This is a genomic window from Actinoplanes sp. NPDC023936 (assembly GCF_040639325.1).
Lineage (GTDB): Bacteria > Actinomycetota > Actinomycetes > Mycobacteriales > Micromonosporaceae > Actinoplanes.
This window is the reverse complement of sequence record NZ_JBEZZR010000040.1, coordinates 1-55,351: the sequence shown is the minus strand read 5'-3', so window position 1 is coordinate 55,351 and position 55,351 is coordinate 1. Positions and strand designations below refer to the sequence as shown.

The following is a 55,351-nucleotide window of genomic DNA, read 5'->3' as shown; positions in this document are numbered from 1 at the left end:
TCGACGTGGTATCTGCTGTGGATGCTGCGGATGTGCAGTGCCAGTTTCCAGACGATCGACTTGTAGATCGCGATCTGGTCGGTGTGCAGGAGGCCGAGCAGGCCCTCCTGCATGTACCGGGTGAGGTGCTCCGGCGGGAGTCCGGTCGGCTGGAAGAGGTTCACCCGGGCGATCGGCTCCGGCAGCGTGTCGATGTCGACGGGCGTCCACAGCACCGGGATGATCGCGGTCTCCGAATGGGGGCGCGGCCCGCCGCGCGGCACCACTTTCCGGCGGCTGAACACGTCCCACTCGCGGGGGCACCAGATGCTCTGGTACAGGAACCGGTTGGAGACCAGGCAGACCAGCACCTGGCAGGTGCCCGCCGCCTCCAGCACGGCCCGCTGCCAGATCTCGCCGCCGCCGCGGCCGACGTCCAGGTAACCGGGCTGACCGCCGACCGGCGAGCCGATCAGCTCGTCGACCAGCTCGCTCAGCTCGTCGAAGAGGTTGATCACGTGGTTGGGCTCGCGGGGTGGCCCGACCGTGAGGGGACGTTTCGGGCGCGAGTAGCTGAGGAAGAACACCGGGGCGCCCGGATCGTCCGCGGTCATGTCGGTCACCGGGCGTCCTCCTCTCGGCTGCGATTCTCAGTCAACCATCGAACCGCAAAATCCACTGCGGGCCTTATCGGTACGATCATGACGGGTGTACGTCCGATGTGGCCGGTCCGGGTCTGCCCGGTTCTCTCGAAAGCCGCCCCCAGCAGCGGGAAGTCACCGTCGTAGTGATCGATGCCGACGAACCGTTCGGCGACCCGGCGGCCGTCGCGCTCGACGAAACACTGGTACAGCCTGCGGCGCGGCCGGTCCACCCGCTCCTCGGCCAGGTGCAGCGCCGTGCAGCTCTCCCAGCCGCAGCCGATCATCAGGGCGTGCGCGCCGCCGCGGTAGAGCGGGCCCAGCGGCGACCGCTCACCCAGGTGACAGTCCAGGTCGTGGACGGCCATCAGCTCGGCCGCGCGCGGGCCGATCGCCGCGAACGAGGTCTGCGGATGGGCGCTGCGGACCGCGCCGGGCAGCCGCCGCACGTACTCGGCGAACGCGCCGCAGCCCCGCGACGGCATGTCCGGGGTGAAGCCCGGCATCCCGGCGAGGTAGGCCTCGCGCTTCTGCTCGTCCAGGCCGGCGACCGCCGCGCGGAACGCCGGGCTGGTCGTGGAGTTGTGCGCGGTCTGCGCCGGCACCACGATCGTGGTCTGCGGCCCGGTCGCCTCCCGCAGCGCGGTGAGCAGCGACAGCGCGCCGCCGGGCAGCGGGCCGAGCGCTCGCATCGAGACGTGCACGAGCAGGTCACCGGGGGGCAGGCCGAGCGCGGCCAGGTTCACACCGGCCATTTCTCGGCGGTGGCGGCCAGGCCGTCGATGAACCGCCGGCCCGCGGTGGTCAGCGCCCCCGAGGCGGTCAGCGCGCCGATCGCGCCGACGGTCCAGTCCCGGTACCGCGCGTAGTGCCCGGCCGCGCCGGGCATCCCCCGCTCGGCGCGCTGCCGCCAGATCTCGGCGACGGCCAGATGAGCGTACGTTCCCTGCAGCGCGCTCTCGGCCGGCCGCGGATCCGGCCGCCAGCCGACCCGCAGCAGCGCCGGGGAGTCCGGGTCCACCAGGTCGATCAGGTCGAGGACGGCGCCCAGCTTGGTGTGCTGGAACTCGTGCACCAGCAGCACGGCGAGCGCCTCCGGGTCCGGGGTGAACGCGATGCCGAGGGCGCCGGACGCCTGCCGGGCCGTGGCGCTGCGCAGCGTCACCGGGTCGGGCGTCAGCGGGGTGATCGTGGTGAGCCCGGCGGCCAGGCCCGCGGCGTGATCCGGGGCGTCGCGCGCCACCACCCGCCAGGCCGCGGTGATCGCCTCGTCCCAGGCGCACGCCTGTTCCGGCGTCAGGCGGCCGGTCGCCGGCCAGTCGTGGCAGTCCCGGTACGGGTCGGCGTCCTCCAGCAGCAGCCCCGGGCCGATCCGCCGGGCCGGGTCCAGATCGGGCGGCCGGGCGCCGTTGACGGTCGTCACGCCGCCGGTGAGCGTGCCGAGGGTGGGCAGGTGCACCCGGCCGGCGCGGGGGGTCACCGTCACGTCGGTGTCGGCGCCACCGGCGATCACGGCGGCGGCGGCCAGGTCGGCGAGCCGGTGCGGGCCGTCCGTGCCGCTGAGGAACTTGACCGCCCAGACCCGTACGAAAGGATGGGTCAGAATGCGGCGCACCGCGCCGGGATCGTGCTTGTCCAGGGCACTCAGCACCGACCACGGCTCACTCTCCGCGCCGGTCAGCCGGTCGGCCGCCGCCACCAGCAACGCCCGGTTGATCGACTCCTGGGTCGCGGTGAGGTACGCGATGCTCGACTCGCCGCCGGCGCCGGTCGCCAGCTCGTCGAAGACCGGGTCGGGCAGTGCGGACTGCCCGGACCGGGTGGTCGGCGATTCGTCGTTCATCGCGGTGATCAGTCCCTTCAGGTCGGCGCAGTACACCGACGGATTGTCGAACCCGGACCCGGTGCGGAACCGGTGCGCGTAGAGTCCGCCACCGCAGGCGGTGACGACCGGGCAGGCCCGGCATGTCGCCGAGAGGCCGGCCAGCCCGCTCTGCCGGTGCCGCATCATCGGGGTGGTGAGCAGCTCGTCGGCGGAGGCCGTGAACACGGTCAGGCCGGTCGCCGCCGCGCCGTCGAACGCCGTCTTCATCGAGTCCGGCTGCTCCCACGACCCGTCGGTCTCCACGACCGCCACCTCGCCACGGTCGATGCCGACCGCCTCGGTGCCGCTGCGCCCGCCGGCCGCGATGTCCCGCAGCCCGTCGAAGAGCCGGATCGGCACCGGGCGCCCGTCCGCCAGCCAGCGGCGGTGCAGCCGGATCAGCCAGTCCGCATGCCCCGGCAGTGGCGGGTTGTCCCAGGTGGCATGGGGGAGCAGCAGGTCGATGCGGGGTGGTTCCTCGGCCAGCAGCGCCTGGTAGACCGCGATCGGGTCGTTGCGGACGTCGATCGTGCAGAGGATCCCGGCGTAGATCTCCGGATGCGCGCGCAGGACGGCCAGCCCGCGCAGGGTCCGCTCGTGGCTGCTCGTGCCGTTGCGGTACCGCCGGTGCCGGTCGTTGGCGGCCCGATCGCCGTCCAGCGACACCCCGGTGCGCACGCTGAAGCGGGTCAGCAGCTCGGCCGTCGCCTCGGTCAGGCGGATCGCGTTCGTCTGCATGCGCAGATCGACGGGCACCGGGATGACCTCGGTCAGGATCGTGAGGAGCTCGCCGAGCCGGGCCGGGCCGAGCAGCAGCGGCTCACCGCCGTGCAGCACCACGCCGACGGTGGGCAGCCGGTGCCGGACGGCGTGCTCGGCGATCCGCTCGGCCGTCCGGCGCGCCACCTGAGCCGACATGATCGGCGGCCGGTGCCGCCAGGTCTGATCGGCGTGCTCGTACACGTAGCAGTGATCGCAAGCGAGATTGCACAGCTCATGTACCTTCAGGACGAACTGGCGCAGCGGTCGTGCCGAAGCCGGTGCCCCAGCGATCTCAGATGGCCGACTGGAAAGCGGAGACCTCAGAAGGCCGCTCCCGATGCCGCTTCTCCGGTTCCTCCGGAGCGACCGACCGCAGAATCCGATCGACGATCGCAGTGACGTTCCGCCCGGCCCCACGATCGAGCGGAACGGGCAGGGTCATAGTGGGTTCTTCCACGGCGCTCTGTCTCCCCGGGGACCAGCAGTCGGCACGCACGCTCGTCCGATCCGGACGCGCGGATGCCTAGAGCATAGACACTATTCGACATAAAGTCATCAGAATCTGACTCGCTGTGGGGGGCCGTGGATGACCGAAGAACTGTGGACGGCGGAGATCGGACCTGCCGCGTACGACGGCTCGGCCGAGAAGTACCAGACCGCGATCCTCGAACAGTACAAGCTGTACGTCGAGATGGCCGACCGGATCAGCGCCCGCCGCGCCCTGGCCAACACGTTCTTCCTCACCCTCAACTCAGCGATCTTCACGAGCATCGGCGTCTTCTGGACCCTCCGGCCGGACGCGGCGCAAGGCTGGCTCACGCTGCCGTTCCTGGCGTTGGTGGTGCAGTGTGCGGCGTGGTTCTGGTTGCTCCGGTCGTACCGGGAACTCAACAAAGTGAAATATCGGGTTATCGGTGATCTGGAGCAGCGGTTGCCGGCATCGCCGTTCTGGCGGGCGGAGTGGGGGCAGCACCGGGTGTTGCGGGGGACTCCGCTCTCCGCGGTCGAGCAGGTGCTGCCGCTCTTCTTCGCGGTTCTGTACGCGGCCGGGGTGCTGGTGGCTGTCACGTCGTGAGGTGGGCCCCGGAAATTGTCATACCCCGGGGATAGCGTCCCTTCCACTGGAGCCGAGCGCGTGGAGGTCCGATGTACCGGCAGGGCGATGTGCTGATCATCCCGGTGGAGAAGGAGCAGGTCCCGGCCTGCGCCCCGGTGCCCCGCGACCGCCGCGGCCGGATGATCCTGGCGCGCGGCGAGGCGACCGGCCACGCCCATGTGGTCGGCGGGCCGGGCCTCGCGCTGATCGCCGACCTCGACGACCCGGAGCGGATGTTCATCGACGTGCCCACCCATGGCCGGGTCACCCACGAGGAGCACGGCCCGATCTCGCTGCCGGGCGGGCACTACCGGGTGGTGCGCCAGCGTGAGTATGTGCCGGGCGCCTTCCGGCCGGTCGCGGACTGAGGGGGCGTTCCGATGCGACTCACCCACGCACAGGAGGCGATGGCCGCGGCCATCGAGGACCAGTGGCTGGCCGCGGCGGTCCAGACCGGCCCGGCGGGCCGCGCGCAGGCCGAGGCGGGGGTCCGAGCGGCGTACCGGCTGGCCGGCCTCCCGGAGCCGGAGCGGATCTACTGGCTCGGCTCGCCCCGCGCCGGGGCACTGGCCGCGTCCCTGCTCCGCTCGCCGGCGTCCGCCGCGGTGGACGTGGCGGGCCCGGCCTGGGTTGCCGAGGTGCACGCCGAGCTGCGGCGGCAGGGCTGGGCGCCGGGGCAGAGCGGCGGCGCCGCGGTGCGCCGGCAGGTGCGCACCGAGCCGTGGGCGGCGGCGCGCAAGGCTGCCCTGGCGGCGCTCGGCGCCGACGGCTGGGCGCAGCTCAGCGCGGCGGCCGGCCGCCGGTCCTGGGGACTGGTCATGGATCTGATCGCCGGCCGGCTGCGGTTGCGGCTCGGCGAGGACATCACCGCCGACCTCGGCGACGCGGCCCCGGCCGTGCGGATGCCGGTGCTCGACGCGATCTACGGCCAGCACGACGGCACCTGGCTCGCGACGTTCGAGGCCGCCGACCGGCTCTGCCCCGGCGCCGGGTTGATGACCGGTCTGACCGGCCTCGCCGACGTGGCGCGGCACAGCGGCTGGTGGTGGGCGTTCGAGCGCGTCGCCGTGCTCACCGAGCGTCCCGGCCTGCTGGAACGCGACAACGTCGGCCGCCTGCACCGCGGTGAGGGCGCGGCCATGGAATTCCCCGATGGGTACGGTCTCTGGGCCTGGCGTGGCATGCCGATCCCCCCGGACCTGGCGGCCGAACTGCCGCACCTGACGCTGGAACGCATCCGCAGCGAGGAGAACGCCGAGATCCGCCGGGTGATGCTGGAGCACTTCGGCTACGAGCGCTACCTGCGCGAGGCCGGCGCCCGGCAGCTCGGCACCGACGAGACCGGCACGCTGTGGTGGCTCGACCTCCCCGGCGACGAACCCCTCGTGATGGTCGAGGTCGTCAATTCCACCCCGGAGCCGGACGGCACGAGCCGCGTCTACTGGCTCCGCGTCCCACCCGGCACGCGGACCGCGCGGGAGGGCGTGGCCTGGACGTTCGGCCTGACCGCCGACGAGTACCACCCGCTGGTCCAGACGTGACCTCTACACGTCCGGCGAGCGTGTGAAGGTCTGGCGTGCGCCGTCCGGCTCCACGCGGCCGGGCACGCAGGGTGCCGCCGAGCGCATGTCACCCACCGCCACGACGGCGGACCATGCTCGACGCCGAGCTGGCTCCGCTGGCTGTGGATCGTGGAGCGGCGCGGGCCGGCTGGCGCTCAGTGTCGTCGGCGCGGGCCGGCTGGCGCTCAGTGTCGTCGGAACGCGTGTGTGACAGCACTGAAAGCCAGCCGGTCAGGGGGAGCTGGTTCCCAGTGCTCTCGACGGGGTGCCGCGGCAGCGCTGGGAACCAGCTGGTCCAGCCGGTACTGAGTGCTGCAGCCTCGACCCTGTTGGCTGAACCCGCCGCCCGGTAGTGCGCCGATGCGGCCGTCTGTCACGGCCGGTTGCCGGTTTCGGTGGAGCGCTATGGGGTCTGCGTCATTCTGCGGGGCCTGGGGCGTCCGCGGGTTTCCGTAAAGCGCGACGTTGACCGTGGATGCCGGCACGCTGGGTGACCACGGTTCGCGCTGACGGGCGGCGGCCCGGCCCTGGTCGTCGGCTGGCCCCGCGGCGGCGATGACCCCGCCCCGGGACACGGTGACGCGTCCGGGAGCACTGACAACCAGCCGGACCAGCTGGCTGTGAGTGCTGTCCTCGGCTGGCGTGGATCGTGGAAGGGCGTGGTCCGGCTGGCGCTCAGTGCTACCCCGGCCGGCCGGCGAGAGCACTGAGCGCCAGCCGGGCACGACGAGCTGGTCACCAGCGCTGCCGACTACCTGTCTCGAGAGCACTGAGCGCCAGCACCCCCGCCCGGGCCGCCCTGCTGACGCGGACTCACGGGCGGACGGACGGGCGCAGACGACTACGACGGCCAGCCCGCGGGGATGCGTTCGAGGAGCCCGTCCCCGTACACGTCACGCAGTTTCAGGGGCTTGAGGTGCACGTAGCCGATGTGGCAGTCGCACACTGAGTTGCCGCATGCCCGCGGCCGCAGGGCCGCCCGCCACGTCCCGTCGTACAGGTTGCCGATCGGCGCCGGGATGAAGTGGCACCGCCGGACCGTTCCGTCGCCGATCACCGAGATCGCCGTCTCGCCGGCGTGACAGGGCCGGCCGAGTGACAGGTGCGGGCGGACGCTGTCGCCGAAACGCGGGTCGAGCGCCGTCCACCGCCGTTCCTCCTCGGTGGTGTAGACGTGCCCGTCGGCGGCGTTCACCCAGAGGTACACGTGGGGTGGCAGCGCCGCGCGCAGGGCCAGCGCCGCCGCGTGATGGTCGGGCAGGCCGACGACGCCGACCGAGTACCGGATGCCGAGATCGTCCAGTGAGCGGCACCGCGACAGGAACCGTTCCGCGGTCACCTGGCCCGGATGGTAGGTCGCCCACAGCGCCGCCACCCGTGGGTTCGCCTCGCGGAGCCAGCCGGTGCGGGCGGCCAGGTTCGTCTGGATGGCGACCCGTGCCACGTGCGGCAGGTGGGACAGTTCGACGATGGCGTCGCGGTACCAGGACCGGGTCAGGCCCTCGCCCCACGGGGTGAACAGCACCGACAGCCGCCGGTCGGTGGTCTCCCGCACCCAGCCCAGGAACCGTTGCAGGTCGGCCCGGTCGGCGCGGAGCAGCGCGGGCGGGTCGACGCGCTTGGCGAACGGGCAGTACGGGCAGTCGTAGTTGCAGCTGGCGAGCGGCCCTCGATAGAGCACGTAGAGGTCATCGAGCGACATACGACTCCATCGCCGCGCGGACCGGGCCGGACACCAGCCACGGGCCGACCGCGTCCGAGTGGGCGAGCCCGTCCGCCGTCAGCGTGGTGAGGGACGGGTCGAGCCAGCCGCGGTCCACCAGGGAGCGAAGCTGCGGGAAGTCGTCCTGGAAGCGGGTGCCGAACCGGGACGCATAGGCGAGAGCGTCCACACCCTCGGCGCGCAGCAGCGACTTCAGCAGCCAGCGGCGGCGCTGTTCGACGGTGTCCAGGTGGAAGCCGATCTCCGCGTACCGGAAGTCGCCGGCCGGGCGGGACAGGTAGTCGTCGATGACCGCGCGGACCTCGGTGACGGACACCGCGTAGTCGAACGAGTAGTGCAGCTCGGTGGTGTAGGAACGGGCCCCGCACCCCAGTCCCACCATGCCGTCGTCCTGGCAGCAGTAGTCCGGCCCGTCCGGCGCCGGGGCGTCGGCCCGCCGGAACTGGCGCATCGAGTGCTGCACGTACCCCGCGTCGGTGAGCACGCCGACGGCCTGCCGGTACAGCTCCAGCCGCTGCCGGTCCCAGTCGTCGCGGCTCACGTGACGCCGCCCGAGCCCGGTCAGCGGCCGCACGTAGAGCGGATAGAGGTAGAGCTCCTCCGGACGCCATTCCAGCGCGGCCGTGAGCGAGTGCTGCCAGGTGTCCGGCGTCTGGCCGTCGATGCCGTAGATCAGGTCGACGTTGAGCACCGGGATCCGGCTGTCCCGGATCGCCTGCAGGGCGGCCTGCACCTCGGTCAGGCGCTGCGGGCGGCCGGCGGCGCGGGCCTCGCTGTCCAGGAAGCTCTGCACGCCCATGCTGATCCGGGTGGTGCCGTGCTCGGCCAGCACCGCGAGGCGGTCTGCGGTGGCGGTGGCCGGGGACGTCTCCACCGACAGCGGCACCCCGCGAGCGCCGAAGACCGAAGAAACGATCTCGAACAGGGCCGTCAGTTCCGGCGCGGTCAGGTAGGTGGGTGTGCCGCCGCCGATCGCGATCCGGGAGAACGTGGCATCGGGGGAGAGACTGTCCCGGACCTGCCCGGCCTGGATCCGCAACTGGTCAAGATAGGCCGTGACCTGCGCGGACGGCGGGTTCGATCGGGTGAACAGGTTGCAGAAGCCGCATCGCATCTCACAGAACGGCAGATGCACGTACCCGAAGAGGGAACTTTGATCTTGATTTGCCCACACGTCACGCAGCAGCGGCCGGGGCTCCAGCCGCCGGTATGCGGTTTTGTGGGGGTAAGCGTAGAGATAACCCTGATAGGGAGAAGTCACCGTGGATCCAGGATGAAGTCAGCGTAAGGAACAGTCCACACCGTCTCGTGGGCGACCCGGTGGCCGACGTGGCCATCCTCGCCGTAGAGCGTCCCGTGGTCCGAGCAGATGATCACTTGGCAGGGGCGGCCACGCCGCGTGACCAGGGAGAACAGTCGGTCGAGATGCCCGTCGACGTATTCCAGAGCGGCAGCGTGCGTCTCGATGGTGTCCTCCGGCGCGCCCGCGACGTAGTGCCGGTTGGGCTGGTGGAGGGCGGCCACGTTGATGAAGGTGAAAAGGGGACCGTCAATGATGATCTTTTCCAGGCAGTCCAGCTGGGCGCCGAGGCAGTCCGGCGCGGTCACCCCGAACTCCGGGGACCAGTGCGACTCCGCGAACAGCCCGGGCAGCACCCGTCCGAGCGGCGTCGCCGGGTTGAAGAAGCCGACCCCGCCCAGGCAGACCGTGTGATAGCCGGCGGCGGCCAGCCCGGACGGCAGATCGGCGGCGTCGAAGACGAACGTGTCCGGGCCGCTGGACTCGCTGCCACCGAACCGGGCCGCGAACATCCGCTGGTGCGGCCCCGGCGTCACCGGCGTGGGCAGGAAGCCGGCGAAGAACGCGTGGTGCGCCGCGTACGTGAAACTCGCCGGCGTGTGCCGCCGCTGCCACACCCCGCCGGGCAGCACCGCCGCCAGGGCCGGGGTGCGCCCCTGCTCCAGGCACGCCACCGCCACGTCGTAACGCAGCGTGTCCAGCGTGACGAAGAGCAGGTCGTGGCTGCCGATCAGCGCGCGCATATCGCGGCCACCTGAGCCCCGTGGGTGTCCAGCCCGTTCACCAGGTCACCGAACGCGTTCACCTCGGCCACCGCATGGTCCCGCCACCTCGCACCGAACATGAGATCAACTCCGACCTGCAGGGTACGGGGGAACAGCTCCGCCACCCGCACGCAGGTCTCCATCGCCGCCCGCCACGCCGTCTCGCCCGCGGCGGCCCGGACCGCCGCCACGTCGCCACGCGCGTTGCCGAGATGCAGGTTGGTCATCGGGGACGCGCTGGTGCGGACCACGATGTGCTCCGGCCGCCCGGCGATCACGACGACCCGCAGGTCCAGGGCGCGGCCGCCGAGCACGGCTTTCGGGAACCATTGCTCCACGTGCAGGCCGTCCGGGGCGAGGAGGTCCACGATCGCCGCGATCGAGGGTTCGTCGTCATACCGTCGTACCCGCAAGCTGTTGAAGAGCGACAGGCCACTCAGCTCGACCGAGGTGATCGCCGAGACTCGCCGCCCGGACGCGGTCAGCGCCAGCACGCCCGACGCCGACGAGCCGTAGGCGGGTTTCACGAAGACCCGCCGCCACCCGGACGCCCGCAACTGCGCCCACCCGCTGATCGGCGGCAGCGCGGGCGGCACCGGGATGCCGGCGCTCGCCAGCAGCGCGTGGCAGTCCGGTTTCGACGTCATCGTCAGGATGTCCGCCGGCTGGTTGAGCAGCTCCCCGCCACCGGCCGCGATCCGGTCGAGGGCGAGCCGCAGCCCGGCGAACGCGGCCGCCGTCCCCAGGATCTGCCCGTGCTGGGCGGTCACCGCGGGACGGCCGCTGCCCAGCTCGCGCAGCAGCCGGTCCACCTCGGCGTCCTCACCGGGCGACTCGATCCGCACCAGGCGGCCCGGCCCGGGAACGCGACCGCCGGTGAGCACGTCACGCCACGGGTAGACCTCGGGCGCGGGCAGCCCGGCCCGCCGCACGGCGTCGGTGAAGAGCGCGACCCGCCGGTGCGACGGGTTGCCGACGACGGCGAGACGCATTACTCCGAGACCGCGGTGTAGCGGCCCCACTCCTCCTCGGTCTGCGGGTCGGAGATGTCGACGGCGACGTCGGGCAGCTCGTCGACGAGACGCTCGGCCAGCTCCGGCGACATGAAGTGGTGGCTCAGGTTCAGCACGTGCAGGTGGGTGAGCGGCTGGCCGGCGAGCAGCGCCTCCGCCCCCGCGTCACCGAGCGTGCCCATCGACAGGTCCAGATGGGTCAGCCGGGCGACCACCGGGGCTGCCGCCACCGCCGCCGCCACCTGATCGGCGATCTCGGAGTTGCGCAGGCCCAGCGACGTGAGGCTGGGCAGCGACCGCCCGGCCAGGAACGGCGCCAGATCGTCAACTGTCGCGTCGCCACCGTAGTTGTCGACGCCCAGCCACAGCTCCAGCCGCCTCAGGTTCGGCACGTCCCAGCCGCCCACGTTCTCCACCACGGCGGCGGGCAGGCCACCGGACTGCAGCACCAGCTCACGCAGGCCCTCGTGCCGGATCCGTTTCTTGAACACCAGGTCCTGCGACCCGCGCACCCACAGCCTCTCCAGCAGCGGGAACGTCGTCAGGATCGGGGTGAGATCGGTCTGCTGGATCCAGGAGATCTCGCACTGTTCGAAGCTCATCTCCCCGATGAACAGCGACCGCAGCGCACCCAGCCGATCCGCGTTGTCGATCAGCACCTCCACCGGGAACGGCGTGTCGTGCGCCTCGCCCCACTCACCGATGATCAGCGCGGTCGGCCCGCCCGGCCCGACCCGGTCGAGCAGCTGCCCGAACGCGGTCGTGAACGCCGCCGCCCCCGAGTCATAGTCCATGTCGATCCGCCAGGCGACCGCCCCCGGATCACCCGGACTCTTCTCGTCGTCAGCCGCCACCACCGGCAGCCCCGCGAACGTCGACAAAAAGTGGTTGATGGTCACCGGACTCCCTCGGCCGCATTCGACAACGCCGAGAACCTAGCAGGGCGGACCGACATTCTTCCCGGGGTACGCGCATACCCGTCCCCACCAGCACCGATCCCGTCCCACCTCCACCGGTTCTGACGGCACCGGCCCGGCGCGCCCCGCCGCCGGCCCCGGCGCAACGCGCGGCCACCGCAAGCGTGTGGAGTTCGGGTGCGCTCCGCGCCTCAAATCGACACGCTGGCGGCTGCTTCACGGTGTGTGTGGAGTTCGGGTGCGCTCCGCGCCCCAAATCGACACGCGGGCTGGCGTTTCCCGGCCGCCGCCGGTGGCGCCGGTCAAGTCAGGGCGTCGCGGAGGAAGCCGCCCGCCGGGGCCGGCGCCGCCTCGGTGGCGGTGCGAGCGTCTCCGGCCCGTCATCTGCCAGGTGACCGCATCGCGGCATCACTCACCCCTGCGATTCGCGGGTCTCGGTGGCGAACGTGCGAAAGCCCCGGCGGTGGTAGTTGGGCAGGGCGTTCGGATGATCCTGGCTGGACGTGTGCAGCCAGACGCGGGTCACGTCGGGTGCCAGGTCCCAGGCCCGCCGGACGCCGAGGGTCAGCGCGAACCCGCCCAGCCGGCGGCCGGTGAACTCGGGGAGCAGCCCGAACGTCACGATCTCCACCTCGTCGCCGGGGTGTGGCTGGTAGGCCACCAGGCCGGCCGGTTCGCCCTCGAGCGTCACCGCGACGTAGCGCCGATCCGGGTGAGCGGCGACCGCCGCGGCCCGCTCCTCGGGGGTACGGCGCGCGCTCCTCCAGCCGTAGGGTGCGCCGATTCTGGCTGGCAACTCGAGAACCAGCGGCGACGCGTGTTCCAGATGTTCCAGCACCAGACCGGGCACCGGCGCGGCGGGATTCAGGTCATCCACCGAGGTCATTTCCACATATGTCACTATCGTGGTCATGGAGTGATTATGATCCGGCTCCTGGCCAGCCCCATCGCCTGACGGGTCCACGCCCCGGCGATCGACGACAGTGGAACGGTCTCGTGGGACACGGTGAGCCGCCCGGCCGCCGCGTGCGCGGCGATGTCGGTCAGCGCGCCGGCCCGCTGCGCCACCGACAGCGCGTTGTTGGTGTGCCCGACGATGCGCAACGACCCGCCGCGCAGGGTGGCCGAGTCGAACGGCGCGGCAGGCCCGGCGGCGGATCCCAGGTTGACGAGGGTTCCGCCGGGGCGCAGCACCCGCAGGGCGGCCGCCGCCGGCATCCCGAACACCGGATCGATCACCAGGTCGACCGGGCCGTCCGCGGCGTCCCGCAGGCAGTCGGCGAGGCCGGTCTCGGAGTCACCGGGCAGCAGCGGCACGGTGGCGGCCGCGCCCAGGCGGGCGGCGCGGGCCAGAGCCTCGGGGGAGCGGGCCACGGCGATCACCCGGCGCGCGCCGCCGAGCAGCGCCAGCTGGATCGCGGCCTGACCGACGGTGCCGCCCGCGCCGAGGACCACGACCTGCCCGACGTCGTCGCCGGCCGCCCGGAGCGCGGCGTGGGCGGCCACCGCCGAGAGCCCGAGCGCGGCCACCGGGATCAGCGGGGCGCCGGGTGGGAGCGTCACGACGTCGTCGGCGGCGGCCGTCACGACGGTGGCCATGCTTCCGTCACCCGGCCGCATCCCGGCCGGCGTCGCGAACCACACCGCCGTCCCGTCGTCGAGGTGCCCGACACCCTGGACACCGGGCACGTAGGGTGTCGCCGGCACGCCGAAGTAGCTGGTCCCCGACGCGCAGAGCACGTCGAGCGGCGTGATCGGCGCCGCCGCGACCCGGATGCACAGCTCGCCGTCGCCGGGGACGGGCACCGGGCGGCGCTCCGGCATCGGAGGCTGCCCGCAGATCCGCACCACCGCCGCGTCGATCATGTCGCGATGTCCGGATAGGGGAGCGCGAACCCGGCGAGCGCCGCGCCGTAGGCCTTCTGATATTGCAGCGGCTCGGTGTTGTCCCGCTCGAACATGGCGATGAACAGCGTCAATGTCAGAAACGGGTGGGCGCCGAGTGCGAACAATCGCACGTGGTCGTGAGCGATCAGAGCCTCCCGTTCCTCGGCGGTGAACGTGAGCCACGTGCTCGCCTCACCGCCGTGGCAGTTCAGGATCGTGTTGGCCATCGACGACTCCCACCACCGGACCAGGCCACCGGGATCGGAGCGATAGCGTTCGACGAGCGCGGGATCCCGGTCCACGGTGAACAGGAACTTGTTCAGCAGATATCGGCTCATGCCGGAGCTCCGTCCGGGTACCAGGTGAAATACGCCTCCATCGTGTGGAACAGGTCGAGGGTGTCGACGTAATCGGCTTTCACCCCGGCGCCGGCCACCCCCATCATCAGCATGAAGTCCATGAATCCGTGGGTGGCGTTTCCGGGCGCGTGCAGGCTGTCCAGGGTGACCTCGCGCAGGCAGCCGTCGAGGTCGCCGTTGGCGATCCAGCCGACCGCCTTCTCGTCGAACGCCGGGTCCGGTCCGTGCGGGCCGAATTGCCGGGGACCGCCCAGCTCCAGCGACAGGTGACCGGTCCCGATCACGGCGACCCGCAGCTGCGACGGCCACTGCTCGACGATCCGGCGAATCGTCTCGCCGAGCTTGACGAAGCGGGACGGCCGCGGCAGGGGCGGCGCGAAGATGTTCGTGTAGATCGGCACGATCGGCAGGTCCGCCTCGGGGCGCAGCGTGATGATCGGGCAGGTCACGCTGTGGTCGATCCGCAGCTCGTTGCTGAACGCCAGGTCGAACCCGGCGTCCAGCCCGGACCGCAGCAGATGCGACGACAGGTCCTCCTGGCCTGTCAGGACCATCCGCGGCAGGCCGAACTCGCGCTCCTCGTTGTACCAGTTCGCGTCGTAGAAGGGCGCCTTGCCGACCAGGAACTGCGGCATGTTGTCCAGCCACAGCTGATGAAAGTGATCAGAGCCGACCATGACCAGCACGTCCGGCTCGGCCCGGGTCAGCGTCTCCCGGAACGCGAGGATCTTGCGGGTCCACTCGTCGGCGAACGGGGGCCGATCGTCACCGGTGGACGTGCTGGCCCGGTAGTAGAAAGGGTGATGCGTCGAGGCGATGACCGCGACGATGCTGGCCATGGCTTTCCTCCCGTGAGGCTAGGGCTCGTAAACGGCGTTGCGGTCGACCGTCCGATAGATCTGATCGGCGATCGGGCGCCGCCGTTCCTCGGCGATCTGCCCGAGCAGCCCGGCGGCCCGCGCCAGCAGCGCGAAACCGCGCAGCAGATCGACCGGCAGACCCAGATCGGCGAGGGCCGCGCCGCACACTCCCGCGCCGTTCAGCGGCAGCCTCCGATGCAGAACTTGCGGGTGTACGCGTCCGATCGCCTCGAACAGTCGTAAATGAGGCCCGTACAGGCCCTCCTCGGTGGCGATCGCGATGAGAACCGGCGTGCGCGGGTCCTGTTCCTTGTGCACCGGATGCCCGAGGCCGGGGACGAATCGCTTCGCCGCTTTCGCCTCCTGAACGGCGCGCAGGGCGAGGAGGTCGTAATCGGCATCGGTTTCCGGCACCGTCGACAGCACGCCGGCGAGAAAACGGCCGCAGTCCTCGGTCACCCCGAGGAACCGTGAACCCCCGCCGAGCAGCCCGGCCGCGAGCGCGCCCTGCAGGGAGTCCGGTGCGGAGAGATAGGTGAGCCGCGCCGCGATAGCGGTCGGGGTGAACCCGTGATCGGCGAGCGCGACGAGCACCGCCTCGAACAGCCGCACCTCGCCGGGGCTCGGCCGCCGCCCCGCGACCAGCCAGAACGCCAGCTCCCCGAAGCCCACCTTGCCCATCAGGTCGGCGGCGAGGTCCTGGCCGAGCAGCGAGATCGTCTCGGCGTCGGATGTGCCGAGACCGGTGGGGAACCTCAGTCCCGGGTTCGCATTCAGCTCAGCAGCCACGCGCGGATCTCCTCACCGTGCTCGTCCAGTCCCGGCGGCGGCAGCTCGTAACGGGCCGGCGTCGCGGAGAAGGTGATCGGGTTGCGCACGCCGGGCACCCCGCCGACGGTCACCACCGGTGCGAGACCCAGCTCCTCGGCGAGCGCCACGCCGCCGTCGATCGTGTTGATCGGCGCGCACGGCACCCCGGCCGCGAGCAGATCCCGGAACCATTCCTCCTTGGTACGGGTCACCAGCCGCGCCACCAGCAGGGGGCGTAGCTCCTCCCGGTTGGCGGTCCGATCCTGGTTTCGCCCGAACCGCGGATCCAGCGGCAGATCCGGCAATCCCAATATCTGGCACAGCTTCCGGAACTGTCCGTCGTTGCCGGCGATGACGATCAGCTCCCCGTCCGCCGTAGGCAACGGCTCGTAGGGGAAGAGACTGGGGTGCGCGTTGCCCATCCGATAGGGCACCGTCCCGCCGGCGACGTATCCGCTGGAGTGATTGACCAGTCCGGACAGGGCCGAGCTCAGCAGATTGACCTCGACATGCTGGCCCCGGCCGGTCGCCACCCGCCGGTGCAGAGCGGCCAGGATCCCCATGTTCGCGTGCAGCCCCGCCATCACGTCGAAAACCGAGATCCCGGCCCGGTACGGCGAGCCGTCCGGATCCCCGGTCAGGCTCATCAGTCCGGAGACGGCCTGGACCATCAGGTCGTACCCCGGCATCGAAGCCCCTGCTCCGGAGCCGAACCCGCTGATGCTGGCATAGACGATCCCGGCGTTGGACGCCGCGACCGTGTCGTAGTCCAGGCCGAACCGGGTGAGGCCGCCGGGCCGCATGTTCTCGATCAGCACGTCCGCGCGGCGGGCCAGCTCCTGCGCGGCCGCCCGGTCGTCCGGGTCCGTGAGGTCCAGCGCGATCGACCGCTTGTTGCGGTTGATGCCCAGGTAGTACGTGGAGACGCCGTCGCGGACCGGCGGCATCCAGGTCCGGGTGTCGTCGCCGGCCGGGCTCTCCACCTTGATCACCTGGGCGCCGAGGTCGGCGAGGAGCATCGTCGCGTACGGCCCGGCGAGGATCCTCGAGAAGTCGGCGACGAGCAGGCCGTCCAGTGGGCCCCTGGATTGCTCAACCATGAGGTACCGCCCGTTCTGCGGACGCCTGTCCGCGCAGCCAGACTTCCCGTTCCGCAGCGCTGTGTCAACGGAGCCTTGACATCGAAAGTGACCTGGAACACGCTGTCGTCACAGCGCTGACCGCTCAGCGGACAGCAGTCCGAAAGGGGTGCGGATGAGCGAGAGACCTCTGGTGTTCCGCGGCGGCCTGGTGCTCACCATGGACGACTCACACACCGTCCTGCCCGGGGCCGACGTGCTCGTGGCGGACGGTCGGATCGCCGCGGTCGGGCCCGGCCTGAGCGTCCCGGACGACGCCGAGGTGATCGACGCGTCCGGCGGCATCGTGATGCCCGGCATGATCGACACGCACCGGCACCTGTGGCAGACCGCCATGCGGGGGTACGGCACCGACTGGACGCTGACCCAGTACTTCGTCTGGTACTACCTGGAGTCCGGCAAGCACTTCCGGCCCGAGGACATCTACGCCGGTAACCTGCTCGGCGCCATCGAGGCGATCGACGCGGGCGTCACCACCACCGTCGACTGGTCGCACGGCCTGCAGACCCCGCAGCACGCCGACGCCGCCGTCGACGCCCTGGAGGCGGTCCCCGGCCGGTTCGTCCTCGCGTACGGCAACCTCCAGCAGGGACCGTGGGAGTGGGCCACCTCGGACGGCTTCCGCGACTTCCACCGGCGCCGGATCGACGGCGGGAAGCTGGCCGGCTTCCAGCTCGCGTTCGACGTCACCGGCGACCCGGCGTTCCCCGAGAAGGCGGCCTTCGAGGTGGCCCGGGACCTCGGCGTCGCCGTCACCACCCACGCCGGCGTGTGGGGCGCGACGAACGACGAGGGCATCCGGCTGATGTACGAGAACGGGTTCATGACACCGGGAACCGTCTACGTCCACGCGGCGACGCTGAGCGGTGACTCGTACCATCGGATCGCCGCCACCGGCGGCTCGGTCTCGGTCTCCACCGAGAGTGAGCAGAGCGCCGGCCAGGGATATCCGCCCACCTGGGCCCTGCGCCGGCACGGCGTGCCGGTGTCGCTGTCGATGGACACCAGCGTCTGGTGGAGCGGCGACCTGTTCTCCGCGATGCGCACCACGCTCAGCGCCGACCGCTCCCGCGAGCACCTGGAAGCGCACGCCAAGCAGGCGACCGTCACCCACCACCACCTGCGCGCCGAGCAGGTCGTCGACTGGGCCACCCGCGGCGGCGCGAAAGCCCTCGGCCTGGACGCCGAGATCGGCGCCCTCACCCCCGGCCGCAAAGCCGACGTCGTGCTGATCAAGAACGACGCGTCACCCGCGATGTTCCCGATCCTCCACCCCTACGGCCACGTCGTCTTCCAGGCCCAGCGCGGCGACGTGCACACGGTCGTGGTCGGCGGCGCCGTGGTCAAGCGCGACGGACGGCTCGTCGGCGCCGGCCTGCGGACCGCCCGGGCGAAGGTCGAGGCGACCGTCGGCCACCTGCGCGAGGCTCTCGGCGAGGACGCGTGGCAGCGCGGGCAGAACCCGGACCTGCCGCAGGCCGAGCTCTTGGACAACCCGTACCAGTACACCGACTACGACGCCGGAGCGGCTGAATGGAAGCATTGACCGGATGGAAGCACTGACCGGATGGAAGCACTGACCGGATGGAAGCACTGACCGGATGAACGCTGAGCGTATGAACGACGCCGGCAGGGGCGCGGGTCCCGACTTCATCGAGGCGCTCGCGCGCGGCCTCGACGTCCTGCGCACCTTCCGGCCCGGCACGCCGTCGATGACGCTCAGCGAGATCGCCGGGCTCACCGGGCTGGCCCGGCCCACGGTCCGGCGCATCCTGATCACCCTGGAAACCCTCGGGTACGTTCGTGGCGCCGGCCGCGGATACGCGCTCACGCCCCGGGTGCTCGACCTGGGGATGGCCTACGTCGACTCGCTGAGCATGTGGGACGTGGCGCGGCCGCACATGGAGAAGCTTGTCGCACAGACCAACGAGTCCACGTCGATGGCCCAGCTCGACGGCAGCGACATCGTCTACGTGGCGCGAGTGGCCGTCCCCAAGATCGTGACGCTGGCCGTGAGCATCGGCACCCGCTTCCCGGCGGCCGCCACCTCCCTCGGCAAGGTCCTGCTGGCGGCCCTGCCCCCGTCAGCCGTCCCCGGCGTCCTGGCCGAACAGTCCCGCTCCGGCATCACCCCACGCTGGCACCCGTCCGCCGCCGAACTGGAGTCCGCGCTGCGCGAGGTCCGCGCAAAAGGCTGGGCCCTGGCCGACCAGGACCTGGCCCCGGGCATCCGCTCGGTCGCCACCGGAGTCCGCAACGGTGACGGCCAGGTGATCGCCGCTCTGAACGTCACGGTCCACGCGGCGGAGACCTCGGTGGACACCCTGCTCGACGATCACCTCCCCAGGCTCCTGCGCACCGCCGCCGACATCGGCCACGACTGGGCCCGCACCGCCGCCATCCCCTCGGCGACCGTGTGATGGTCTGACCGGCGACAGCCTTGGGCGCGTCCGCGGAGAGCTGGCCCCATCCACGCCGGGGCGACGGGCGCCGAGCACACGCGATACCCGCTCGCCCGCGCCGACCGCCTTCCCGCAGGGGGAAAACGCACACAACGCCAACACGTGCGCTGGCCGCCCATCACAGACCGGCTGCGATATCCGCCCCGACCTAATCCAAGATCAAGTTAAGCTAAGCGGCATTGTGTCGCAGAGGTCGGATTTCGTTTCTTCTGGCGGTACACGGAGGGCCACGGCCGCTTTGAGAACGGTTACATCGACGATGCCCGAATTGGTTTCGGTCGAAGAGATTACATGCCGCGAATTGGCGTGATCCGGCCCGTGCCCTCTGGCGCAGCGGTGCCGTCCTGGGTGGTGCGGCAGCCGGTGGCGGTGCCGTCGCGGGCGAGGCCGCAGTTGGCGGTGCCGTCGCCGGCGATGCCGCAGTTGGCGGCGGTGGGGTCGCCGGCGATGCCGCAGCTGGGGGCGATGGGCTCGCTGGTGGTGCGGCAGCTGGAGGCGGTGCGGCAGCCGGCGATGGTGGGGATGGCGCAGGCGGCCCGGTGGTGGCCGGCGTGGTGGGAGCCGTGGGATCACCCGCCTGATCACGCAGCTGACGCAGGCGCCGGGCATGCCGCTGAGTGAGGCCCCACGCGCGATGCCGCTCGTGCTCGCGCCGGAATCGCTCACCCTCCGGCGAATAATTGCGACGCGCAGCAGGAACCCGCAAATGCCTCACGGGAAACAACGAAAGCTGCGCCATGAATCAATTGTTCTCAACCCCATAGGAACCGTCCAACAGAAATCTCTCATACCTCATATGAGCCTCACGCATGATCGCCGCCCGGCGGCATCGGCACTCCGCGGGCCTCGAAGACCTCCTTCGCGGCGAACGTCGCGTTCAACGCACGCGGGAAGCCGGCGTAGACGGCGGCGTGCAGGATCGCCTCGACGATCTCCTCCGGGGTCAGCCCGACGTTGAGCGCGGCGCCCACATGCACCCTGAGCTGGGGCTCGCAGCCGCCGAGGGCGGTGAGCACGCCGATCGTCACCAACTGCCGGGACCGCGGGTCGAGGCCCGGCCGGTCGTAGATGTCGCCGAACGCGAACGCTGCCACGTGGTGGCCCAGGGCCGGCGAGATGCCGGCCAGCGCGTCGATCACCGACGTACCGGCGTCGCCGTCGATGCGGGCGAGGACGTCCAGTCCGTGCCGGCGGCGGTCCAGGCTCGCGGCGCTCGTGACATCGTGCTGGGCGGTGCCCGTGACCTCGCGCGGGGCGGTGCCGCCGGCATCGTGCTGGGCGGTGCCCGTGACCTCGCGCGAGGCGGTGCTGCCGGCATCGTGCTGGGCGGTGCTGCCGGCATCGTGCTGGGCGGTGCCCGTGACCTCGCGCGGGGCGGTGCTGCCGGCATCGTGCTGGGTGCTGGTCATGGCTGGGTCGCTCCTCCGTACGTGGCGATCTTGTATTCGGTGGCCGCGAGGGCCAATTGCAGCTGCGCGATCTGGGCACGCAGGGTGTCGCGGTGCTCCAGCAGCAGATCGAGGCGGTCCGGGATGGTGACGTCGCCGCGATCCACGAGGTCGATGTACTGCCGCAGGTCGCTGATCGGCATCCCCGAGGTCCGCATCCGGGTCAGGAACACCAGCCGCCGGATCGCCGGGGTGTCGTACACGCGGTGTCCGGCCGGATTCCGGGGCACGGTGACCAGGCCGATGCGCTCGTAGTAGCGCAGCGTGTGCGGGCTGGCCCCGACGTGCCGGGCTGCCGTGGCGATGTCCCACTGCCGGGAGTCGTCGTCGGCGACCAGGTCACGCAGCGCGTGCACCGACACGCCGCCGGGCGGGTCCACGGCGAGCCGCAGGGCTTGCGCCAGCTGTTCGTTCGCGTTCATGGGGCCGACGGTAGATCTTTGAGCGCGCTCGAAGACAAACCGTGTCCGGCTGGGGCTCGGCTGACCTAAATTGGGGATATGCCCGATCCGATGCTCGACAACCGCACCGCGCGCTCCGACTGGGCAGAGCCGGACGGGGTGCTCGCCAACTATGTCTCGCTCACGGATCAGCTCGTCGAGCACGTGGACCCGGGCACGCCGTTCACGCTGACCGTGGGTGGTCTCGTCGTCGACGGCGACCTGATTCCGGAGTGGCAGTGGTTCGCCGAGCTCAGTGAGCTCAACGACCACGAGGACGCCTACTACGTCGGCATGGCGGAGTACGTGAAGGAGCAGTCCGACCTGGCGCACGCCGCGGTGAAGAGCCGGGACATCGGCAAGGAGATCTCCTATCGGGAGTTCCAGGCGCTCTCCGCGCCGACGAAGTACATCCACCTGCGCAACGCCCACATCACCCGGCCGGGCCAGACCGACCGCGGACCGGGCAGGCTGTGGCGCGGACGCCTGCGTGACGTCTCGGGCTGGACCCCGGGCCGCGCGGAAGACTGAGCCCGGCCTGAGAGCGGTTTCGGCCGGGGCCGTGCGGGGCCCTAACCTCGTCCGGTGATCCTGGTATTCGTTCTCGTCCTCGCCGTGGTGCTGGCGATCCTGGGCGCCGCACACTGGTACCTCTGGCGCCGGCTCATCCGTGACACCACCATGCCGCGCACCCGGTGGCGCAGGGCCGGCACCGCGCTCTTCATCGCCGGCCCGGTCCTGGCCGTCGGGGCGCTGGCCGGGGAGCAGGCGGGACTGCCGCACACGGCCGCGGGGATCGTGGCGTGGCCGGGATACCTCTGGCTCGCGCTGTTCCTCTACCTCTTCCTCGCAGTACTGGCGGGGGAGGTGGTGCGGCCGCTGCTGAGCCGATGGCTGACGAGAACCCCGGCGAAGACCCCGGCACTGGTCGGAGTCACCGAAAACGCCACCGAAAGCGCCAACGCCACCGAAAGTGCCAACGCCACCGACAACGAAGAGACCACCAAGAGCGAAGACGCGTCACCCGTACCCGAATTGGTCTCTCGAAGGGTGTTCGTCTCCCGGGTCGTCGGCGGCGCAGCCGCCGTGGTCGCCGCCGGAACCGTGGGCGCCGGCACCTACAGCGTGCTGAACGGGCCCTCGATCAAGCGGATCACCGTGCCGCTGGCGAAGCTGCCGCGCAGCGCACACGGCATGCGGATCGCCGTGGTCAGCGACGTGCACCTCGGCCCGGTGCTCGGGCGCCGGTTCTGCCAGGGGGTCGTCGACACGATCAACTCGACGCAGCCGGACCTGATCGCGGTGGTGGGCGACCTGATCGACGGCGACGTGGAGGACCTGGCCGATTCCGTCGAGCCGTTGCGCGGGCTGCGCTCACGGCTCGGCACCTACTTCGTGACCGGCAACCACGAGTACATCTCGGGCGTCGAGCCGTGGGTGGAGAAGGTGCGCGAGCTGGGCATGCAGCCGCTGCGCAACGCCCGCGTCCCGCTCGCCGGCCTGGACCTGGCCGGTGTCGACGACGTGCAGGGCGTGCCGGACTTCACGGCCGCGCTCGACGACCGCGATCGATCACGTGCGGTGGTGCTGCTGGCGCACCAGCCGGTGAACATCCACGAGGCCGTCGAGCACGGTGTCGACCTGCAGCTGTCCGGGCACACCCACGGCGGGCAGATGTGGCCCGGCAACTACATCGCCGAGCTGGCCAACCCGACGAACGCGGGGCTGGAACGGTACGGCGACACCCAGCTCTACGTGAGCCGGGGCGCCGGCGCGTGGGGGCCGCCGGTGCGGGTCGGCGCGCCCTCCGACATCACGATCGTCCAGCTGGCGTCCCCGCAGGCGTGATCACGGGATGAGCAGCACCCGGCCGAAGGCGGCCCGCGACTCGATGTAACGATGCGCGTCGGCCGCCTCGGCGAGCGGGAACTCGCGATCGATGACCATGGTGAGCTCGCCGCTCGCGACCCGGCCGATCAAACCCTCGATCAGGGTACGGGTCCGGGCCGGGTTGAATCCCATCTCACCGCCGAAGTAGACGCCACGCAGACTGGCGTTCTTGAACATCAGCGGCCCGATCTGCGGTGGTGTCCGCTCCCGGCCGGCCTGACCGACCCAGCTGATCCGGCCCCGGTAGGCGAGGGCGTTGATGCTGCCCTCCAGGGTGCTGCCGCCGACCGGGTCGAGGACCAGGTCGACGCCGCGGCCGTCGGTGAGCTCGCGGACCCGGCTGACGACGTCCTCGTTCTTGTAGTTGATCGCGTGGTCCAGGCCGAACTCGGCGAGGCGGGCGAGTTTCTCGTCGCTGGAGGCGGTGCCGAGGACCGTCGCGCCGGCCTTCTTGGCGAGCTGCACGGCGGCCACGCCGACCCCGCCGGCGGCGGCCTGGATCAGCACGGTCTCGCCGGCCTTGAGGCCACCGAACTCGAAGAGGCAGTCGTCGGCGGTGCCGAACTCCACCGGGATGCCGGCGGCGATCCGCGGATCCATGTCATCGGGTACGGCGTAGAGGTTGTGCTCCGGGACGGCGGCCAGCTCGGCGTGCGAGCCGGACGCCATGAACGCGACCGCGCGCTGTCCCTCGCGGACCGAGGTGACACCGGCTCCGACCGCGGCGATCGTGCCGGCGGCCTGGTAGCCGACGATGTGCGGGGCGGACGGGAACGGTGTCACCTGCCGATGCAGCGTGTCACCGCCCTGCACGCCGACCGCCTGGATGCGCAGCAGAGCCTCGCCGGGCTTGACCTCGGGGTCGGGGACGTCCTCGTAGCGCAGGACCTCGGGACCGCCGTTTTCGTAGTAGACCGCCGCTTTCATGTCCTAGATCCTGCCATCGGCGGCGGCGTCTCGCAGGAAAGAACCTTCTCTTAAGGTTTCCTTATGGCACGGGGAACTAGCGTCCCGTCCATGTCGCCGCTGCACCTGCTGACCGGGCAAGAGCTGGAGTTCATCCGGCTCGGCCACGCCATCGTCCTGGGCTTCTCCGGTGACCGGCACGTGATCATCGAGTCCGCCGCGCATCTGGCCGGTCCGGGCGGCCGGGCCGAGGTGGGGCCGGACGATCCGTCGGACGCGATCGGCACGCTGCTCGGTGACGTCGTGCGCCAGGCCCGGGCCGGCGAGTCCGGCGAGCTGCGGATCGCGTTCGCCAGCGGGGCGGAGCTGCTGGTGGACGCGGACGCCGACGCCGAGTCGTGGGCGGTCACCGGTCCGGACGGATTCCTGATCGTCTGCCTGGCCCGCGGCGAGCTCGCCATGTGGGGCGGAGCAGCCGCCTAGGACCCACTCGTCAAGGGCTAACCGCTCAGCATCGGGGTCAGGAAGCGCCGGGCCACCGTGCCCAGCTGCTCGGCGTCGTCGAGGTCGACCACGAAGCTCGGCGTGACCAGGAACGAGCAGCACAGCCGGGTCATCAGCTCGGCGACCAGCTCGACGTCGACGCTCGCGGAGATCGTGCCGACGTGCTGCTCCTGCCGGAGCTGGCCGGCGACGAAGCGCTGCACGGTGCCGAGCATCAGCCCGCCGTCGCCGACGATCGACGGGATCAGCACGTCCGGCTCGGTGATCATCAAGCCGCCGATCAGCGGGTTGTCGCGGATCGCCCGCAGCGAGCTGACGAAGCCGATCACCACCCGGTCGGCGGCGGTCGCGCCCTGCTGCACCTCGATCAGGAACTGCGCGAAGTACCGCCGGAACTCGCGCCGGATCACGTGTTTGACCAGGGCGTCCTTGGTGGCGAACCGGCGGTAGGCGGTGACCCGGGAGACGCCGGCCCGGCGGGCCACCTCCTCCATCGTGGAGCGCCGGATGCCGATCCGGCAGAAGTGCTGGTACGCGGTGTCCAGCAGCCGGGTGGTGACCTCGTCCTCGCGGAAGTCGGCGGGGAGGTCGTCGGTCAGCTCGCCACCGGCGAAGACCTCGGCGATGGCCCGGCCGAGCAGCGAGTCCGAACCGGGGACGGCGCCTAGCGCCGGCAGCGGTGGTTCCATGAGCGGCCCCCGAGACACAGCAGAAGCGAAGCGAGATACATCAGAAGCGAAGTTGTATCAGCGTATCAGCAATCGACAAACTTCACATCGAACCTTGTGATAGCCGTCACGCCATGGTCTCATGCTGATACATCAAGGCACTTGGTGTCTCACCGTATCAGGAGGGCTAGTGGAACCTCTGAGCAGGCGAAACATGTTGAGGGCGAGCGGAGCCCTGGGTGCGCTCGGCGCGCTGAGCGTCGCCACACCGGCAAAGGCGTGGACGTGGTCGGCGCAGGGATCGGTGGTCGGCTCCGGTGTGGGCGCCGATCCGCGATGGGTCTGGGACGCCGAGGCCGACCCGCTCGTCGCCTCGCTGATCGACCGCGGCGACGTGCCGATGGTCAACGCGCTGTTGCGCACCTGGAAGAAGAACGGCCAGCCGCTCCCCGCCGGACTCCCGGCCGACCTGCACGCGTTCATGGAACGCGCCCGTCAGCTCCCGCCCTGGGCGGACCAGGCGAAACTCGACCTCGCCGTCGACTTCAACGAGAAACGCGGGCTCTACCTCGGCGTCCTCTACGGACTCGCCAGCGGCATGATGAGCACCGTCATCCCGAAGGAGGCCCTGGCCGTCTACTACTCCCAGGGCGGCGCGGACATGAAGGACCGCATTTCCAAGACCGCCAAACTGGGGTACGACATCGGCGCCGTCAACGCCTACCGCCCGGACGGCGAGATGATCGTGACAGCCGTCAAGACCCGCCTGGTCCACGCGGCCGTCCGCCACCTGTTGCCGCAGTCCCCGTACTGGACGCAGGTGGCCGAGGAGGACATCCCGATCAGCCAGCGGGACATCATGGTCACTTGGCACAGCCTGCCCACCACGGTGATGCGCAAGCTGACCGACTGGAAGGTGCCGATCCCGGAGGCCGAGTCGAGTGCGTTCCTGCACTCCTGGCAGGTCGGGGCGTACCTGCTCGGCGTCCGTGACGAGTACATCCCGAACTCGTGGGCGGAGGCAAACTCGCAGGCCACCCAGGTCCTCGACCCGGTCCTGCGGCCGACCCCCGAGGGCATCAAGCTCGCCGACATCCTGCTCAACCTCGGCAAGGACATCGACGGCGGGCTGCTGACCAAGGGGATCCTCGGCTCGTTCACCCGCTTCATGCTCGGCGACGAGATCGCTGGCTGGCTCAAGATCCCGCGCGAGCTGGTCTGGGACCCGCTGCTGCGGACCGCCTGGGGACCCTTCGTCGCCGTACGGGAAGGGTTGTTGCCGTTCCCGCTCGCGCCGAAGGCCTATTGGCTGTTCGACGAGTTCCTGCGCAAGGCGGCGCTGCTGTTCCTCTCCGAGGCGAAACCGATCAGCATCGAGATCCCCCTCACCAACCGTCCGACCTGAGAGGATTTTCCGCGACATGTCGGAACTAAGTAGGCGCAAGCTTTTGATGTCCGGCGGGGCACTCGGCGCCTTCGGAGCACTCGGGATCGCCACCCCCGCCTGGTCCCGCGACGTCTCCCCGTGGACCTGGTCGCCCACCGGCTCGATCGCCGGCAGCGGCTCCGGCGCCGATCCGCGCACCATCTTCGACGCCGAGGCCGACCCGGTCTCCGCCGAGCTGCTGGACAGCGGCGCGGTGCCCGAGGTCAACCGGTTGCTGTGGAACTGGACCCGTAACGACCAGCCACTCCCGGCCGGCCTGCCCGGATATCTGACCGACTTCATCGAGCAGGCGCGCCGGCTGCCGTCCTGGGCGGACACCGCGAAGCTGGAGCGGGCCGCGCAGTTCAACAAGTCCCGCGGCCTCTACCTGAACCTGCTCAACGGCGTCGGCGGCGGCATGCTGAGCACCGCCATCCCGAAGGAGGCCTGGTCGGTCTACTACTCCAAGGGTGGCGCCGACATGGAGGACCGGGTCGCCAAGACCAGCCTCCTGGGCTTCTCGGTGGGAGCGCTGAACGCGTACCGGCCGGACGGCGACTGCGTCGTCAACGCGGTCAAGACCCGCCTGGTCCACGCCGCCGTGCGGCACCTGCTGCCGCAGTCACCGCACTGGAAGTGGGGCCCGATCATCAGCCAGGAGGACATCCTGGTCACCTGGCACACCCTGCCGACGTACGCGATGCGCAAGCTGCGCGAGTGGGACGTGCCGATCTCGGCCGCCGACGCGCAGGCCTACCTGCACGTCTGGCAGGTGACAGCGCACCTGCTCGGCGTGCGCGACGAGTACATCCCGGCCACCTGGGCCGCCGCGAACGCCCAGTCCGACCAGGTGCTGCCGCCGAACATGGGCCCGACCCGCGAGGGTGTCGAGCTCACCGACATCCTGCTCGGCCAGCTCGCCGAGCAGACCAGTCCGGGCAGCATCAGCCGCCCGCTGGTCAACGCGCTGGCCCGGTACCTGGTCGGCGATCAGGTGTCGGACTGGGACGGCATCAAACGCGAGCCGGTCTGGGGTCCGCTGATCGCGAAGCTGTGGCCGCTGCTGGTGCGGTTCCGCGAAGGGCTGGTCCCGCTGCCGCTCGTCCCGGAGGCGGCCTGGGTGATCGACGAGGCGGTCCGCCAGTACATCCTCTTCTTCCTCACGAAAGGCAAGGAAACCAAAATCGAGATCCCGACGATCAACCGGCCCGAATGAAACGCCGCAGCTTTCTCGGGTTCGTTCTCGCCGGCCCGGTCCTGGTGACCGCGGCGCCCACCCGGGCCGACGCGGACATCACCGAGATCCTGGACCTGAACGACATCATGACGGCAGCGGCACTGCCGACATCGGGACTCATCTCGGTCGAGGTCAACCCGGACGGCACCGTGTCGTTCGCCCTGCCCCGGGCCGAGGTGGGGCAGGGCATCACCACCTCGACGGCCATGCTGATCGCCGAGGAGTTGTCCGTGCCCGTGCACCGGGTCCGGGTCACCCTCGCCGACGCCCGGCCCGAGCTGCTCTTCAACCAGCTCACCGGGGCGTCGAACACCACCATCGCGACGTACACACCGATCCGGGTGGCGGCGGCGGTCGCCCGGCAGCGGCTGCTCCGGGCCGCGGCGTCCTTGTTGAACTCGCCGGAGGCCGGTCTGCGCCTCGACGCTGGTGTGATCACCGATGAGAAAGGCCGGCGCGTCGACATCGGCGCGCTGGCGAGCAGGGCGGCCAGCCCGCGAACCCTGTCCGTGCCGGTGGAGCTCGCCCCGCGGGAGAGCTTCACCGTCATCGGCCGGCCACAGAACCGGATCGACGCCCGCGACGCGGTGACCGGGCGCAAGAAGTTCGCGATGGACCTCGACGTTCCCGGCGCGAAACCCACGATGGTGTGCCGGCCGCCCACCATCAACGGCAAACCCGGCCCGGTCGGCAACCTCGCCGAGGTTCTCGCCATGCCCGGCGTCACCGACGTGGTGACGATCTCCACCGGGGTGGCGGTCCGCGCCGACACGTTCGGCCAGTGCATCGACGCGGTGCGCGCCCTGCGGGTCACGTGGAAGGCCGGAACCGTGGAGGGCAAGTCCGACCAGAGCGTGCTCAAGGAGCTGGCCGCCGCGGAGCTGCCGCTCGGTCCGCGGCCGCTCACCCCGGTCGTGGAGGGCCGGTTCACCTTCCATTTCCGCAGCAACAGCGCGCTGGAGACGAACTGCGCGATCGCCGACGTACGCGGAGGCCGGGCCGAGATCTGGTCCGCGCTGAAGTCGCCGATCGTCGCCCAGCAGACGATCGCGGCCCGCCTCGGTCTGCCACCCGGCAGAGTCACCGTGCACGTCACCGAGGGTGGCGGCTCGTTCGGCCGCAAGCTGTTCTTCGACGCCGCCCTGGAAGCCGCCGAGGTCTCGGAGAAGATCGGCAAGCCGGTCAAGCTGATGTGGCATCGCGCCGACGACTCCCGGCAGGGCCGCACTCACCCGATGGCGACCTCTCGGGTGCGGATCGCGTACGCCGGCGGATTGGTGCTCGGCTTCGAGCAACGGCACACCAGCGTCACCACCGATCTCGGGCACGGGCTGGGTGAGCTGCTCACCGCGATGGCCGCGTCGCTGCCGATCGGCGACGCCGCGTTCGCGCAGACGTTCTTCCAGTTCAGCCACACGTCGCCGTACCGGTTCGGGGTGCACACCCGGCTGCTCGCCGAGACCGGGAAGGGGTTCAACACCGGCAGCATGCGCAACGTGTACTCACCGGACACCACGTGCGCGCGGGAACTGATGATCGACCAGCTGGCTTCTCGCTTGGGCAGGGACCCGTTCGAGATGCGCCGGGACTTCCTGCGCGACGAACGCGCCCGGGCCGTGCTGCGCGCCGCCGCCGACGCGGGGGAGTGGGGCCGGGCCATGCCGGCCGGCACCGCGCAGGGCATCGCGTTCCACTCCGAGTACAAGGGGGTCAGCGCCTGCCTCGTGGAGATCGACTGCCGGCCCGCCACGGTGAACCGGCCGATCCGCGACGGTGTCGGCGGCCCGCGGGTCACCAAGGTGGTCTTCGCCGTGGACGTCGGGCTCGCGGTCAACCCGCGCGGCCTCGAGGCGCAGATGATGGGCTGTGTGATGGACGGCATCGCGCTCGCCCTGACCTCCAGCCTGCACCTGCGCGACGGCTACTTCCTGGAGGCGAGCTGGGACAACTACTTCTACACCCGGCAGTGGAACACCCCGCCCGACCTGCGGGTCATCGTCATGCCGCCGACGTCGGACGAGCCCGGCGGCGCGGGCGAGCTCGGCGTCGCCGCGTCGGTGGCGGCTGTCGCGTGCGCCTACGGCCGGGCGACCGGGACGATGCCCACGTCCTTCCCGATCAACCACGGGACGCTGTCGTTCACGCCGAAGCCCACGACCCCGCCGATCCCGGCGTCCCCGCTCGTTCCGTCTGATGGAGGCACCGGTGCCTGAGCACACCTTCCGGGTCAACGGCACGGCGGTCACCGTGGACGTCCCCGACGACGTGCGCCTGCTCTGGGTGCTGCGCGACATCCTCGGCGTCACCGGGCCGAAGTACGGCTGCGGCATCGCCGTCTGCCGGGCGTGCACCAGCCACCTCAACGGCGAGGCCGTGACGCCGTGTGCGATCCCGGTCTCCGCGCTGGGGCCGGACGACGAGGTCGTCACCATCGAGGGCCTCGCCGCGACGGCCGGCGCCGAGCTGCACCCGATGCAGCAGGCGTGGCTCGACCAGGACGTGGTCCAGTGCGGATACTGCCAGCCCGGCCAGATCATGGCGGCGGTCGCCCTGGTCCGCCGGGTCGCCGCGGAGAACCGCGAGATCACCGAGGCCGACCTGGACACCATCCGCAACGTGTGCCGGTGCGGCACCTATCCCCGCATCCGCGCGGCGATCAAGGCCGCGGCCGGGAAGATGTGAGCTGGTCGGCGGTCGTCAGAGGCTGGTGGCGGCTTTGCGGGCGCGGTATTCGCGGGCCTTGACCCGGTTGCCGCACTCGGCCATGCCGCACCAGGACCGGGTGCCGCCCCGCGACCGGTCGATGAACAGCCGGGTGCACGCCTGCCGCTCGCATTCACGCACGCGCGGCGGCGTCTCGCCGGACATGTCGCCGAGCAGCACGACGGCGGCGCGGGCGACCTCGGCGGTGGCGGCGCCGAGGCCGCCGGTGCGCTGCGCGCCCCGCGAGCCGAGGGTGAGCGAGGCGGGGGATCCGGCGGCGGCCGCATTGAGGGTACGCAGGTCGGCACCGTCCCACTCCGTCCCGGAGAGCGACGCGTGGACCAGGCGATAGGTGACTTCCCGCAGCTCACGGAGCTGGTCCAACTCGTCCCGCCCGGCCGCCGGCGCCGCGCTGAGCAGCCCCGCCTCGACCGCCCACCGCGCCGCGTCGGCCGGCTCGGCCAGCCCCTCCTCGGGCGTGGTCCGCCGCCATTTGAGCGTGCCGAGCAGGTCGAGCGCCGGGTTGCCGCTGACGAATACGAACTCCACGTCACCACCTTGACAGGTGACGCCGCCATCCAGCAAGGTCATCGCGTCACCGGCTAAGGCGGTGACGCGATGAGGAGGCGTGCCGTGATATCCACTGACGACTATCTGTACTTCGCCGGGCGGGCGCTCGACGGGATGGCCGGCATCGTCGCCGGGCTCGGTGACGAACTCGCCAACTCCCGGCCCGCGCTGCCCGGTGCGAACACGCCGTACGCGCTGCTCACCCACTGTGTGGGCGTGGTCGACTACTGGGCCGGTGTCCTCGTCGCCGGCCGTCCGGTGGTCCGCGACCGCGACGCCGAGTTCACCGCTTCCGGCCCGGTCGCGCCGCTGCTCGCTGAGGTGGTGGCCGTACGGGAACGTCTCGCTGCGGACGTGCGCGCCGCCGAGCCGCAGGCGTCGCTGCGAGCGCAACCACCGGGGTCCTTCCAAGGTCCGGCCCGGGAACTGAACCGTGGCGCCGCGCTGCTCCACGTCTACGAGGAACTCGCCCAGCACCACGGGCAGATGGAGATCATGCGGGACGCGATCCTTGCGCAGGCCCGGCCGTGACCGCGTTCGACGCCCGCGTCGACATCGGACGACTGCGATCCGGGTACGGGGTCAAGTGGGGCGCCCTGGAACCCGGCACCCTCGGCGCCTGGGTGGCCGACATGGACTTCCCGGTCGCGCCGATCATCCGGCAGCGGGTGCACGAGGTCACCGACCACGGCTACCCGCACTGGCCGGGCGGCGACCCGGTGGTGGCCGCCTTCACCGACCGGATGCGCACGCGCTACGACTGGGACCCGTCACCGGATCGGACCAGGGTTTTCACCGACCTGATCCAGATCCTGCAGGTGATCATCGAGGTGGTGACAGCGCCGGGTGACGGTATCGGCGTGCAGTTGCCGAACTATCCGCCGTTTCTGGCCAGCATCCTCCGCGCCGGCCGCCGCATCGTGCCCGTCACCTCACCGGCCGACCTGGCGGGTTGCCGGCTGTTCCTGCTGGTGAATCCCCATAATCCGACGGGCCGGGTGTTTTCCGGTGCGGAGCTTGCCGCTTTTGCTTCGGCCGCGCGGGAGCATGACGTGACGGTCCTGTCCGACGAGATCCACGCCGACCTCGTCTACGCGGGTCACCGGCACATCCCGTTCGCGTCGCTGAGTGCGGACGCCGCCGCCCGCACGATCACCGCGACGTCCGCGACGAAGGCGTTCAACATCGCCGGCCTGCGCTGCGCGGTCGCCCACATCGGGCCGTCGTCGGTGCGGGAGGCGCTGGACCGCTTCCCGCTGGACTATTTCGGACAGCCGAGCACGCTGGGACGGGTCGCGACGGTGGCCGCCTGGCGCGAGGCGGACGACTGGCTGGACGGGTTGATGCACACGTTGACCCTGAACCGTGACCAGGTCACACGGTGGGCTGCCACCTTGCCGGGGGATACCGGCTATCGCGAGCCGGAGGGGACATACTTGGCGTGGCTCCGCTTCCCGGGCCTGGGGCCGGACCCGGCGGCGGTGCTGGAGGAGAAGGCGAAGGTGCGGCTGGGCCGGGGCGCCGACTTCAGCCCGGACACCGGTGCGTTCGTGCGCATCAACTTCGCGACGAGTCCCGAGGTGCTGGGCGAGATTCTGGAGCGGGTTTCCGGCGTGGTGGACAGTCCGCGCCCGTAGGTGATCGTCACCGGAGCCTGTCTGGCGTCCTGCGAGCCGTAGCCCACGCCGGGAATCGGGCCGGACAAGGCGTATCCGCTACGGCTGGCGGAGCTCGGCCGTAGCTGAGGCATGTGATCAAGCGCGGATAACCGCTACTGGCTACGGCTGGCGGAGCTCGGCCGTAGCTGAGGCATGTGATCAAGCGCGGATAACCGCTACCAGCTACGGCTCGCAGCACGGCACGGCACGGCACGGCACGTCGCGGCACGGCACGTCGCGGCACGGCACGTCGCGGCACGGCACGGCACGTGACGTCGTGCGGCTCGGCAGTCGGCGGGCTGGCTGGGGATCGTGGAGCGGCATGGGTCGGCTGGTGCTGAGTGTTGTCGCGACGGGCCGGTAAGAGCACTGAGAGCCAGCCGGGCGGGGCGAGCTGGTTGTCAGTGTTGTCGACCGGGTGTTTCAGCAGCACTGAGCGCCGGCCGGACCAGCCGGTTCCCGGTGCGGTGGCCCTCCGCGCCCGACGGGCGGCGCCGCGGCGGGCCGGTCGATGCGGGACGGTCTCCACGGTGACCACTGACGTGTCCCGGCGGCCGCGCTGCGGCCGTGACCCGGCACGTGATCGCGCCGTCTCTCGGGGACGGGTCGTCTGCGGTTGGTGGGTGGCGTGACCCGTACCCGGGAAAGGCCGAACCCCGGCAGATCCGCAACCATCTGCCGGGGTTCGCTTCAAACATCAGACCAGGTCGTGCCGGTCCAGCTCCATGACCTTCGTCCACGCCGTCACGAAGTCGTTGACGAACTTCTCCTTGGCGTCAGCGCTCGCGTAGACCTCGGCCAGCGCCCGCAGCTGCGAGTTCGAGCCGAAGATCAGGTCGACCACGGTGGCGGTCCACTTGGTCTCGCCGGTCGCCAGGTCCTGGATGTCGTAGACGTGCTCGGTCTCCGACGCCTTCCACTTGGTGCCCGGGGACAGCAGGTTGACGAAGAAGTCGTTGCTGAGCACGCCCGGCTTGTCGGTGAGCACGCCGTGCTTGGTGCCACCGAAGTTGTTGCCGAGCGCGCGCAGGCCGCCGACCAGGACGGTCATCTCCGGCGCGGTCAGGTTCAGCATGTAGGCGCGGTCGACCAGCAGGATCTCCGGCTGGGTCTTCTCGCCCGGGCGCAGGTAGTTGCGGAACCCGTCGGCGCGCGGCTCCAGGACCTTGAACGACTCGACGTCGGTCTGCTCCTGGGAGGCGTCGGTGCGGCCCGGGTGGAACGGCACGGTCACCGGGACGCCGGCGTCCTTGGCCGCCTTCTCCACGGCCGCGTTGCCGGCCAGGACGATCAGGTCGGCCAGGGAGATCTGCGCGCCACCGGCGGCGTTGAACTCCTGCTGGATCTTCCCGAGGGCGTCGACGACGGCGATCGCGTGCTGGTTGACCTCCCAGTTGCGCTGCGGCTCGAGGCGGATCCGGGCGCCGTTCGCGCCACCGCGCTTGTCGGTGGAGCGGTACGTGGCGGCCGAGGCCCACGCGGCCTGGATCAGCTGCGCGACGCTCAGGCCCGAGTCGAGGACCTTCGCCTTGAGCGCGGCCACGTCGGCGTCGCTGACCAGCGGGCCCTCGACGGCCGGGACCGGGTCCTGCCACAGCTGGGCCTCCGGCACCCACGGGCCGAGGAAGCGGGTGACCGGGCCCATGTCACGGTGCAGCAGCTTGTACCACGCCTTGGCGAACGCGAGGCGGAACTCCTCGGGGTTCTCCAGGAAGCGGCGCGAGATCTTCTCGTAGGCCGGGTCGACCCGCAGCGACAGGTCGGTGGTCAGCATCGTCGGGCGGTGCTTCTTCGACGGGTCGAAGGCGTCCGGGATGATCTCGTCAGTGGTCTTGGCGACCCACTGCTTCGCGCCGGCCGGGCTGGTGGTCAGCTCCCACTCGTAGCCGAAGAGGATCTCGAAGAACCGGTTGCTCCACTGGGTGGGCTTGTCGGTCCAGGTGACCTCGAGGCCACTGGTGATGGCGTCCTTGCCCTTGCCGCTGGCGTGGGTGCTCAGCCAGCCAAGGCCCTGCGCCTCGATCGGGGCGCCCTCGGGCTCCGCGCCGACGTGGCCGTCGGCCGGGGCCGCGCCGTGCGTCTTGCCGAACGTGTGACCACCGGCGATCAGCGCGACGGTCTCCTCGTCGTTCATCGCCATCCGGGCGAAGGTCTCCCGGATGAAGTGCGCCGCCGCGAGCGGGTCCGCGTTGCCGCGCGGGCCCTCCGGGTTCACGTAGATGAGGCCCATCTCGGTGGCGCCGACGCCCTCGGCCATCGTCTTCTCCGAGGCGTAGCGCTCGTCGCCGAGCCAGGTGTCCTCGGGACCCCAGAAGATCTCCTCCGGCTCCCAGACGTCGACGCGGCCGAAGCCGAAGCCGAAGGTCTCGAAGCCCATCGACTCCATGGCGACGTTGCCGGCGAGAACCAGCAGGTCGGCCCAGGAGATCTTCTGGCCGTACTTGGCCTTGATCGGCCAGAGCAGGCGGCGCGCCTTGTCCAGGTTCGCGTTGTCCGGCCAGCTGTTCAGCGGGGCGAACCGCTGCCCGCCGTCGCCGGCGCCACCGCGGCCGTCCTGGATGCGGTAGGTGCCCGCCGCGTGCCAGCTCATCCGGATCATCAGACCGCCGTAGTGGCCGAAGTCGGCCGGCCACCAGTCCTGCGAGGTGGTCATGAGCTCGACGAGGTCGCGCTTGAGGGCCTCGACGTCGAGCTTGGCGAACTCCTTTGCGTACTCGAAGTCCTCGCCGAGCGGGTTGCCCTTCGGCGAGTGGGCGTGCAGCACCGACAGGTCGAGCTGGTTCGGCCACCAGTCACGGTTGGTGCGCGGACGACCGCCGGTCTTCGGGGTCGGCGAGTCGATCGCCGGGTTCTCGCTCTCGCTGCCGTGTGCGGTCACGGAGTCATGCGCCACCGGGCACTTGCCGGTTCCGCTGTCCTGGGCGTCGCTCATGGGTTTCCTTCCGATTTTCTGCTCGAACAGTCGGGGCAGACGCCCCAGTAGACGACCTCCGCCTCGTCGACCACGAACCCGTGATCGTTCGACGCGGTGAGACAGGGGGCGTGGCCGACCGCACAGTCGACGTCGGCGATCGCTCCGCAGGAGCGGCACACCACGTGGTGGTGGTTGTCGCCTACTCGCACTTCGTAGCGGGCGTTCGCACCGGTGGGCTGGATCCGGCGTACCAGTCCGGCCTCGGTGAGCGCACGTAGCACATCGTAAACCGCCTGGTGGGAGACGGTGGGAAGATCCGCCCGTACGAGTGCGATCACCGTGTCGGTGTCGACGTGTGGGTGGTCCCGCAGCGCGGTGAGCACCGCAAGCCGGGGCCGGGTCACGCGCAACGAGACCGCCCGGAGCTGTTCCTCAAGGTCGGCCGTCATGGCGAAGACCTTAGCGAGCTTTTCTGGAATGAATCAAGTTTTCAAACCTGTGTGTCGGGTAAGCCACGAAGCCTTAAGTCCCGGTTCATCCACGAAACCCTTTGCCGGGTACGCGGTGAAACGCCCCAGCCGCAGTCGACCCGTCCCCGAGAGCCCGCGCGATCACGTGCCGGGTCACGGCCGCAGCGCGGCCGCCGGGACACGTCGGTGGTCGAGGTGGAGACCGTCCCGCCGGGGGTGGGCGCCCCAGCGCTGGCAGCCAGCTGGTCCAGCTGGTCGAGCTGGTCCAGCTGGTCCAGCTGGTCCAGCTGGTCGTGAGTGCTGTCGAAGCACCCCGTCGGCAGCACTGGCAGCCAGCTCGCCTCGCCCGGCTGGCTCCCAGTGCTCCTACCGGCCCGTCGCGACAACACTCAGCGCCAGCCCGCCCCCGCGGCTCCACGATCCACCGCCAGCCGGCCGCCGAGCCCGCACGACGTCACATGACAGCGCGCCGCATCGCATCGCGCGGCTTGGCGCGTCACGAGCCGTAGCCGGTAGCGGTCATTCGTGCTTGATCACATGTCCCAGCTACGGCCGGGCTCCGCGAGCCGTAGCTGGTAGCGGTCATTCGTGCTTGATCACATGTCCCAGCTACGGCCGAGCCCCGCCAGCCGTAGCGGAAACGCCTTATCGCGGCTTGATTCCTGCGTGAGCTACGGCTCGTGACAGCGGCCCACCCGAATTCCACACGCTCCGGGGGGCTGGCGTCGCGTGTGGACTTGGGGTGCGTGGCGAACCCGAATTCCACACGCTCCGGGCCGGCCGGCGTCGCCTGTGGACTTGGGGTGCGTGGCGAACCCGAATTCCACACGCTCCTGGCCGGCCGGCGTCGCGTGTGGAGTTGAGGCTCGGAGCGGACCCGAACTCCACGCGCTCCAGGGTGTCGGTCCCCGCGTGTGGAGTTGAGGCTCGGAGCGCACCGGAACTCCACGCGCTCCGGGGAGGGCCGCTCCGACTGGCGACACATCGTCAATTTGCGATTAGACGATAGATTCTGGGAATGATTACCGTTTCACTCCTCAGTGACAGGAGTGAGATTCATGAAGCGCATGTTCTGGATCGCGGGCCTTGCCGCGGCCACCACCGTGATCGCGGGGTGCGGCTCGTCCGCCGGTGACGCCACGGGCGCCGCGGACGCCTCGAGCGACGCGGCCACCGGGCCGAAGCTCGCGGTGGTCGCGACCACCCCGGAGGTCGCGGACTTCGTGCGCAACATCGGGGGCGCGGAGGTCGACGTCACCCAGATCATCAAGCCCAACGTGGACCCCCACGACTATGAGCCCACGCCCGCTGACCTGCAGGCCATCGCGTCCGCGAAGCTGGTGGTCAAGAGCGGTGTTGGCCTGGAGGAGTGGCTCGACCGTACGATCGAGTCCGCCGGTTTTGATGGAACGGTCGTCGATTCCAGCACCGGTGTGACGCTGCGCGAGGGCGGCCACGAGCACGCGGAAGAGGGCGAGGCGCACGCGGACGAGGCGCACGCCGAGGAGGAGGCGCACGCCGGGGAAGAGGAGCACGACCCGCACATCTGGCACGACCCGCGCAACGCCAAGATCATGGTCGCCAACATCGAGAAGGGCCTGGCCGCCGCCGAGCCCGCCAAGGCGTCCGCGTTCGCCGCGAACCTGACCACCTACACCGCCCAGCTCGACAAGCTGGACAGCGACAACGCCGCGGCGTGGTCCAAGATCCCGGCGGCCGACCGGAAGCTGGTCACCAACCATGACGCCTTCGGCTACTACATCCAGCGGTACGACCTGGAGTTCGTCGGCTCGGTGATCCCCAGCCTGGACACGTCCGCCGAACTGTCCGCGAAGCAGCTCAACGACCTGGTCGCGAAGATCAAGAGCACCGGGACCAAGGCGATCTTCGCGGAGAGCTCGCTGCCGCCGAAGACCGCCGAGGCGATCGCCAAGCAGGCCGGCGTCAAGGTCGTCGCGGGTGAGGACGCCCTGTTCGGCGACAGCCTCGGCGCGCCCGGATCGCCCGAGGGCACGTACCTCGGCGCCGAGCGGCACAACACCCAGATCCTCGTCGAGGCGCTGGCAAGCTGATCATGGACCGGCCCGGACTGGAACTGCGGTACTCCGGCGTGAGCATCGGCTATCAGGGCCGGCCGGTGCTCACCGGCGTCGACCTCGAGCTGCGCGCCGGCCAGCGACTCGCGCTCGTCGGCCCGAACGGCGCCGGCAAATCCACCCTGATCAAGTCGATGCTCGGGCTCGCCGAGGTGCTCGGCGGGACGGCGCGCGTTCCGGCCCGGACGGACACCGGATACGTGCCGCAGAGCGGCGCCCTCGACGCGGACTTCCCGGTCAGCGTCCGCCAGGTCGTGATGATGGGCCGCTACCGCCGGCTCGGCTGGTGGCGGCCGGTCCGTTCCGCCGACCGCGCCGCCGTCGCGGAGGCCCTGGACCGGGTCGGGCTCGCCGACCGGGCCCGGCACCGCTTCGGCCTGCTCTCCGGCGGGCAGCGCCAGCGGGTGCTGCTCGCCCGGGCGATCGTCGCGCAACCGGCGCTGTTGCTGCTCGACGAACCGTTCAACGGGGTGGACGCGGTGAGCCAGGAGGCCATCGTGACGGTCCTGCGGGAGCTGTCGGCCGCCGGCGCCGCGCTGGTGCTCAGCACCCACGACCTCGGGGTGGCCCGCGATCTCGCCGACCTGGTCTGCCTGGTCAACGGCCGGCAGCAGGCGGTGGGCACGCCAGGGGAGACGCTCACGGCCGAGTCACTGCGCCGGACGTACGGCAGTGGCGCGATCGATCTGGCCGACGGCCGGATGGTCCTGGTGGAACCGTGATCGATCCGTTCACCGTACCCTTCATGGGCCGTGCCCTCGCCGAGATCGCCCTGCTGGCGCTGATCTGCGGCCCGATCAGCGTCTTCGTGTTCGTGCGCCGGCTGTCGTTCGTCTCGGACGCGCTCACCCACACGGTCTTCCCCGGTGTCGTGATCGGATTCGCGGCGGCCGGCATCGAGGGGATCTTCGTCGGCGCGCTGGTCGCCGGTGTGATCACCGCGCTGGTGCTGACGGTCCTGACGAACCGGGCCCGGCTCTCCGACGACGCGGCGACGGCGGTCCTGCTCACCGCGATGTTCTCGGCGGGTGTGGTGCTGGTGTCGCGCCGATCGTCGTACACATCGGATCTGACGTCTTTTCTCTTCGGTCGTCTGCTGACCGTGACGACTCGGCAGCTCGCCGAGACCGCCGTGCTCGCGGTGGTGATCCTCGCCGGGCTGCTCGTCGTCGCCCGCGCGCTGGTGTTCCGCTCGTTCGATCCGGAGGGCGCGGCCGCTGCCGGTTTCCGGGTCGGCTGGCTCGACCTGTGGCTGAACGTGCTGCTCGCCCTCGTGGTGGTGGCCGCTGTCCGCGCGGTCGGGACGATCCTGGTGGTGGCCCTGCTGATCGTGCCGGCGGCGGCCGCGCGGATGGTCAGCGATCGGCTCGCGGTGATGGCCGGTGCCGGCGCGGTGCTCGTGCTCGCCGCCGGCTACGCCGGGCTCCTGCTGAGCTGGACCGCCTCCTTACGGTACGGGGTCTCGCTCACCTCCGCCTCCGCGGTGGTGCTGTTGCTGGTGCTGTTCTACCTGCTCCTGATCCCGGTGCGGTGGCTGCGTTCGGGAAGGAGCCGGCGTGAACTGGTGGGATGACGTGCTGCACCGCGCCGTCGCCGAGGTGATCCTGATCGGCGCGCTGGCCGGGATGATCGGCGTGCACGTGGTGATGCGGCGGCTGTCGTTCTTCACGATGGCGCTGACCCACGCGACCTTCCCCGGCGTCGTGGCCGCCTCGATCATCGGGGTGAACCTGCTGGTCGGCGGCGTCGCCACCGGCGCGGTGATCGCCATCGGGGTGGCCGTGCTGGCGCGCCGGCGCGGCCAGGACGCGGCGGCCGCCACCGGTGTGCTGCTCTCCGGCGGGTTCGCCCTCGGCGCGGCTCTCGTCGCGACGCAGAGCGGGTTCAGCCGGGACCTGTCGTCGTTCCTGGTCGGTTCGATCCTCACGGTGAGCGCCGCCGATCTGGTGGTCACCGCTGTGGTGCTGGCCGTGGTCGCGGTGGTGCTGCTGGCCGGCGCCCGGCCGCTGCTCTTCGTCGGTTTCGATCCGCACGGCGCGCGGGCGGCCGGGCTCTCCACCACGGGCTGGGACCTGCTTCTGCTGCTGACGATCCAGCTGGTGGTGGTGGCGGTGGTCCCGGCGGTCGGCACGATCCTGGCGCTGTCGCTGATCGTCGCCCCGGCCGCCGCGGCCCGGCTCTGGTCCGACCGCCTGCCGGTGATCACCGGGCTGGCCGTGGTGTTCGCGATTCTCAGCGGCTTGGCGGGGCTCTACGCCTCCGCCCGATGGAACGTGGCGGCCGGCGCGAGCATCTCGCTGACCGCCACCGCCGTTCTGGCCGTGTCGTGGCCGGCGAGGTGGCTCGTCCGCTGGTCGTCAGCGCGCTGGACCCCGGTGCCGTCCACGTGATCGCGCCGGACGAGCCGGTTCCCGGCGCCGGCCAAGTCCCCGGGGCAGGCCAGGTCCCCGGGGCCGGCCAGGTGATCGACCTGGACGACCTGAGCCGGGCCGTCACGGTGCTGCGCGGGATGGCCTACGAGCATCGGCTGCACATCCTCGTGGTGCTGCGGGCGGGCGAGGCCACCCCGGCCACGATCGGCGAGGTGGTCCCGGCCCATCCCACGGCGATCGCCCACCACCTGCGCCATCTGGCCGACGCCGGGCTGGTCCGCCGGAGCCGCCGGGGCAGGCACGTGTACTACGCGCTCACCACCCCGGCGGTCGGCGACCTGATCGACGGCGTGCTCGCCCTGAGGTGATCCCGGCTGGTGGATCGTCTCGCGCTGAGGTGATCCCGGCGGGTGGATGGATCGTGGAGTCGTCGATGCCGGCTGGCGCTCAGTGTTCAGAAATCGGGCGCCTGGCAGCCCCAGTCGCCAGCCGGGCGAGACGAGCTGGCTTTCAGCGCTGCCGGCAACCCGCTGCGCCAGCGCTGAAAGCCAGCTTCGTAACTACTGCTCCTTGCCGGTGAGTGCGTCGGTGAGGGAGCCGGTGAGGGAGCCGGTGAGGGGGAAGCAGCCGGCGAACGGGTCGGGCCAGGCACGCCAGGCGTCGAAGCCGTCCGCGATCTCGGCGTCGGTCAGCAGGCAGTCGTTGAGCAGGGCGTTCAGGCGCACGGCGTCCAGCTCGAAGCCGATCAGGGCGAGCACGGTCTGCCGGTCGCCGTAGTACGGGTCCCAGTCCAGGTCGGCGGCGAGCCGGCGCTCGACGCTGGTCTCGGTCCAGCGCTCGACCGGCAGGGCGGCCAGCCAGTACCCGAGGCTGCCCAGGCTCACCCCGCCGCCGGCCGCCTCGAACGCGACGACGGCGTCCGGCTGGCTGGCGATCCACAGCTGCCCGCGGCCGCGCAGGGCCTGCTCGGTGATGCTCTCCAGGGCGTCGTGCAGCCGCTGCGGGTGGAACGGGCGGCGGGCCCGGAAGACGACCGAGCTCTCCCCGTCGTGCACGGCGATCTGCCGTCCTTCCAGGGCCAGGCCGAGCATGCCGGGCCGGTTCGGGTCGTGCCGCCCGGTGCGGCGCAGACCGGCGGTGAGGCCGGCGCAGTCCAGCAGCGGCGAGGTGCCGGTGGCGACCTGGACCGCCCAGGGTGCGAGCCGGTGCACCAGGGTGCCGAGCCGCTGCAGGTCGAGCCGGTCGGTGTCCGGACGGCTCCAGAGCAGCACGGTGTCGGCGAACTCCACCTGGTGCACGACCACCTCGGCGACCGCGCGGTGGTCGTCCTCGGCGGCGTGCATGTCCCGGTCCCGCAGGTCGTCGCTGCTGGCCAGGTCGTCGAGGAAGTCGTCGGCGTCGACGACTGTCACATAGGAGTCGAACCGCAGCGCCTCGGTCGCGTGCGCGCAGACCGTGGCGACGGCTTCCGGCTCCACGACCGGCGGCAGGACCAGCAGGATGTCGCTGCCGGGCTGCTCGTCGGCGAGGCGCAGCAGGGTGGGCAGCACGTCCTCGCGCAGGGTGCAGGAGACACAGCCGTGTTCCAGTGTGACGTCGACCTGCTCGACGATGCCGGCGGCGGACTCGACGGTGCGCCGCACGACACCGTCGCGCAGGCCGGTCAGGGAGTGGCTCACGGCCACCAGGTTCGGGTCCGCGATGAGCAGAGCCCGGGCTGCCGCCTGCACGGTGCCCGGATTGAACCCGGACAGCACGGTGACGGCGGGGGCGACTGAGATCTTCACACCCCCTATCTTGTTGCCTCAACTTGCTAATGACAATGATTTTCATTGTAAAGTTGCCACCATGTCCCACATCTGTGACGTGACAGGCGCGAAGCCCAGCTTCGGCAACGCCGTGTCCCACTCGCACCGCCGCACCCGCCGCCGCTGGAACCCGAACGTCCAGCGCCGCCGCGTCGATTTCCGGAAGGACCGCTGATGGCCCGCCGCAGCCTGACCGAACGTGAGAAGCGCCGCGCCGAGCTGGTGGACCGGTACGCCGAGCGGCGTCGTGATCTGAAGCGGACGATCGCCACGGATCCGGAGGGCCGGGCCGCCGCGGTGCGCCGCCTCGCCACCCTGCCGCGCGACTCCAGCCCGAGCCGGCGCCGCAGCCGCGATCAGATCGACGGCCGGCCCCGGGGAGTGCTCAGCAGATTCGGGCTGTCACGCGTTCGATTCCGGGAACTCGCGTTGCGCGGGGAGCTTCCCGGCGTACGGAAGGCATCGTGGTAGTCATCGTGCGTTGAGCCGCGCCGCCTGGCGGGTCAGGTGATCCCGCTCGGCGGCGTTCGACGCCGCGTGCGCCGCCTCGGTGTAGAGCCGGGCCGCGGTCTCCCGGTCGCCGTCACGTTCATGCAGGTAGGCGGCGACCGCCGGATAGCGCGGCAGCGACGGGTCAAGGGTGGCGATCTCGGCCAGCCCGGCCCGCGCGCCGTCCGCCTCACCGACCGCGACCGCCCGGTTGAGCCGCACGATCGGGCTGCCGGTGAGCCGCACGAGTTCGTCGTACCACTCCACGATCTGCACCCAGTCGGTCTCCGCCGCGTCCTGCGCGTCCGCGTGCAGCGCCGCGATGGCGGCCTGCGCCTGGAACTCGCCGAGCCGGTCGCGGCTGAGCGCCGTCTGCAGCACCGCGACACCCTCGGCGATCAGCACGGTGTCCCAGCGGCCGCGGTCCTGTGCGGCGAGCGGCACGAGGCTGCCGTCGGCGGCGATCCGCGCGTCCCGCCGGGCGTGGTGCAGCAGCATGAGGGCGAGCAACCCGGACACCTCAGGGTGATCGATAACGGTCGCGAGCTGCCGGGTGAGCCGGATCGCCTCGGCGGCCAGGTCGACGTCGCCGGAGTACCCCTCGTTGAACACCAGATAGAGCACGCGCAGCACCGTGGCGACGTCGCCGGGCTGATCGAGCCGCACGCCGGACACGGTCCGCTTGGCCCGGCTGATCCGCTGCGCCATGGTCGCCTCGGGCACCAGGTAGGCGTCCGCGATCTGCCGCGTGGTCAGCCCGCCGACCGCGCGCAGGGTGAGCGCGACGGCGGACGCCGGGGTCAGCGACGGATGCGCGCAGAGGAAGTAGAGCCGCAGCGTGTCATCGGTTTCCGCGGCGGGACCGGGCGCCGGCTCGTCGCCGGCCGCCTCCTCCCGCCGCCGGCGCGCCGCCTCCGCCCGGGTCGCGTCGAGGAACCGCCGCCAGGCCACCGTGACGAGCCACCCCTTGGGGTCGCGCGGCGGGTCGGCCGGCCAGGTGCGCACCGCCTCGACGAGCGCGTCCTGGACGGCGTCCTCGGCCGCCGCGAAGTCGGCCCCGCGGCGGACGAGGACGCCGATCACGCTCGGCGTGAGCTCCCGGTAGTTCATCGTGAGATCTCGGCGGTCACTCAGTGATCGTCGGCAGCGAGGTCAGAATCGGACGCAGCTCCAGCCACTCGTGGATCGGCTTCCCGTCCTTGCCGGGCGCGGCCGACAGTTCGGCGGCCAGCTCCAGGGCCCGGTCGCAACTGTCCACATCGATCAGCATCCATCCGGCGATGAGGTCCTTGGTCTCCGCGAACGGCCCGTCGGTCACCGGCGGCCGCCCCTCACCGTCATACCGCACCCACGTGCCCGCCGGTTGAAGCGCCTGCTCGGCGACGAACTCCCCGGTCGCCTCCAGCCGCCGCGCGAAGTCGCTCATGTACTGGATGTGCGCCGAGATCTCCTCGGGACTCCACTTGTCCATCGGCACGTCGTTGATCGCCGCCGGAGCGCCCCGGTAGTGCTTGAGCAGCAGATACTTAGCCATGACGTCTCTCCTCGATCCAAGCCGCGACCCGTTCTGGTCACGTTCTACAGCGGGGACGGAGCCGCCCGGGGTTTCTCGACATCCATCGGGTACGAGTTTTCGGCCCCGTGAGCCCATGCCCCGCCAGTGTTCACCGTGAGCCGTCGGCGTGGCTTGGTGTGGCGTGGCTTGGTGTGGCGTGGCTTGGTGTGGCGTGGCTTGGTGTGGCGTGGCGTGGCGTGGATGAGGGCGCACACAACGGCACTGTGCGCGTTCGTCCACGCCCGGACGAGGATGGGCGCACACGCACCGCCTCTGTGTGCCCGCACGGCCGCTGGCTCACGCCTGTGTGTGCCCGCACGGCCGCTGGCTCACGCTTCTGTGTGACCTGGCCGCGGCTGGCTCGAGCTTCTGTGTGCCGTCGCCCACGCGCGCGCCGCGACCGGTGTGACTGGCCTCGAAGTGCCAGCGGTGTTGCCCTGGACTCACGCCGCATCCCATGAAAGATTGACCGAAACCGATTTCTCGCGGTGAGCCGTCAACGGGGAGGGCGTGATGGGAATCGGAGTGTGGTTGATGGGTGCCCGTGGATCGGTCGCGGTCACCAGCGTCGTCGGGGCTCTGGCCGTCCGGGCCGGTCTGGCGGAACCGGCCGGCATGGTCACCGAGTCGCCGCCGCTGCGGGACACGGCCCTGCCCGGACTGACCGATCTGGTGTTCGGTGGGCATGACATCACGGCCGTACCCGTGGTGAAGAAGGCGGAGTCCCTCGCTGCCGCCGGCGTCCTGCCGGCCGGACTAACCGCATCGCTGGGTGTCGATCTGGCGTCCGTGGAGCGTGAGGTCCGCGCGTTGCCGGTCGCCGCAACGCAGCGGGAAACCGCGGAACTGATCGCCGCCGACATCACCGGATTCCGTGATCGGCACGGCCTCGACCGGGTCGTCGTGATCAATGTGGCGTCGACCGAGGCGGCCGCTTCCGATCACCCGGCGCACGCCGATCTGGCCGCTCTCGAGGAGGCTCTGGGCGACGCCGATCCGGTCCTGCCGGCGAGCGCGCTCGCGGCTTATGCGGCGTTCCGGGCGGGTTGTCCGTTCGTCGATTTCACGCCCTCCACCGGCGCGCGGCTGCCCGCCCTGGAACAACTCGCCGCCGAGCGCGGACTGCCCTACGGCGGCCGGGACGGAAAGACGGGGGAGACCCTGGTGAAGTCGGTGCTGGCGCCGATGTTCATGATGCGAAACCTGCGGGTGCGGTCCTGGTCCGGCACGAATCTGCTCGGCGGCGGCGACGGCGCCAACCTCGCCGACCCGGCCGCGAACGCCGCCAAGGCCGGCAGCAAGCAGCGGGTGCTCAAGGAGACCCTCGGGTACCAGCCGCAGGGGCACAGCCGGATCGAGTACGTCGACGACATCGGCGACTTCAAGACCGCCTGGGACCTGATCACGTTCACCGGTTTCCTCGGCGTCGGCATGCGGATGGAGTTCAGCTGGCACGGCTGCGACTCGGCCCTGGCCGCCCCGCTCGTGCTCGACCTGGCACGCCTGGTCGCGGCGGCACACGCCGCCGGACGATCCGGTCCGCTCACCGAACTCGCCTTCTTCTTCAAGGACCCGATCGGGGACGTCCCGCACGGCCTCGCCGACCAGTGGGCCCACCTGATCCGATTCGCCCGAGACCTGAGCCAGCCGGGAAGCAGCGACCTGGAAGGCCGCGCGCCGGCAAGCAGCGACCTCGGAGGCCGCGAGCCGGCAAGCCGCGAGCCGGCAAGCCGCGAGCCGGCAAGCCGCGTGCCGGCAGGCCCCGTGCCGGCAGGCCCCGTGCCGGCAGGCCCCGTGCCGGCAAGCCCCGAGCCGGCGAGCCGCGCGCCGGGAAACCCCGAGCCGGGAGGCCGGGAGGAGGACGATGCCTGACCGACCAGAGCGGCGGCCCGGCCCACCGAGCCGGCGCCCCCGCGCACCACGCTGGCGCCCCCGCGCACCACGCTGGCGCGACCTCGCCGAGCTGGTGCGCGCCCCCGCCGCCCTCTCCGTCCCCGGCGACGCGATAGCCGGCGCCGCGGCAGCCGGTGGGCTCAACCGGCGCACGGCCGGGCTGGCCGCCGCGTCGATCTGCCTCTACTGGGCCGGAATGGCCGCCAACGACTGGGCCGACCGCGACCTGGACGCGGTGGAACGCCCGGAACGCCCGGTCCCGTCCGGCCGGATCACTCCCGGTCACGCCCTCGCGGTCGCCACCGGTCTCACCGCGGCCGGCGTGGGCATCGCCGCCCTCACCGGCGGCCGCCGGGCCGCTGCGGTGGCGGTCCCCCTGGCCGGCGCGATCTGGATCTACGACCTGTGGGCGAAGAACACCGCCGCCGGCCCACCGATGATGGCTCTCTGCCGCGGTTTGGATGTGCTGCTGGGAGCAAGCGGCAGCGAAGCCGGCGGGATCCGTGACGCCGTCCCGGCCGCTCTCACGATGGCCGCGCACACCGCAACGGTCACCCTCCTGTCCCGGCGCGAGGTCACCGGCGGCGGCGCCGGCCTGCCGGCGGCCACCTTGGCCGCGACGGTCGCCCTGGCCGCGGCGTGCGCGAAACCCTTCGGGGGTACGGCCGGGCGAACCGCGACGGCCCTCGCCGGCTGGTACGCCACCTGGTACGGCACCGCCCAGGCCCGCGCCGCCACGGAACCCTCCGCGAACCGGTTCCGTGCCGCGGTCGGCGCCGGGATCACCGGGATGCCGCCGCTCCAAGGCGCCCTGACCGCCCGGGCCGGCGCCCCGATCACGGGTCTGGCCGTAGCCGCGGCGGCCCCCCTCGCGAAACGCCTGACCCAGCGGGTGTCGGCCACATGAAAGGCCACATGAAAGGCCACATGAAAGGCCACATGAAAGGGCGCACGAGAAGCCACCAAGGATCGACGGGACCGGCCACATGAGACTGGGATACGGCACCAACGGCTTCGCCAACCACCGCCTCCCCGAGGCGCTCCGGGTGATCGCCGACCTCGGGTACGACGGCGTCGCGCTCACCCTGGACACCTGCCACCTCGACCCGTTCGCCCCGGACCTGGCCCGGCGCACCGCCGAGGTCGCCGCCGACCTCGACCGGCTCGGTCTCGCCGTGGTGATCGAGACCGGGGCCCGCTACCTGCTCGACCCGTGGCACAAGCACGCGCCGACGTTCATGCACGACGACCCCGCCCCGCGCCTGGAGTACCTGCGCCGCGCCGTGCGGATCGGCGCCGATCTCGGAGCGGAGGCGGTCTCGTTCTGGGCCGGCATCGCACCGGTGGGCGTACCCGATGCCTGGGACCGATTGGTCCGCGGCTGCGACCAGGTGGTCCGCTATGCGGCCGAGCACGGCGTGACCCTGGGGTTCGAACCCGAGCCCGGCATGCTCGTCGAGGACCTGGCCGGCTGGCACCGCCTGCACGCCGCCCTCGGCCGCCCGGCCGGACTGGGCATCACGCTGGACATCGGGCACTGCCGCTGCCTGGAGCCGAACCCGGTGCCCGACTGTGTCGCCGACGCCGGCCCGTACCTGGTCAACGTGCAGATCGACGACATGCGCCGCGGGGTGCACGAGCACCTGGAGTTCGGCGACGGCGAGATCGACTTCCCGCCGGTGACGGCGGCCCTGGCGACCGCCGGCTACCGGGGTCTGGTCGCGGTCGAGCTGCCCCGGCACTCGCACGCGGCGCCCGCGGTGGCCCGCCGATCCATCGACTTCCTGAGAAAGGCGTCAACTGAGGGAGGCGTCAACTGAGGGAGGCGTCAACTGAGGGAGGCGTCGGCATGAGGAAGGCGTCAGCATGAGAGGGAGGCGGCAGCATGACCGGGCTGGTGGAACTGCGCGCGGCGCTCGGCGAGAACGGCTGGCTCGACGACGCGCTTGCGAAGATCACCTCTGATCCGGCCGCCGTCGGCGCGCTGTTCCCGGCGGCCGGTCGCCGCTGCGGCCGGGAACCGGTCGCTCCGGGGTGGACCGCTGACGAGGTCGCGCGTGCGTTGCTGCTCTCGGCCGCTCCCGGCGAGGCGGAAACCCTTTACCGGTACGGCGACGCGGACGAGAAACGTGCGGTGCTCAAAGCCCTGCCGCTGATTCCGGCGACCGGCGAAACGGTGTCATTGCTGCACGACGCGCTGCGCACGAACGACACCCGGCTGGTCGCCGCCGCGCTCGGGCCGGCCGCCCGGCAACTGGATGCCGCCACCTGGCGGCAGGGGGTCCTCAAATGCGTGTTCATGGGCATTCCGCTGACCGCCGTTGACGGGTTGCCCGACCGCGCCGATGCCGTATTGGCCGAGATGCTCGGTGCTTTCGCCGAGGAACGGAAAGCGGCCGGGCGTGACGTCCCGGCCGACGCTCAGGAATTGCTGGAGCAGTTGAAGGGAGCCTGATGCGGATCTTCGATCCCCATATTCACATGACCTCCCGTACCACCGACGACTACGAGCGGATGGCCGCCGCCGGGGTGCGCGCGGTCGTCGAGCCGGCGTTCTGGCTCGGCCAGCCACGCACCGGACCGGAATCGTTCACCGACTACTTCGACTCGCTGATCGGCTGGGAGCCGTTCCGGGCGAGCCAGTTCGGCATCCGGCACCACGCGACGATCGCGCTCAACCCGAAGGAGGCCAACGACAGGCGCTGCCGGCCGGTGCTCGATCTGCTGCCGCGATATCTGGCGAAGGACGGCGTGGTCGCGGTCGGGGAGATCGGGTACGACTCGATGACCGCCGACGAGGACGAGGTCTTCGCCGCCCAGCTCGCCCTCGCGATCGAGCACGACCTGCCGGCCCTGGTGCACACCCCGCACCGGGACAAGGCGCGGGGCACCGAGCGCAGCATCGCCGTGGTCCGCGAGTCCGGAATCGATCCGGGCCGGGTGGTGCTCGACCACCTCAACGAGCTGACCGTCGCCCCGGCCCTGGACGCCGGTCTGTGGGCAGGTTTCTCGATATATCCGGACACGAAGATGTCACCGGACCGCATGGTGAAGATCCTCTCCGAGTACGGGCTGGATCGCGTCCTGGTGAATTCGGCAGCCGACTGGGGCCGCTCCGACCCGCTGCTCACTCTCCGGACGGCCGAGGAAATGCGGGCCGGCGGATTCACCGAGGACGATGTCGATCGGGTGCTGTGGCGTAATCCGGTGGAGTTCTTCAGCCAGTCCGGGCGGCTGGACCTCTCCGGCGAGGAGAGGGTCGACGTGGCGGAGACGGGTGCGACCTTCGCCGGCAACTCGATTCTGCGCGGAGGCAGCTGATGCGGCATCTCAGCTATTGCACCAACGTGCACCCGGCGGAGGATCTCGACGGGATCGTCGGCCAATTCGACACGTTCGCCCGGCGGATCCGTTCCCACCTCGACACCGACGTGCTCGGCATCGGGTTGTGGCTGGCCGCCCCGGTCGCCGCCGAGCTCGCGGCCGCCCCCGATTCCCGCCGCCGGTTGCGGCGCGAACTGGACGCCCGTGGTCTGGAGGTGGTCACCCTCAACGGTTTTCCCTATGCCGCGTTTCAGGCGCCGGTGGTCAAACACGCCGTCTATCACCCGGACTGGACCACACCGGAACGCCGGGATTACACGCTGAATCTCGCCCGGATCCTGGTGGATCTGCTGCCGGACCGGGCCGCGCGCGGTTCCATCTCCACGCTGCCGTTCGCGTGGCGCACGCCGTGGGACCCGACCCGGGAGGACGCCGCGCTGCGCCGATTCGACGAACTCGGGAAAGGCCTCGCGGAGATATCCGGCGCGGCCGGACGGCCGGTGCGCGTCGGTCTGGAGCCGGAGCCCGGATGTGTCGTGGAGACCACCGCGCAGGCCGCCGATCTGGTCTCCCGGCTGGACACCGAGTGGATCGGCGTCTGCGTCGACCTGGCCCACCTGGCCTGCGCCTGGGAGGACCCGGCCGCGGCGGTCGCCCGGCTGACCGGTGCCGGGACGCCGATCGTGAAGGTGCAGATCTCGGCGGCGCTGGAGACGGCCGAACCGTCGGCCGGGGTGCTGCGCGATTATGTCGAGCCGCGGTTTCTGCATCAGACCCGCAGCGCGTCCGGTGCGGCGGCCGACGATCTGGACGAGGCCATCGAGCGGCGTCTTCCCGGACCGTGGCGCGTCCATTACCACGTACCCCTGCATGCGGCCCCCGCCGCGCCGCTCACCTCGACCGTCGCGGTGACCCGGGCGGCGATCCGGGAATTGCTGCCGTTCTGCGACCACTTCGACGTGGAGACCTACACGTGGGGGGTTCTTCCGCCCGCGCAGCGGCCGGGTGACGACGCGGCCTTGGCCGCCGGAATCGCCGCCGAACTCGCTGTCGCCGAACTCATGCTCGCGGAGGCGGCCCGATGACCCGTCTCGTGGTGCTCGACGTCGTCGGCCTCACCCCGCGCCTGCTCGCCCACATGCCACGCCTGCGCGCGGTCGCCGACCGGGGATTCCAGGCCCCCTTGGGTACGGTGCTGCCGGCCGTCACCTGTTCCGCCCAGTCCACATTCCTGACCGGTGAACCGCCGTCCGGGCACGGCATCGTCGGCAACGGCTGGTATTTCCGGGAGCTCGGCGAAGTGTTCCTCTGGCGTCAGCACAACGCGCTGGTCGGCGGCGAGAAACTGTGGCAGGCGCTGCGGAGACGGCGGCCCGGCAGCACTGTCGCCAACGTCTGCTGGTGGTACGCGATGGGCGCCGACGTGGATTGGACCGTCACGCCCCGGCCGATCTATTTCGCCGACGGCCGCAAGGAACCGGACTGCTACACCGATCCGCCCGCCCTGCACGACGCGCTGCACGACTCCCTGGGCACCTTCCCGCTCTTCACCTATTGGGGCCCGGGCGCCGGAATGGCCTCCTCCCAGTGGATCTGCCGGGCCGCCGCGAAGGTCATGGCCGACCACGATCCCGATCTCACCCTGGTCTATGTCCCGCATCTCGACTACGACCTGCAGCGGTACGGCCCGGACTCCCCGCAGGCATCGAAGGCCGCCGCTGAGCTCGACGCCGTTCTGGATCCGTTGCTGAACGCCGCATACGCCCGGGACGCGACAGTCGTCGTCCTCTCCGAATACGGCATCACCGAGGTGAGCCGCCCGGTCCACATCAACCGGGCCCTGCGCGCCGAGGGACTGCTGAACGTCTATACCCAGGCGGGCATGGAATACCTCGACCCGTGGACCTCGCGGGCGTTCGCCGTCGCCGACCACCAGATCGCCCACGTCTACGTCCGGGAACCCCGCGACGTGGCGGCGGTCGCGAAGATCTGCGCGGCGCTGCCCGGCGTCGACCAGGTCCTGGACGCGCAGGGCCAGGCCGGGTTCGGGCTGGCCCACCCGCGCTCGGGCGAGCTGGTGCTGGTCGCCGACCCGGACGCCTGGTTCACCTACTACTACTGGCTGCGCGACGCGGACGCGCCGGACTTCGCCCGCCTTGTGGAGATCCACCGCAAGCCCGGGTACGACCCGGCGGAGCTGTTCTTCGACCCGGCCGCCCCGTCCGCCGCCAAGCGCCGCGCCGCCGTGGCCCTGGCCCGCAAGAAGCTCGGCATGCGGTACCTGATGAACGTGGTCGGCCTGGACGCCGGCGCGCAGGCCGTGCGCGGGTCGCACGGGCGGCTCCCGTCGTCGCCGCAGGACGCCCCGGTGCTGCTCTGCTCGTCGGCGGCCGCGTCCCGCCCGGCGCTGGCCGCCACCGAGGTGAAGGACTTCCTGCTGGACCTGGCGACATGAGAGACCCGGCGACATGAGAGACCCGGCGACGTGAGGGACCTGGCGACATGACCGACGACGTCCGGGACCGGGTCGACGCGGCCCTGTCCGCCTTCCTCGATCAGCGCGGCGGCGAGTGGCCGGCGCAGGCGCCGCACGACGTGCTCGGCGTGCTGCGCCGCTTCGTGCTCGCCGGCGGGAAACGGCTGCGGCCCGCGTTCTGCTACTGGGGGTGGCGTGGCGCGGGCGCGCCGGACGCCGACGAGGTGATCGTCGCGGCCGCCGCGCTGGAGCTGTTCCACGCGTTCGCGCTGATCCACGACGACATCATCGACGACAGTGACAGGCGGCGGGGCGAGCCCTCGGTTCACCGCCGGCTCGCCGTGCGGGGAGCGGCTTTCGGCCGGCACGCGGCGCTGCTCTGCGGTGACCTGTGCGCGGCGTGGGCCGAGCAGATGTTCCACGAGTGCGGGCTGCCGCCGGACCGGATCGCCGGCGCCCACCCGATCCTCGCCCGGATGCGCACCGAGGTGATCGCCGGCCAGTACCTGGATCTCGCGGCCGCGGCCACCACGGTGTCGGCAGCGCTGACCGTGGTCCGGCTCAAAGGCGCCCGCTACACGGTCACCCGGCCGCTGCAGATCGGCGCGCGGCTGGCCGGCGGCGAGGCGCTCGGCGAGGCGCTGGCGGCCTTCGGCGACCCGCTCGGCGACGCGTTCCAGCTGCGGGACGACGTGCTCGGCGTCTTCGGCGATCCGCGGGTCACCGGCAAACCGGCGGCGGACGACCTGCGGGAGGGCAAGCCGACCGTGCTGATCGCCCTGACCCGCGAGGCGCTGCCGTCCGCGCGGCGGGATCGCTTCGAGCTGCTCTTCGGCGATCCCGGCCTGGACGAGGAGGGCGCCGCCACGCTCCGCGAGATGATCGTGGCGACCGGCGCCCTGGCCCGGGTGGAACGGATGATCGGGGAACGCCGGGACGAGGCCCTGTCCGCGCTCGAAGCCGCGTGCCTGCCCGACGACGCCCGCAAGGAATTGTCCGAATTGGCCGTCACTGCCATCGATCGGTCTCACTGATTAACCGGCATTGACGCCGCACCATAGGTTGTGCGGGTGAACATCAGGTACATCTTGCACAACGCGTACGGGGTCGGCGGCACGATCCGCACGGTCTTCAATCAGGCGAACGCGCTGTGTGCCAACCACGACGTCGAGATCGCGAGCGTCTACCGCAGCGGGCCGAAGCCGGAGCTGCCGCTCGACCCCCGGGTGCGGCTGGTCTGCCTCACCGGACTGCGGGACAACGGCTCGCGATTCACCGACGCGCCGGGCACCAACTCGCGGTTCTGGCGCAAGACCCGGCGGTTCCCCAACCCGCTGCCGCACGGGCGCGACTTCCGGTACAAGCGCTGGGATCCCTATGTCGACGTCCGGGTGATCCGTTACCTGCGGGCGCAGCGGGACGGCGTGCTGATCACCACGCGGCCGGCGCTGAACCTGCTGTCGGCGTGGTTTGGCCCTCGGCGGCTGATCCGGATCGGTCAGGACCACATGAATTTCGGCAGCTACAGACCGGCACTGCAGACCGCCATCGTACGGGCGTATCCGCGCCTGGACGCGGTAACGGTACTCACTCGTGCCGATCTCGGCTCCTACCGGAACGCGATGGGCGACACGGCCCGGGTGGTGCGCATTCCCAATGGCGTTCCGGCCCGTCCACCCGTACCCGAAGGGGAGCGTGCCCCGATCGTGGCCGCCGCCGGGCGGCTGAGCCGGCAGAAGGGTTTCGACCTTCTGGTGGAGGCGTTCGCGCAGGTGCACGCGGAGCATCCGGACTGGCAGCTGCACCTGTTCGGCGAGGGGAAATGGCGGCCGAAACTGACCGCGATGATCGCCGAGCGCGGTCTGGAGGGTTCGGTGCGGCTGCGGGGGCTGAGCCGGACTCTCGACGCGGAGTTCGCCCGGGCGTCGATCTTCGCGCTGAGCTCGCGCACGGAGGGGCTGCCGATGGTGCTGCTCGAAGCGATGAGCACCGGGCTGCCGGTGGTGGCGTTCGACTGCCCGACCGGCCCGGCCGACGTGGTGGACGATCACGTGAACGGGCTGCTCGTCCCGGCCGAGGACGTGGCGGGCCTGGCGGCCGGCCTGTCCCGGCTGATCAAAAACGGTGACGAGCGCACGGCGATGGGGGAGCGCGCGCGGGTCACCGCGGCGGGGTACGAGATGCCGGTGATCGTCGCGCAGTGGGAGGAGCTCTTCGGCGAGCTGGCCGCGCGTTAGAAAGGACGGGACGGACCCGCTGGTCGCACCCGGTGCGACAAGCGGGCCGGCCCTCCCGATCTCCATCGGGGCCGCGTGCGTCCCGGGCTGAGATGGGTCACGCAGAGACCTTGAACTCGGTGACCTTCGTCGGGGTGACACGGACGATCAGCCGCTTGATCTCGGCCGACTCGGGCGGGTTGGCGTTGGCGTCGCCGAGGTAGCGCTCCGCCAGCCGGGCCGGCAGCGTCTTCGCCGGGTCATCGACCAGTACCGCGGAGCCGCGGATGTCGACGGAGTGGTAGGGGTTGGCGCGGTCGGACACCGTCAGGCTGATCCGCGGATCGCGGGCGAGATTGCGGGCCTTGAGCTTGTCGGCGGTCACCGAGATGAGGACCGCGTCGCCGTCGCGCAGATACCAGACGGTGGACGTGTGCGGAGCGCCGCTGGCGGTCAGCGTGGCCACGACGGCGAAGTTCGGTCCGTCGAGAAGCGCGAGCGTACTGTCGTCGAAAGTTGTCACCAGATCAGTCTGACACGGATAATCCACTTCGGTCCTATCCATCGTGATGGCGGTCAGCTCCCGGGAGCGCGGTCCGTTGGCCCTGAGTGCGGCCGGGGCGCCGTCGGCGTCGTCGCCCCAGGAGCGCCGGCGACACAGTCCGTCGCCGGAGAGGGCGCAGCCCTGCGGGGTGACGGGTCGCGCGCCGGCGCACGGTGCTCTGCGGCCGATGGCTCCGACAGTGCCAGGCCTGCGCCTTCACCTGGCCGTAGAGCCGGGTGTCTGTGACCGTGACCGCGTGCTCGACGTCCCAGGTGGCTGGGTCACCGAAGACGAACTCACCGCCGTGCTTGGCCGGCCGCGGAACTCCGCCAACACATCCATCGCTTCTGCTGGGTCAGCCATGACCGCCACAACGACCATCGATAGGCGCGCACACGGCTCCGCGCGCCTCAGCGTGCCGAAGCGTCACCTGCTCAGACGCCGGATGACGCTCAGCCACAGCCAGTCAGATCGAAGGTGCGGGCCCTCCGAGTGCACGGATCTGCCGAGATGAGGTGCGACACGAGGTCGCACGAAGTGAGTGAGTACGTCGATTGGAGGTCGGGTTTGATGCCCGAGACGTAGCTCCCGGTCAGTGTCTTCAGA

General features: G+C 71.1%; 55 protein-coding genes and 1 pseudogene (1 of these 56 cut by a window edge). 31 read left to right on the top strand and 25 right to left on the bottom strand.

Going from position 1 to position 55,351, the window contains the following annotated elements; all coding sequences use genetic code 11:
* The 3 genes in view from AB0F72_RS34895 to AB0F72_RS34885 are tightly spaced (each overlapping or abutting the next) and all read right to left on the bottom strand, a layout consistent with a single transcriptional unit that may run on beyond the window.
* Positions 1 to 602, bottom strand: the 5' portion of a protein-coding gene (locus tag AB0F72_RS34895) for a hypothetical protein (RefSeq protein ID WP_360440785.1). 61 nt of this gene lie to the left of the window's left edge; the window shows 602 of its 663 coding nt (coding positions 1–602); the start codon lies at positions 600 to 602; the stop codon falls past the left edge of the window.
* Complete coding sequence (locus AB0F72_RS34890) at positions 599 to 1,375, bottom strand: AAC(3) family N-acetyltransferase (RefSeq protein ID WP_360440782.1); 777 nt, start codon at positions 1,373 to 1,375, stop codon at positions 599 to 601. Before AB0F72_RS34890 ends, AB0F72_RS34895 begins: the two co-directional genes overlap by 4 nt.
* Positions 1,363 to 3,507 (bottom strand): FxsB family cyclophane-forming radical SAM/SPASM peptide maturase, encoded by a 2,145-nt coding sequence (locus tag AB0F72_RS34885; protein WP_360440858.1) that lies wholly within the window; start codon positions 3,505 to 3,507, stop codon positions 1,363 to 1,365. Before AB0F72_RS34885 ends, AB0F72_RS34890 begins: the two co-directional genes overlap by 13 nt.
* Positions 3,508 to 3,832: 325 nt before the next feature.
* Here AB0F72_RS34885 and AB0F72_RS34880 point away from each other — a divergent pair, with 325 nt between their 5' ends.
* The 3 genes from AB0F72_RS34880 (at position 3,833) to AB0F72_RS34870 (ending at position 5,883) form a co-directional block, all read left to right on the top strand.
* Positions 3,833 to 4,321: a hypothetical protein gene (locus AB0F72_RS34880; protein ID WP_360440779.1), complete on the top strand. Its 489-nt coding sequence runs from the start codon at positions 3,833 to 3,835 to the stop codon at positions 4,319 to 4,321.
* A gap of 71 nt (positions 4,322 to 4,392) precedes the next feature.
* Positions 4,393 to 4,710, top strand: a complete 318-nt coding sequence (locus AB0F72_RS34875) for a hypothetical protein (RefSeq protein ID WP_360440776.1) — start codon at positions 4,393 to 4,395, stop codon at positions 4,708 to 4,710.
* 12 nt (positions 4,711 to 4,722) lie between these two features.
* Positions 4,723 to 5,883 (top strand): DUF6745 domain-containing protein, encoded by a 1,161-nt coding sequence (locus AB0F72_RS34870; RefSeq protein WP_360440773.1) that lies wholly within the window; start codon positions 4,723 to 4,725, stop codon positions 5,881 to 5,883.
* 862 nt (positions 5,884 to 6,745) lie between these two features.
* On the opposite strand, the gene AB0F72_RS34865 is transcribed toward AB0F72_RS34870, so the two are convergent.
* From AB0F72_RS34865 to AB0F72_RS34815, 11 genes are all read right to left on the bottom strand, one after another.
* Positions 6,746 to 7,606: an STM4011 family radical SAM protein gene (locus tag AB0F72_RS34865; RefSeq protein WP_360440770.1), complete on the bottom strand. Its 861-nt coding sequence runs from the start codon at positions 7,604 to 7,606 to the stop codon at positions 6,746 to 6,748.
* Positions 7,593 to 8,888, bottom strand: coding sequence for an STM4012 family radical SAM protein (locus tag AB0F72_RS34860; protein WP_360440767.1), 1,296 nt, complete (start codon positions 8,886 to 8,888; stop codon positions 7,593 to 7,595). The genes AB0F72_RS34865 and AB0F72_RS34860 overlap by 14 nt, the downstream gene beginning before the upstream one ends.
* Positions 8,885 to 9,670, bottom strand: a complete 786-nt coding sequence (locus AB0F72_RS34855; protein WP_360440764.1) for an STM4013/SEN3800 family hydrolase — start codon at positions 9,668 to 9,670, stop codon at positions 8,885 to 8,887. The genes AB0F72_RS34860 and AB0F72_RS34855 overlap by 4 nt, the downstream gene beginning before the upstream one ends.
* Entirely contained in the window at positions 9,658 to 10,683 is a 1,026-nt protein-coding gene (locus AB0F72_RS34850; RefSeq protein ID WP_360440761.1) for an STM4014 family protein, read from the bottom strand. The genes AB0F72_RS34855 and AB0F72_RS34850 overlap by 13 nt, the downstream gene beginning before the upstream one ends.
* Complete coding sequence (locus AB0F72_RS34845; protein WP_360440758.1) at positions 10,683 to 11,603, bottom strand: STM4015 family protein; 921 nt, start codon at positions 11,601 to 11,603, stop codon at positions 10,683 to 10,685. The genes AB0F72_RS34850 and AB0F72_RS34845 overlap by 1 nt, the downstream gene beginning before the upstream one ends.
* Positions 11,604 to 12,033: 430 nt before the next feature.
* Complete coding sequence (locus tag AB0F72_RS34840) at positions 12,034 to 12,534, bottom strand: GNAT family N-acetyltransferase (RefSeq protein WP_360440755.1); 501 nt, start codon at positions 12,532 to 12,534, stop codon at positions 12,034 to 12,036.
* Positions 12,531 to 13,487, bottom strand: coding sequence for a zinc-binding alcohol dehydrogenase family protein (locus tag AB0F72_RS34835; RefSeq protein ID WP_360440752.1), 957 nt, complete (start codon positions 13,485 to 13,487; stop codon positions 12,531 to 12,533). The genes AB0F72_RS34840 and AB0F72_RS34835 overlap by 4 nt, the downstream gene beginning before the upstream one ends.
* Complete coding sequence (locus tag AB0F72_RS34830; RefSeq protein WP_360440749.1) at positions 13,484 to 13,846, bottom strand: hypothetical protein; 363 nt, start codon at positions 13,844 to 13,846, stop codon at positions 13,484 to 13,486. Before AB0F72_RS34830 ends, AB0F72_RS34835 begins: the two co-directional genes overlap by 4 nt.
* Positions 13,843 to 14,706, bottom strand: a complete 864-nt coding sequence (locus tag AB0F72_RS34825; RefSeq protein ID WP_360440746.1) for an extradiol ring-cleavage dioxygenase — start codon at positions 14,704 to 14,706, stop codon at positions 13,843 to 13,845. Before AB0F72_RS34825 ends, AB0F72_RS34830 begins: the two co-directional genes overlap by 4 nt.
* Positions 14,707 to 14,724: 18 nt before the next feature.
* Complete coding sequence (locus AB0F72_RS34820) at positions 14,725 to 15,516, bottom strand: citryl-CoA lyase (protein ID WP_360440743.1); 792 nt, start codon at positions 15,514 to 15,516, stop codon at positions 14,725 to 14,727.
* Positions 15,501 to 16,637 carry a CoA transferase gene (locus AB0F72_RS34815; RefSeq protein WP_360440740.1) on the bottom strand — a complete coding sequence of 379 codons (1,137 nt, stop codon included), beginning with the start codon at positions 16,635 to 16,637 and terminating at the stop codon, positions 15,501 to 15,503. The genes AB0F72_RS34820 and AB0F72_RS34815 overlap by 16 nt, the downstream gene beginning before the upstream one ends.
* Positions 16,638 to 16,791: 154 nt before the next feature.
* Between AB0F72_RS34815 and AB0F72_RS34810 the strand changes: the two genes are divergently transcribed.
* From AB0F72_RS34810 to AB0F72_RS34800, 3 genes are all read left to right on the top strand, one after another.
* Entirely contained in the window at positions 16,792 to 18,222 is a 1,431-nt protein-coding gene (locus tag AB0F72_RS34810) for an amidohydrolase family protein (RefSeq protein ID WP_360440737.1), read from the top strand.
* Positions 18,223 to 18,277: 55 nt separating this feature from the next.
* Positions 18,278 to 19,096: an IclR family transcriptional regulator C-terminal domain-containing protein gene (locus tag AB0F72_RS34805; protein ID WP_360440734.1), complete on the top strand. Its 819-nt coding sequence runs from the start codon at positions 18,278 to 18,280 to the stop codon at positions 19,094 to 19,096.
* A 360-nt stretch (positions 19,097 to 19,456) separates the two neighbouring features.
* A complete protein-coding gene (locus tag AB0F72_RS34800; protein WP_360440731.1) occupies positions 19,457 to 19,759 on the top strand; it encodes a hypothetical protein in 303 nt (100 codons plus the stop codon).
* A gap of 182 nt (positions 19,760 to 19,941) precedes the next feature.
* Here AB0F72_RS34800 and AB0F72_RS34795 read toward each other — a convergent pair whose 3' ends face one another.
* Together AB0F72_RS34795 and AB0F72_RS34790 are read right to left on the bottom strand one after the other, a co-directional pair.
* Positions 19,942 to 20,547, bottom strand: a complete 606-nt coding sequence (locus AB0F72_RS34795) for a carboxymuconolactone decarboxylase family protein (RefSeq protein ID WP_360440728.1) — start codon at positions 20,545 to 20,547, stop codon at positions 19,942 to 19,944.
* Positions 20,544 to 21,008, bottom strand: a complete 465-nt coding sequence (locus AB0F72_RS34790) for a MerR family transcriptional regulator (RefSeq protein WP_360440725.1) — start codon at positions 21,006 to 21,008, stop codon at positions 20,544 to 20,546. The genes AB0F72_RS34795 and AB0F72_RS34790 overlap by 4 nt, the downstream gene beginning before the upstream one ends.
* Before the next feature lie 78 nt (positions 21,009 to 21,086).
* Here AB0F72_RS34790 and AB0F72_RS34785 point away from each other — a divergent pair, with 78 nt between their 5' ends.
* Positions 21,087 to 21,557, top strand: a complete 471-nt coding sequence (locus tag AB0F72_RS34785; RefSeq protein ID WP_360440722.1) for a hypothetical protein — start codon at positions 21,087 to 21,089, stop codon at positions 21,555 to 21,557.
* Positions 21,558 to 21,611: 54 nt separating this feature from the next.
* Positions 21,612 to 22,874, top strand: a complete 1,263-nt coding sequence (locus AB0F72_RS34780; RefSeq protein WP_360440719.1) for a metallophosphoesterase — start codon at positions 21,612 to 21,614, stop codon at positions 22,872 to 22,874.
* On the opposite strand, the gene AB0F72_RS34775 is transcribed toward AB0F72_RS34780, so the two are convergent.
* On the bottom strand, positions 22,875 to 23,843 hold the full coding sequence (locus AB0F72_RS34775) for an NADPH:quinone oxidoreductase family protein (RefSeq protein WP_360440716.1): 969 nt from the start codon (positions 23,841 to 23,843) through the stop codon (positions 22,875 to 22,877).
* Positions 23,844 to 23,933: 90 nt separating this feature from the next.
* Here AB0F72_RS34775 and AB0F72_RS34770 point away from each other — a divergent pair, with 90 nt between their 5' ends.
* The gene (locus tag AB0F72_RS34770) at positions 23,934 to 24,305 is read left to right on the top strand and encodes a DUF6188 family protein (protein ID WP_360440713.1); all 372 of its coding nucleotides are present in this window, start codon (positions 23,934 to 23,936) and stop codon (positions 24,303 to 24,305) included.
* Between the two features lie 17 nt (positions 24,306 to 24,322).
* On the opposite strand, the gene AB0F72_RS34765 is transcribed toward AB0F72_RS34770, so the two are convergent.
* A complete protein-coding gene (locus AB0F72_RS34765) occupies positions 24,323 to 25,015 on the bottom strand; it encodes a TetR/AcrR family transcriptional regulator (RefSeq protein WP_360440710.1) in 693 nt (230 codons plus the stop codon).
* 193 nt (positions 25,016 to 25,208) lie between these two features.
* On the opposite strand from AB0F72_RS34765, the gene AB0F72_RS34760 reads away from it, so the two are divergent.
* Genes AB0F72_RS34760 through AB0F72_RS34745 form a run of 4 tightly spaced genes read left to right on the top strand, consistent with a single transcriptional unit; the run spans position 25,209 to position 30,339 of the window.
* A complete protein-coding gene (locus tag AB0F72_RS34760) occupies positions 25,209 to 26,399 on the top strand; it encodes an oxygenase MpaB family protein (RefSeq protein ID WP_360440707.1) in 1,191 nt (396 codons plus the stop codon).
* Between the two features lie 16 nt (positions 26,400 to 26,415).
* Positions 26,416 to 27,636 (top strand): oxygenase MpaB family protein, encoded by a 1,221-nt coding sequence (locus AB0F72_RS34755; RefSeq protein WP_360440704.1) that lies wholly within the window; start codon positions 26,416 to 26,418, stop codon positions 27,634 to 27,636.
* A complete protein-coding gene (locus tag AB0F72_RS34750) occupies positions 27,633 to 29,870 on the top strand; it encodes a molybdopterin cofactor-binding domain-containing protein (RefSeq protein WP_360440701.1) in 2,238 nt (745 codons plus the stop codon). Before AB0F72_RS34755 ends, AB0F72_RS34750 begins: the two co-directional genes overlap by 4 nt.
* The gene (locus tag AB0F72_RS34745; RefSeq protein WP_360440698.1) at positions 29,863 to 30,339 is read left to right on the top strand and encodes a (2Fe-2S)-binding protein; all 477 of its coding nucleotides are present in this window, start codon (positions 29,863 to 29,865) and stop codon (positions 30,337 to 30,339) included. Before AB0F72_RS34750 ends, AB0F72_RS34745 begins: the two co-directional genes overlap by 8 nt.
* Before the next feature lie 15 nt (positions 30,340 to 30,354).
* Here the strand turns inward: AB0F72_RS34745 and AB0F72_RS34740 are convergent, their stop codons facing one another.
* Entirely contained in the window at positions 30,355 to 30,909 is a 555-nt protein-coding gene (locus AB0F72_RS34740) for an ABATE domain-containing protein (protein WP_360440695.1), read from the bottom strand.
* A gap of 84 nt (positions 30,910 to 30,993) precedes the next feature.
* Here AB0F72_RS34740 and AB0F72_RS34735 point away from each other — a divergent pair, with 84 nt between their 5' ends.
* Entirely contained in the window at positions 30,994 to 31,461 is a 468-nt protein-coding gene (locus tag AB0F72_RS34735) for a DinB family protein (protein WP_360440692.1), read from the top strand.
* Positions 31,458 to 32,567, top strand: a complete 1,110-nt coding sequence (locus tag AB0F72_RS34730; protein ID WP_360440689.1) for an aminotransferase class I/II-fold pyridoxal phosphate-dependent enzyme — start codon at positions 31,458 to 31,460, stop codon at positions 32,565 to 32,567. Before AB0F72_RS34735 ends, AB0F72_RS34730 begins: the two co-directional genes overlap by 4 nt.
* A gap of 718 nt (positions 32,568 to 33,285) precedes the next feature.
* On the opposite strand, the gene katG is transcribed toward AB0F72_RS34730, so the two are convergent.
* Together katG and AB0F72_RS34720 are read right to left on the bottom strand one after the other, a co-directional pair.
* A complete protein-coding gene (gene katG, locus AB0F72_RS34725; RefSeq protein ID WP_360440686.1) occupies positions 33,286 to 35,520 on the bottom strand; it encodes a catalase/peroxidase HPI in 2,235 nt (744 codons plus the stop codon).
* Positions 35,517 to 35,951, bottom strand: coding sequence for a Fur family transcriptional regulator (locus AB0F72_RS34720; protein ID WP_360440683.1), 435 nt, complete (start codon positions 35,949 to 35,951; stop codon positions 35,517 to 35,519). Before AB0F72_RS34720 ends, katG begins: the two co-directional genes overlap by 4 nt.
* Positions 35,952 to 37,030: 1,079 nt before the next feature.
* Between AB0F72_RS34720 and AB0F72_RS34715 the strand changes: the two genes are divergently transcribed.
* From AB0F72_RS34715 to AB0F72_RS34695, 5 genes are read left to right on the top strand one after another with little or no spacing between them, the layout of a single operon-like run.
* Complete coding sequence (locus tag AB0F72_RS34715; RefSeq protein ID WP_360440680.1) at positions 37,031 to 38,044, top strand: metal ABC transporter substrate-binding protein; 1,014 nt, start codon at positions 37,031 to 37,033, stop codon at positions 38,042 to 38,044.
* Between the two features lie 2 nt (positions 38,045 to 38,046).
* On the top strand, positions 38,047 to 38,790 hold the full coding sequence (locus AB0F72_RS34710) for a metal ABC transporter ATP-binding protein (RefSeq protein WP_360440677.1): 744 nt from the start codon (positions 38,047 to 38,049) through the stop codon (positions 38,788 to 38,790).
* Complete coding sequence (locus AB0F72_RS34705; RefSeq protein ID WP_360440674.1) at positions 38,787 to 39,641, top strand: metal ABC transporter permease; 855 nt, start codon at positions 38,787 to 38,789, stop codon at positions 39,639 to 39,641. The genes AB0F72_RS34710 and AB0F72_RS34705 overlap by 4 nt, the downstream gene beginning before the upstream one ends.
* Complete coding sequence (locus tag AB0F72_RS34700) at positions 39,625 to 40,458, top strand: metal ABC transporter permease (protein WP_360440671.1); 834 nt, start codon at positions 39,625 to 39,627, stop codon at positions 40,456 to 40,458. Before AB0F72_RS34705 ends, AB0F72_RS34700 begins: the two co-directional genes overlap by 17 nt.
* A complete protein-coding gene (locus AB0F72_RS34695) occupies positions 40,455 to 40,808 on the top strand; it encodes a metalloregulator ArsR/SmtB family transcription factor (protein WP_360440667.1) in 354 nt (117 codons plus the stop codon). The genes AB0F72_RS34700 and AB0F72_RS34695 overlap by 4 nt, the downstream gene beginning before the upstream one ends.
* 192 nt (positions 40,809 to 41,000) lie before the next feature.
* Here AB0F72_RS34695 and AB0F72_RS34690 read toward each other — a convergent pair whose 3' ends face one another.
* Complete coding sequence (locus tag AB0F72_RS34690; protein ID WP_360440664.1) at positions 41,001 to 42,227, bottom strand: GTP-binding protein; 1,227 nt, start codon at positions 42,225 to 42,227, stop codon at positions 41,001 to 41,003.
* A gap of 61 nt (positions 42,228 to 42,288) precedes the next feature.
* Here AB0F72_RS34690 and rpmB point away from each other — a divergent pair.
* Both rpmB and rpsN read left to right on the top strand, forming a co-directional pair.
* Positions 42,289 to 42,399: pseudogene (gene rpmB / locus AB0F72_RS34685) on the top strand (50S ribosomal protein L28); the annotation flags it as partial.
* A 23-nt stretch (positions 42,400 to 42,422) separates the two neighbouring features.
* Positions 42,423 to 42,719 (top strand): 30S ribosomal protein S14, encoded by a 297-nt coding sequence (gene rpsN, locus AB0F72_RS34680; RefSeq protein WP_360440661.1) that lies wholly within the window; start codon positions 42,423 to 42,425, stop codon positions 42,717 to 42,719.
* On the opposite strand, the gene AB0F72_RS34675 is transcribed toward rpsN, so the two are convergent.
* Together AB0F72_RS34675 and AB0F72_RS34670 are read right to left on the bottom strand one after the other, a co-directional pair.
* Positions 42,720 to 43,847, bottom strand: coding sequence for a DUF6596 domain-containing protein (locus AB0F72_RS34675; RefSeq protein WP_360440658.1), 1,128 nt, complete (start codon positions 43,845 to 43,847; stop codon positions 42,720 to 42,722).
* A 16-nt stretch (positions 43,848 to 43,863) separates the two neighbouring features.
* The gene (locus tag AB0F72_RS34670; RefSeq protein ID WP_360440655.1) at positions 43,864 to 44,271 is read right to left on the bottom strand and encodes a YciI family protein; all 408 of its coding nucleotides are present in this window, start codon (positions 44,269 to 44,271) and stop codon (positions 43,864 to 43,866) included.
* A gap of 534 nt (positions 44,272 to 44,805) precedes the next feature.
* On the opposite strand from AB0F72_RS34670, the gene AB0F72_RS34665 reads away from it, so the two are divergent.
* From AB0F72_RS34665 to AB0F72_RS34625, 9 genes are all read left to right on the top strand, one after another.
* Positions 44,806 to 46,164: an inositol-3-phosphate synthase gene (locus tag AB0F72_RS34665; RefSeq protein ID WP_360440652.1), complete on the top strand. Its 1,359-nt coding sequence runs from the start codon at positions 44,806 to 44,808 to the stop codon at positions 46,162 to 46,164.
* The gene (locus tag AB0F72_RS34660; RefSeq protein ID WP_360440649.1) at positions 46,157 to 47,092 is read left to right on the top strand and encodes an SCO3242 family prenyltransferase; all 936 of its coding nucleotides are present in this window, start codon (positions 46,157 to 46,159) and stop codon (positions 47,090 to 47,092) included. The genes AB0F72_RS34665 and AB0F72_RS34660 overlap by 8 nt, the downstream gene beginning before the upstream one ends.
* A 79-nt stretch (positions 47,093 to 47,171) precedes the next feature.
* Positions 47,172 to 48,005 carry a sugar phosphate isomerase/epimerase family protein gene (locus AB0F72_RS34655; protein ID WP_360440646.1) on the top strand — a complete coding sequence of 278 codons (834 nt, stop codon included), beginning with the start codon at positions 47,172 to 47,174 and terminating at the stop codon, positions 48,003 to 48,005.
* 65 nt (positions 48,006 to 48,070) lie between these two features.
* Positions 48,071 to 48,640, top strand: coding sequence for an EboA domain-containing protein (locus AB0F72_RS34650; protein ID WP_360440643.1), 570 nt, complete (start codon positions 48,071 to 48,073; stop codon positions 48,638 to 48,640).
* Complete coding sequence (locus AB0F72_RS34645) at positions 48,640 to 49,506, top strand: TatD family hydrolase (protein ID WP_360440640.1); 867 nt, start codon at positions 48,640 to 48,642, stop codon at positions 49,504 to 49,506. Before AB0F72_RS34650 ends, AB0F72_RS34645 begins: the two co-directional genes overlap by 1 nt.
* Positions 49,506 to 50,594, top strand: coding sequence for a metabolite traffic protein EboE (gene eboE / locus AB0F72_RS34640; protein ID WP_360440637.1), 1,089 nt, complete (start codon positions 49,506 to 49,508; stop codon positions 50,592 to 50,594). The genes AB0F72_RS34645 and eboE overlap by 1 nt, the downstream gene beginning before the upstream one ends.
* Positions 50,591 to 51,964 carry a nucleotide pyrophosphatase/phosphodiesterase family protein gene (locus AB0F72_RS34635; protein WP_360440634.1) on the top strand — a complete coding sequence of 458 codons (1,374 nt, stop codon included), beginning with the start codon at positions 50,591 to 50,593 and terminating at the stop codon, positions 51,962 to 51,964. Before eboE ends, AB0F72_RS34635 begins: the two co-directional genes overlap by 4 nt.
* 47 nt (positions 51,965 to 52,011) lie before the next feature.
* Positions 52,012 to 53,019, top strand: coding sequence for a polyprenyl synthetase family protein (locus AB0F72_RS34630; RefSeq protein ID WP_360440631.1), 1,008 nt, complete (start codon positions 52,012 to 52,014; stop codon positions 53,017 to 53,019).
* A gap of 36 nt (positions 53,020 to 53,055) precedes the next feature.
* Positions 53,056 to 54,222, top strand: coding sequence for a glycosyltransferase family 4 protein (locus AB0F72_RS34625; RefSeq protein WP_360440628.1), 1,167 nt, complete (start codon positions 53,056 to 53,058; stop codon positions 54,220 to 54,222).
* Positions 54,223 to 54,319: 97 nt separating this feature from the next.
* Here AB0F72_RS34625 and AB0F72_RS34620 read toward each other — a convergent pair whose 3' ends face one another.
* Positions 54,320 to 54,724 (bottom strand): PPOX class F420-dependent oxidoreductase, encoded by a 405-nt coding sequence (locus AB0F72_RS34620; RefSeq protein WP_360440625.1) that lies wholly within the window; start codon positions 54,722 to 54,724, stop codon positions 54,320 to 54,322.
* Positions 54,725 to 55,351 lie beyond the last annotated feature (627 nt).

Bases quoted from the DNA above. Each gene is read 5' to 3' on its own strand.
- AB0F72_RS34650 (WP_360440643.1), top strand. From the start codon at position 48,071: ATGACCGGGCTGGTGGAACTGCGCGCGGCGCTCGGCGAGAACGGCTGG.
- AB0F72_RS34720 (WP_360440683.1), bottom strand. From the start codon at position 35,951: ATGACGGCCGACCTTGAGGAACAGCTCCGGGCGGTCTCGTTGCGCGTG.
- eboE (WP_360440637.1), top strand. From the start codon at position 49,506: ATGCGGCATCTCAGCTATTGCACCAACGTGCACCCGGCGGAGGATCTC.
- AB0F72_RS34850 (WP_360440761.1), bottom strand. From the start codon at position 10,683: ATGCGTCTCGCCGTCGTCGGCAACCCGTCGCACCGGCGGGTCGCGCTC.
- AB0F72_RS34660 (WP_360440649.1), top strand. From the start codon at position 46,157: ATGCCTGACCGACCAGAGCGGCGGCCCGGCCCACCGAGCCGGCGCCCC.
- AB0F72_RS34865 (WP_360440770.1), bottom strand. From the start codon at position 7,606: ATGTCGCTCGATGACCTCTACGTGCTCTATCGAGGGCCGCTCGCCAGC.
- AB0F72_RS34635 (WP_360440634.1), top strand. From the start codon at position 50,591: ATGACCCGTCTCGTGGTGCTCGACGTCGTCGGCCTCACCCCGCGCCTG.
- AB0F72_RS34805 (WP_360440734.1), top strand. From the start codon at position 18,278: ATGAACGCTGAGCGTATGAACGACGCCGGCAGGGGCGCGGGTCCCGAC.
- AB0F72_RS34760 (WP_360440707.1), top strand. From the start codon at position 25,209: ATGTTGAGGGCGAGCGGAGCCCTGGGTGCGCTCGGCGCGCTGAGCGTC.
- AB0F72_RS34825 (WP_360440746.1), bottom strand. From the start codon at position 14,706: ATGGCCAGCATCGTCGCGGTCATCGCCTCGACGCATCACCCTTTCTAC.
- AB0F72_RS34840 (WP_360440755.1), bottom strand. From the start codon at position 12,534: ATGACCACGATAGTGACATATGTGGAAATGACCTCGGTGGATGACCTG.
- AB0F72_RS34770 (WP_360440713.1), top strand. From the start codon at position 23,934: ATGTCGCCGCTGCACCTGCTGACCGGGCAAGAGCTGGAGTTCATCCGG.
- rpsN (WP_360440661.1), top strand. From the start codon at position 42,423: ATGGCCCGCCGCAGCCTGACCGAACGTGAGAAGCGCCGCGCCGAGCTG.
- katG (WP_360440686.1), bottom strand. From the start codon at position 35,520: ATGAGCGACGCCCAGGACAGCGGAACCGGCAAGTGCCCGGTGGCGCAT.
- AB0F72_RS34750 (WP_360440701.1), top strand. From the start codon at position 27,633: ATGAAACGCCGCAGCTTTCTCGGGTTCGTTCTCGCCGGCCCGGTCCTG.
- AB0F72_RS34810 (WP_360440737.1), top strand. From the start codon at position 16,792: ATGAGCGAGAGACCTCTGGTGTTCCGCGGCGGCCTGGTGCTCACCATG.
- AB0F72_RS34630 (WP_360440631.1), top strand. From the start codon at position 52,012: ATGACCGACGACGTCCGGGACCGGGTCGACGCGGCCCTGTCCGCCTTC.
- AB0F72_RS34765 (WP_360440710.1), bottom strand. From the start codon at position 25,015: ATGGAACCACCGCTGCCGGCGCTAGGCGCCGTCCCCGGTTCGGACTCG.
- AB0F72_RS34645 (WP_360440640.1), top strand. From the start codon at position 48,640: ATGCGGATCTTCGATCCCCATATTCACATGACCTCCCGTACCACCGAC.
- AB0F72_RS34655 (WP_360440646.1), top strand. From the start codon at position 47,172: ATGAGACTGGGATACGGCACCAACGGCTTCGCCAACCACCGCCTCCCC.
- AB0F72_RS34670 (WP_360440655.1), bottom strand. From the start codon at position 44,271: ATGGCTAAGTATCTGCTGCTCAAGCACTACCGGGGCGCTCCGGCGGCG.
- AB0F72_RS34880 (WP_360440779.1), top strand. From the start codon at position 3,833: ATGACCGAAGAACTGTGGACGGCGGAGATCGGACCTGCCGCGTACGAC.
- AB0F72_RS34755 (WP_360440704.1), top strand. From the start codon at position 26,416: ATGTCGGAACTAAGTAGGCGCAAGCTTTTGATGTCCGGCGGGGCACTC.
- AB0F72_RS34675 (WP_360440658.1), bottom strand. From the start codon at position 43,847: ATGAACTACCGGGAGCTCACGCCGAGCGTGATCGGCGTCCTCGTCCGC.
- AB0F72_RS34835 (WP_360440752.1), bottom strand. From the start codon at position 13,487: ATGATCGACGCGGCGGTGGTGCGGATCTGCGGGCAGCCTCCGATGCCG.
- AB0F72_RS34775 (WP_360440716.1), bottom strand. From the start codon at position 23,843: ATGAAAGCGGCGGTCTACTACGAAAACGGCGGTCCCGAGGTCCTGCGC.
- AB0F72_RS34710 (WP_360440677.1), top strand. From the start codon at position 38,047: ATGGACCGGCCCGGACTGGAACTGCGGTACTCCGGCGTGAGCATCGGC.
- AB0F72_RS34875 (WP_360440776.1), top strand. From the start codon at position 4,393: ATGTACCGGCAGGGCGATGTGCTGATCATCCCGGTGGAGAAGGAGCAG.
- AB0F72_RS34870 (WP_360440773.1), top strand. From the start codon at position 4,723: ATGCGACTCACCCACGCACAGGAGGCGATGGCCGCGGCCATCGAGGAC.
- AB0F72_RS34795 (WP_360440728.1), bottom strand. From the start codon at position 20,547: ATGACCAGCACCCAGCACGATGCCGGCAGCACCGCCCCGCGCGAGGTC.
- AB0F72_RS34815 (WP_360440740.1), bottom strand. From the start codon at position 16,637: ATGGTTGAGCAATCCAGGGGCCCACTGGACGGCCTGCTCGTCGCCGAC.
- AB0F72_RS34830 (WP_360440749.1), bottom strand. From the start codon at position 13,846: ATGAGCCGATATCTGCTGAACAAGTTCCTGTTCACCGTGGACCGGGAT.
- AB0F72_RS34890 (WP_360440782.1), bottom strand. From the start codon at position 1,375: ATGGCCGGTGTGAACCTGGCCGCGCTCGGCCTGCCCCCCGGTGACCTG.
- AB0F72_RS34665 (WP_360440652.1), top strand. From the start codon at position 44,806: ATGGGAATCGGAGTGTGGTTGATGGGTGCCCGTGGATCGGTCGCGGTC.
- AB0F72_RS34785 (WP_360440722.1), top strand. From the start codon at position 21,087: ATGCCCGATCCGATGCTCGACAACCGCACCGCGCGCTCCGACTGGGCA.
- AB0F72_RS34790 (WP_360440725.1), bottom strand. From the start codon at position 21,008: ATGAACGCGAACGAACAGCTGGCGCAAGCCCTGCGGCTCGCCGTGGAC.
- AB0F72_RS34715 (WP_360440680.1), top strand. From the start codon at position 37,031: ATGAAGCGCATGTTCTGGATCGCGGGCCTTGCCGCGGCCACCACCGTG.
- AB0F72_RS34855 (WP_360440764.1), bottom strand. From the start codon at position 9,670: ATGCGCGCGCTGATCGGCAGCCACGACCTGCTCTTCGTCACGCTGGAC.